The organism is Escherichia sp. E4736 (assembly GCF_005781225.1).
Lineage (GTDB): Bacteria > Pseudomonadota > Gammaproteobacteria > Enterobacterales > Enterobacteriaceae > Escherichia.
The window spans coordinates 114,711-172,381 of sequence record NZ_VATT01000038.1 but is presented as its reverse complement, the minus strand read 5'-3'; the positions used below and the strand labels follow the sequence as shown (position 1 = coordinate 172,381).

Annotated in this window: 60 protein-coding genes (1 of these 60 only partly in view); 28 read left to right on the top strand and 32 right to left on the bottom strand. The window is 49.1% G+C overall.

Annotation, left to right across the window (positions count from 1 at the left end):
- On the top strand, nt 1-822 hold the 3' portion of the coding sequence (gene ynjE / locus FEK46_RS21230; RefSeq protein ID WP_135559510.1) for a thiosulfate sulfurtransferase YnjE. It extends 486 nt beyond the left edge of the window; the window shows 822 of its 1,308 coding nt (coding positions 487-1,308); its start codon lies beyond the left edge, outside the window; its stop codon occupies nt 820-822.
- Nucleotides 823-830: 8 nt separating this feature from the next.
- Here ynjE and FEK46_RS21225 read toward each other — a convergent pair whose 3' ends face one another.
- Nucleotides 831-1,451 (bottom strand): CDP-alcohol phosphatidyltransferase family protein, encoded by a 621-nt coding sequence (locus tag FEK46_RS21225; protein ID WP_135406977.1) that lies wholly within the window; start codon nt 1,449-1,451, stop codon nt 831-833.
- 87 nt (nt 1,452-1,538) lie between these two features.
- Between FEK46_RS21225 and FEK46_RS21220 the strand changes: the two genes are divergently transcribed.
- A complete protein-coding gene (locus FEK46_RS21220; RefSeq protein ID WP_135410024.1) occupies nt 1,539-1,946 on the top strand; it encodes a pyrimidine (deoxy)nucleoside triphosphate diphosphatase in 408 nt (135 codons plus the stop codon).
- On the opposite strand, the gene FEK46_RS21215 is transcribed toward FEK46_RS21220, so the two are convergent.
- Nucleotides 1,912-2,184, bottom strand: a complete 273-nt coding sequence (locus FEK46_RS21215; RefSeq protein WP_130208347.1) for a YnjH family protein — start codon at nt 2,182-2,184, stop codon at nt 1,912-1,914. The genes FEK46_RS21220 and FEK46_RS21215 overlap by 35 nt on opposite strands.
- Nucleotides 2,185-2,480: 296 nt before the next feature.
- Between FEK46_RS21215 and gdhA the strand changes: the two genes are divergently transcribed.
- Entirely contained in the window at nt 2,481-3,824 is a 1,344-nt protein-coding gene (gene gdhA / locus FEK46_RS21210; RefSeq protein WP_130259869.1) for an NADP-specific glutamate dehydrogenase, read from the top strand.
- A gap of 116 nt (nt 3,825-3,940) precedes the next feature.
- On the opposite strand, the gene FEK46_RS21205 is transcribed toward gdhA, so the two are convergent.
- From FEK46_RS21205 to FEK46_RS21190, 4 genes are all read right to left on the bottom strand, one after another.
- Nucleotides 3,941-4,981, bottom strand: a complete 1,041-nt coding sequence (locus tag FEK46_RS21205; RefSeq protein ID WP_135559509.1) for a DUF1266 domain-containing protein — start codon at nt 4,979-4,981, stop codon at nt 3,941-3,943.
- Nucleotides 4,982-5,108: 127 nt separating this feature from the next.
- Nucleotides 5,109-7,070 carry a DNA topoisomerase III gene (gene topB / locus FEK46_RS21200; RefSeq protein WP_135559508.1) on the bottom strand — a complete coding sequence of 654 codons (1,962 nt, stop codon included), beginning with the start codon at nt 7,068-7,070 and terminating at the stop codon, nt 5,109-5,111.
- Nucleotides 7,071-7,074: 4 nt separating this feature from the next.
- On the bottom strand, nt 7,075-8,118 hold the full coding sequence (gene selD, locus FEK46_RS21195) for a selenide, water dikinase SelD (protein WP_001295485.1): 1,044 nt from the start codon (nt 8,116-8,118) through the stop codon (nt 7,075-7,077).
- A gap of 116 nt (nt 8,119-8,234) precedes the next feature.
- Nucleotides 8,235-8,786: an NAD(P)H nitroreductase gene (locus FEK46_RS21190; protein ID WP_130218825.1), complete on the bottom strand. Its 552-nt coding sequence runs from the start codon at nt 8,784-8,786 to the stop codon at nt 8,235-8,237.
- Between the two features lie 161 nt (nt 8,787-8,947).
- On the opposite strand from FEK46_RS21190, the gene sppA reads away from it, so the two are divergent.
- The 4 genes from sppA (at nt 8,948) to pncA (ending at nt 13,430) form a co-directional block, all read left to right on the top strand.
- Nucleotides 8,948-10,804, top strand: coding sequence for a signal peptide peptidase SppA (gene sppA / locus FEK46_RS21185; RefSeq protein WP_135559507.1), 1,857 nt, complete (start codon nt 8,948-8,950; stop codon nt 10,802-10,804).
- Between the two features lie 115 nt (nt 10,805-10,919).
- Entirely contained in the window at nt 10,920-11,630 is a 711-nt protein-coding gene (locus tag FEK46_RS21180) for an SIMPL domain-containing protein (RefSeq protein ID WP_130208358.1), read from the top strand.
- Nucleotides 11,631-11,761: 131 nt separating this feature from the next.
- Nucleotides 11,762-12,778: an asparaginase gene (gene ansA / locus FEK46_RS21175; RefSeq protein WP_130208360.1), complete on the top strand. Its 1,017-nt coding sequence runs from the start codon at nt 11,762-11,764 to the stop codon at nt 12,776-12,778.
- 10 nt (nt 12,779-12,788) lie between these two features.
- Nucleotides 12,789-13,430: a bifunctional nicotinamidase/pyrazinamidase gene (gene pncA / locus FEK46_RS21170; RefSeq protein ID WP_131161153.1), complete on the top strand. Its 642-nt coding sequence runs from the start codon at nt 12,789-12,791 to the stop codon at nt 13,428-13,430.
- 99 nt (nt 13,431-13,529) lie between these two features.
- Here pncA and FEK46_RS21165 read toward each other — a convergent pair whose 3' ends face one another.
- The 10 genes from FEK46_RS21165 to msrB form a co-directional block, all read right to left on the bottom strand.
- The gene (locus tag FEK46_RS21165; protein ID WP_130259874.1) at nt 13,530-14,888 is read right to left on the bottom strand and encodes an MFS transporter; all 1,359 of its coding nucleotides are present in this window, start codon (nt 14,886-14,888) and stop codon (nt 13,530-13,532) included.
- Nucleotides 14,889-15,007: 119 nt separating this feature from the next.
- Nucleotides 15,008-15,766: a DeoR/GlpR family DNA-binding transcription regulator gene (locus FEK46_RS21160; RefSeq protein ID WP_130257697.1), complete on the bottom strand. Its 759-nt coding sequence runs from the start codon at nt 15,764-15,766 to the stop codon at nt 15,008-15,010.
- Nucleotides 15,767-15,902: 136 nt separating this feature from the next.
- Nucleotides 15,903-16,883, bottom strand: a complete 981-nt coding sequence (ydjG, locus tag FEK46_RS21155; RefSeq protein WP_135559506.1) for an NADH-dependent methylglyoxal reductase — start codon at nt 16,881-16,883, stop codon at nt 15,903-15,905.
- 9 nt (nt 16,884-16,892) lie between these two features.
- Nucleotides 16,893-17,840, bottom strand: a complete 948-nt coding sequence (locus tag FEK46_RS21150) for a sugar kinase (protein WP_135559505.1) — start codon at nt 17,838-17,840, stop codon at nt 16,893-16,895.
- A 4-nt stretch (nt 17,841-17,844) separates the two neighbouring features.
- Complete coding sequence (locus FEK46_RS21145) at nt 17,845-18,681, bottom strand: ketose-bisphosphate aldolase (RefSeq protein ID WP_130223455.1); 837 nt, start codon at nt 18,679-18,681, stop codon at nt 17,845-17,847.
- A 20-nt stretch (nt 18,682-18,701) separates the two neighbouring features.
- Nucleotides 18,702-19,745, bottom strand: coding sequence for an NAD(P)-dependent alcohol dehydrogenase (locus tag FEK46_RS21140; protein WP_131161150.1), 1,044 nt, complete (start codon nt 19,743-19,745; stop codon nt 18,702-18,704).
- Nucleotides 19,746-19,761: 16 nt separating this feature from the next.
- The gene (locus FEK46_RS21135) at nt 19,762-21,141 is read right to left on the bottom strand and encodes an MFS transporter (protein WP_135559504.1); all 1,380 of its coding nucleotides are present in this window, start codon (nt 21,139-21,141) and stop codon (nt 19,762-19,764) included.
- A 26-nt stretch (nt 21,142-21,167) separates the two neighbouring features.
- Nucleotides 21,168-22,244: a zinc-binding dehydrogenase gene (locus FEK46_RS21130; protein ID WP_135559503.1), complete on the bottom strand. Its 1,077-nt coding sequence runs from the start codon at nt 22,242-22,244 to the stop codon at nt 21,168-21,170.
- Between the two features lie 359 nt (nt 22,245-22,603).
- The gene (locus FEK46_RS21125) at nt 22,604-22,876 is read right to left on the bottom strand and encodes a YeaC family protein (protein ID WP_130208380.1); all 273 of its coding nucleotides are present in this window, start codon (nt 22,874-22,876) and stop codon (nt 22,604-22,606) included.
- A gap of 41 nt (nt 22,877-22,917) precedes the next feature.
- Nucleotides 22,918-23,331 carry a peptide-methionine (R)-S-oxide reductase MsrB gene (msrB, locus tag FEK46_RS21120; protein WP_135559502.1) on the bottom strand — a complete coding sequence of 138 codons (414 nt, stop codon included), beginning with the start codon at nt 23,329-23,331 and terminating at the stop codon, nt 22,918-22,920.
- A 341-nt stretch (nt 23,332-23,672) separates the two neighbouring features.
- On the opposite strand from msrB, the gene gapA reads away from it, so the two are divergent.
- Entirely contained in the window at nt 23,673-24,668 is a 996-nt protein-coding gene (gene gapA / locus FEK46_RS21115) for a glyceraldehyde-3-phosphate dehydrogenase (RefSeq protein WP_000153502.1), read from the top strand.
- Nucleotides 24,669-24,751: 83 nt separating this feature from the next.
- Entirely contained in the window at nt 24,752-25,636 is an 885-nt protein-coding gene (locus FEK46_RS21110) for a D-hexose-6-phosphate mutarotase (RefSeq protein WP_135559501.1), read from the top strand.
- A gap of 48 nt (nt 25,637-25,684) precedes the next feature.
- On the opposite strand, the gene FEK46_RS21105 is transcribed toward FEK46_RS21110, so the two are convergent.
- Both FEK46_RS21105 and mipA read right to left on the bottom strand, forming a co-directional pair.
- Nucleotides 25,685-26,539 carry an aldo/keto reductase gene (locus tag FEK46_RS21105; RefSeq protein ID WP_135410032.1) on the bottom strand — a complete coding sequence of 285 codons (855 nt, stop codon included), beginning with the start codon at nt 26,537-26,539 and terminating at the stop codon, nt 25,685-25,687.
- Nucleotides 26,540-26,628: 89 nt separating this feature from the next.
- Complete coding sequence (mipA, locus tag FEK46_RS21100) at nt 26,629-27,375, bottom strand: scaffolding protein MipA (protein WP_135559500.1); 747 nt, start codon at nt 27,373-27,375, stop codon at nt 26,629-26,631.
- 435 nt (nt 27,376-27,810) lie between these two features.
- Between mipA and yeaG the strand changes: the two genes are divergently transcribed.
- The 5 genes from yeaG (at nt 27,811) to yeaK (ending at nt 34,979) form a co-directional block, all read left to right on the top strand.
- Nucleotides 27,811-29,745, top strand: a complete 1,935-nt coding sequence (gene yeaG, locus FEK46_RS21095) for a protein kinase YeaG (RefSeq protein ID WP_064529211.1) — start codon at nt 27,811-27,813, stop codon at nt 29,743-29,745.
- 111 nt (nt 29,746-29,856) lie between these two features.
- On the top strand, nt 29,857-31,140 hold the full coding sequence (locus FEK46_RS21090) for a YeaH/YhbH family protein (protein ID WP_130208390.1): 1,284 nt from the start codon (nt 29,857-29,859) through the stop codon (nt 31,138-31,140).
- A gap of 146 nt (nt 31,141-31,286) precedes the next feature.
- A complete protein-coding gene (locus FEK46_RS21085; protein ID WP_135559499.1) occupies nt 31,287-32,762 on the top strand; it encodes a GGDEF domain-containing protein in 1,476 nt (491 codons plus the stop codon).
- A 180-nt stretch (nt 32,763-32,942) separates the two neighbouring features.
- Complete coding sequence (dgcJ, locus tag FEK46_RS21080; protein WP_130257813.1) at nt 32,943-34,433, top strand: diguanylate cyclase DgcJ; 1,491 nt, start codon at nt 32,943-32,945, stop codon at nt 34,431-34,433.
- 42 nt (nt 34,434-34,475) lie between these two features.
- Nucleotides 34,476-34,979, top strand: a complete 504-nt coding sequence (gene yeaK, locus FEK46_RS21075) for a mischarged aminoacyl-tRNA deacylase (RefSeq protein ID WP_135407018.1) — start codon at nt 34,476-34,478, stop codon at nt 34,977-34,979.
- Here the strand turns inward: yeaK and yoaI are convergent, their stop codons facing one another.
- Nucleotides 34,980-35,084, bottom strand: a complete 105-nt coding sequence (gene yoaI / locus FEK46_RS21070; RefSeq protein WP_130218789.1) for a small membrane protein YoaI — start codon at nt 35,082-35,084, stop codon at nt 34,980-34,982.
- 169 nt (nt 35,085-35,253) lie between these two features.
- Here yoaI and FEK46_RS21065 point away from each other — a divergent pair, with 169 nt between their 5' ends.
- The gene (locus FEK46_RS21065; RefSeq protein ID WP_130208396.1) at nt 35,254-35,700 is read left to right on the top strand and encodes a DUF441 domain-containing protein; all 447 of its coding nucleotides are present in this window, start codon (nt 35,254-35,256) and stop codon (nt 35,698-35,700) included.
- Nucleotides 35,701-35,781: 81 nt separating this feature from the next.
- Entirely contained in the window at nt 35,782-36,129 is a 348-nt protein-coding gene (locus FEK46_RS21060) for a DUF488 domain-containing protein (protein WP_135559498.1), read from the top strand.
- A 21-nt stretch (nt 36,130-36,150) separates the two neighbouring features.
- Here the strand turns inward: FEK46_RS21060 and FEK46_RS21055 are convergent, their stop codons facing one another.
- Nucleotides 36,151-36,405: a DUF333 domain-containing protein gene (locus tag FEK46_RS21055; RefSeq protein WP_135559497.1), complete on the bottom strand. Its 255-nt coding sequence runs from the start codon at nt 36,403-36,405 to the stop codon at nt 36,151-36,153.
- A 184-nt stretch (nt 36,406-36,589) separates the two neighbouring features.
- On the opposite strand from FEK46_RS21055, the gene FEK46_RS21050 reads away from it, so the two are divergent.
- The 3 genes from FEK46_RS21050 to yoaJ are packed head-to-tail and all read left to right on the top strand — an operon-like array spanning nt 36,590 to nt 37,823.
- Nucleotides 36,590-37,615, top strand: a complete 1,026-nt coding sequence (locus FEK46_RS21050; protein WP_130259884.1) for a sensor domain-containing diguanylate cyclase — start codon at nt 36,590-36,592, stop codon at nt 37,613-37,615.
- Between the two features lie 32 nt (nt 37,616-37,647).
- On the top strand, nt 37,648-37,746 hold the full coding sequence (locus tag FEK46_RS21045) for a YoaK family small membrane protein (RefSeq protein ID WP_001219350.1): 99 nt from the start codon (nt 37,648-37,650) through the stop codon (nt 37,744-37,746).
- Between the two features lie 2 nt (nt 37,747-37,748).
- Nucleotides 37,749-37,823, top strand: coding sequence for a protein YoaJ (gene yoaJ / locus FEK46_RS21040; protein WP_001386836.1), 75 nt, complete (start codon nt 37,749-37,751; stop codon nt 37,821-37,823).
- 59 nt (nt 37,824-37,882) lie between these two features.
- Here yoaJ and FEK46_RS21035 read toward each other — a convergent pair whose 3' ends face one another.
- From FEK46_RS21035 to dmlR, 5 genes are all read right to left on the bottom strand, one after another.
- Nucleotides 37,883-38,131 carry a GlsB/YeaQ/YmgE family stress response membrane protein gene (locus tag FEK46_RS21035; protein WP_064529219.1) on the bottom strand — a complete coding sequence of 83 codons (249 nt, stop codon included), beginning with the start codon at nt 38,129-38,131 and terminating at the stop codon, nt 37,883-37,885.
- Nucleotides 38,132-38,279: 148 nt separating this feature from the next.
- Entirely contained in the window at nt 38,280-38,462 is a 183-nt protein-coding gene (locus tag FEK46_RS21030) for a DUF1869 domain-containing protein (RefSeq protein ID WP_064529220.1), read from the bottom strand.
- Between the two features lie 3 nt (nt 38,463-38,465).
- The gene (gene yeaR / locus FEK46_RS21025; protein WP_240725503.1) at nt 38,466-38,816 is read right to left on the bottom strand and encodes a DUF1971 domain-containing protein YeaR; all 351 of its coding nucleotides are present in this window, start codon (nt 38,814-38,816) and stop codon (nt 38,466-38,468) included.
- 181 nt (nt 38,817-38,997) lie between these two features.
- Nucleotides 38,998-39,636, bottom strand: coding sequence for a leucine efflux protein LeuE (gene leuE, locus FEK46_RS21020; protein ID WP_130208404.1), 639 nt, complete (start codon nt 39,634-39,636; stop codon nt 38,998-39,000).
- Between the two features lie 126 nt (nt 39,637-39,762).
- A complete protein-coding gene (dmlR, locus tag FEK46_RS21015) occupies nt 39,763-40,686 on the bottom strand; it encodes a DNA-binding transcriptional regulator DmlR (protein ID WP_130208406.1) in 924 nt (307 codons plus the stop codon).
- A gap of 102 nt (nt 40,687-40,788) precedes the next feature.
- On the opposite strand from dmlR, the gene dmlA reads away from it, so the two are divergent.
- The 4 genes from dmlA to yeaX all read left to right on the top strand — a co-directional run bounded on the left by dmlA (nt 40,789) and on the right by yeaX (nt 45,912).
- Nucleotides 40,789-41,874 carry a multifunctional D-malate/3-isopropylmalate/tartarate dehydrogenase gene (gene dmlA, locus FEK46_RS21010; RefSeq protein WP_131161143.1) on the top strand — a complete coding sequence of 362 codons (1,086 nt, stop codon included), beginning with the start codon at nt 40,789-40,791 and terminating at the stop codon, nt 41,872-41,874.
- Between the two features lie 250 nt (nt 41,875-42,124).
- Complete coding sequence (yeaV, locus tag FEK46_RS21005; RefSeq protein ID WP_130259886.1) at nt 42,125-43,735, top strand: BCCT family transporter YeaV; 1,611 nt, start codon at nt 42,125-42,127, stop codon at nt 43,733-43,735.
- Nucleotides 43,736-43,766: 31 nt separating this feature from the next.
- On the top strand, nt 43,767-44,891 hold the full coding sequence (yeaW, locus tag FEK46_RS21000; RefSeq protein ID WP_033869918.1) for a carnitine monooxygenase, oxygenase subunit YeaW: 1,125 nt from the start codon (nt 43,767-43,769) through the stop codon (nt 44,889-44,891).
- A gap of 55 nt (nt 44,892-44,946) precedes the next feature.
- Nucleotides 44,947-45,912 carry a carnitine monooxygenase reductase subunit YeaX gene (gene yeaX / locus FEK46_RS20995; RefSeq protein ID WP_135559496.1) on the top strand — a complete coding sequence of 322 codons (966 nt, stop codon included), beginning with the start codon at nt 44,947-44,949 and terminating at the stop codon, nt 45,910-45,912.
- 41 nt (nt 45,913-45,953) lie between these two features.
- Here the strand turns inward: yeaX and rnd are convergent, their stop codons facing one another.
- From rnd to FEK46_RS20970, 5 genes are all read right to left on the bottom strand, one after another.
- Nucleotides 45,954-47,069: a ribonuclease D gene (rnd, locus tag FEK46_RS20990; protein ID WP_135407027.1), complete on the bottom strand. Its 1,116-nt coding sequence runs from the start codon at nt 47,067-47,069 to the stop codon at nt 45,954-45,956.
- Nucleotides 47,070-47,150: 81 nt separating this feature from the next.
- Nucleotides 47,151-48,836, bottom strand: coding sequence for a long-chain-fatty-acid--CoA ligase FadD (gene fadD / locus FEK46_RS20985; RefSeq protein ID WP_130259889.1), 1,686 nt, complete (start codon nt 48,834-48,836; stop codon nt 47,151-47,153).
- A 204-nt stretch (nt 48,837-49,040) separates the two neighbouring features.
- Nucleotides 49,041-49,622, bottom strand: a complete 582-nt coding sequence (gene yeaY, locus FEK46_RS20980; protein ID WP_135559495.1) for a Slp family lipoprotein YeaY — start codon at nt 49,620-49,622, stop codon at nt 49,041-49,043.
- Between the two features lie 39 nt (nt 49,623-49,661).
- Nucleotides 49,662-50,357, bottom strand: a complete 696-nt coding sequence (gene tsaB, locus FEK46_RS20975) for a tRNA (adenosine(37)-N6)-threonylcarbamoyltransferase complex dimerization subunit type 1 TsaB (RefSeq protein WP_135559494.1) — start codon at nt 50,355-50,357, stop codon at nt 49,662-49,664.
- A gap of 57 nt (nt 50,358-50,414) precedes the next feature.
- On the bottom strand, nt 50,415-52,325 hold the full coding sequence (locus tag FEK46_RS20970; protein ID WP_135559493.1) for an ATP-dependent DNA helicase: 1,911 nt from the start codon (nt 52,323-52,325) through the stop codon (nt 50,415-50,417).
- 131 nt (nt 52,326-52,456) lie between these two features.
- Between FEK46_RS20970 and FEK46_RS20965 the strand changes: the two genes are divergently transcribed.
- Both FEK46_RS20965 and FEK46_RS20960 read left to right on the top strand, forming a co-directional pair.
- The gene (locus tag FEK46_RS20965) at nt 52,457-52,801 is read left to right on the top strand and encodes a RidA family protein (protein WP_010376144.1); all 345 of its coding nucleotides are present in this window, start codon (nt 52,457-52,459) and stop codon (nt 52,799-52,801) included.
- A gap of 433 nt (nt 52,802-53,234) precedes the next feature.
- Entirely contained in the window at nt 53,235-53,534 is a 300-nt protein-coding gene (locus tag FEK46_RS20960) for a DUF1889 family protein (RefSeq protein WP_130208426.1), read from the top strand.
- 124 nt (nt 53,535-53,658) lie between these two features.
- Here FEK46_RS20960 and FEK46_RS20955 read toward each other — a convergent pair whose 3' ends face one another.
- Nucleotides 53,659-53,811: a hypothetical protein gene (locus tag FEK46_RS20955; protein ID WP_240731140.1), complete on the bottom strand. Its 153-nt coding sequence runs from the start codon at nt 53,809-53,811 to the stop codon at nt 53,659-53,661.
- 6 nt (nt 53,812-53,817) lie between these two features.
- Nucleotides 53,818-53,997 (bottom strand): YoaH family protein, encoded by a 180-nt coding sequence (locus tag FEK46_RS20950; RefSeq protein WP_000457334.1) that lies wholly within the window; start codon nt 53,995-53,997, stop codon nt 53,818-53,820.
- A gap of 73 nt (nt 53,998-54,070) precedes the next feature.
- Here FEK46_RS20950 and pabB point away from each other — a divergent pair, with 73 nt between their 5' ends.
- The 3 genes from pabB to sdaA all read left to right on the top strand — a co-directional run bounded on the left by pabB (nt 54,071) and on the right by sdaA (nt 57,562).
- Nucleotides 54,071-55,432 carry an aminodeoxychorismate synthase component 1 gene (gene pabB / locus FEK46_RS20945; protein ID WP_135559492.1) on the top strand — a complete coding sequence of 454 codons (1,362 nt, stop codon included), beginning with the start codon at nt 54,071-54,073 and terminating at the stop codon, nt 55,430-55,432.
- Between the two features lie 3 nt (nt 55,433-55,435).
- The gene (locus FEK46_RS20940) at nt 55,436-56,014 is read left to right on the top strand and encodes a CoA pyrophosphatase (RefSeq protein ID WP_064529235.1); all 579 of its coding nucleotides are present in this window, start codon (nt 55,436-55,438) and stop codon (nt 56,012-56,014) included.
- Between the two features lie 183 nt (nt 56,015-56,197).
- A complete protein-coding gene (gene sdaA / locus FEK46_RS20935) occupies nt 56,198-57,562 on the top strand; it encodes an L-serine ammonia-lyase (protein ID WP_135559491.1) in 1,365 nt (454 codons plus the stop codon).
- Nucleotides 57,563-57,671 lie beyond the last annotated feature (109 nt).

Genomic DNA, 57,671 nt, shown 5'->3' with positions numbered 1-57,671 from the left:
AAACCTGCGGGTGACTGGAAAGTGATCGAAGCGGCCTGGGGCGCACCTAAGCTTTACCTTATCAGCCATATTCCTGGAGCCGATTACATCAATACTGATGAAGTCGAAAGCGAACCGCTGTGGAACAAAGTTTCTGATGAACAACTAAAAGCGATGCTGGCAAAACACGGCATTCGGCATGACACCACGGTCATTCTGTACGGGCGTGATGTTTACGCCGCAGCGCGCGTGGCGCAAATTATGCTCTACGCTGGCGTGAAAGATGTCCGCCTTCTGGACGGCGGTTGGCAAACCTGGTCCGACGCAGGTCTGCCCGTTGAGCGCGGTACGCCTCCGAAAGTGAAAGCGGAACCAGACTTCGGCGTGAAGATCCCTGCGCAACCACAACTGATGCTTGATATGGAGCAGGCTCGCGGGCTGCTGCATCGCCAGGATGCATCGCTGGTGAGCATTCGTTCGTGGCCAGAATTTATCGGTACGACCAGCGGTTACAGCTACATTAAACCAAAAGGTGAAATAGCCGGGGCACGTTGGGGACACGCAGGCAGCGACTCGACCCATATGGAAGATTTCCATAACCCGGATGGCACCATGCGCAGCGCCGATGATATTGCCGCTATGTGGAAAGCGTGGAATATCAAACCAGATCAGCAAGTTTCATTCTACTGCGGCACCGGCTGGCGCGCGTCTGAAACCTTTATGTACGCACGCGCCATGGGCTGGAATAACGTCTCCGTTTATGACGGTGGCTGGTACGAATGGAGCAGCGATCCAAAAAATCCGGTAGCAACCGGTGAACGCGGCCCGGACAGTAGCCAATAACACGGCAATTACTGACGCTGAAGCGACTTCAGCGTCAGATATCCACTCCAAATCCGCGTAAATGTTGTCATCCAACAAAGCGCGCCAAATATCCATGCAAACCACGGGAAATATTCCGGAAAGAGACAACTTAAAACAAACAGCAAAATCGTCTCGCTGCCTTCTGTTAACCCGCCCAGATAGTAAAACGATTTGTGCGCATAACCGGGATTATCAATCTGATGTTTCGCCGCCAGTGCAGCAAATGCGAGAAAACTGCTGCCCGTGCCGATAAACGCAAACAGCAGCCAGCCGCCCGCCAGCGCATTTTGTTCCGGTGCGGCGAGAATAAACCCGAACGGCACCAGCGCGTAAAAAAGGAAATCCAACGAAATATCGAGAAAGCCCCCCGCGTCGGTTAACCCTCGACGTCGTGCCAGCGCACCGTCCAGACCATCAAGCAACCTGTTCAGTAAAATGGCAATCAGCGCCGCCAAATACCAGCCCAGTGCCAGAAACGGCAGCGCCAGCACGCCGATGGCAAATCCCACTAACGTTAAACCATCAGGTGTAATGCCAGGTTTATCCAGAACCCGCACGCACTGATGCAACAAAGGCTTAATTCGGGGATGAAGATGGCGGTCTAACACGGGTACTCCTTAAGAAATAAAACCCTTCAGCTCGGGCAACACTGCGGATATTATGGCATTTTTCCTGTATTCGACCGTGTGTAATTTATGGAAATGATTGATGTTGTTGCCGCCATTATCGAACGGGATGGCAAAATTTTAATCGCGCAACGCCCTGCGCATAGCGATCAAGCGGGATTATGGGAATTTGCTGGTGGTAAAGTCGAACCAGGGGAAAGCCAGCCGCAGGCGCTGATACGCGAGCTGCGTGAAGAGCTCGGTATCGATGCTATCATCGGGAAATATGTAGCCAGCCACCAGCGGGAAGTTTCAGGGCGTATTATCAATCTTCATGCCTGGCACGTACCCGACTTCCACAGGACGTTACAGGCACATGAGCATCAGGCTTTGGTCTGGTGCTCACCTGAAGAGGCGATGCAATATCCGCTGGCCCCTGCTGACATTCCACTATTAAAGGCGTTTATGGCTTTACGCGCCGCCAGACCAGCGGATTAGTGCTAATAGTTTTATCATCCCGCTGGCATTGCAGCAGTATTCCCTCGGCTTTAATCACTGCCCCTTCGGAATAGTTTTGATCCTGATAAACGCAGCACTGGTTACAGGGCTGCGCTGACTGCCCACCAGAACTAAACACTTCCGGCGGCACATTTACCTGCACATCCGGACGATAATGCTGATTAGCCAGCGCAAAAAACGGGAATACCAACGCTACGGCGAGCAATGCTCGATTCACAAGAAACTCCTTATATTTCGTTGTCTCTGCTACTGATAACGGTAACCTGGCGGGAAAACTTTAGCGTCTGGTTGCCGGATGCGACGTGAATGCCTTATCCACCAAATGTCCCCATTTTGGTAGGCCGAAGAAGATGTATCCGACATTAGGCGGCGTTTATAAATTCCTCACATTATTAATTTGCTTTCCGGTGCCATTTTTTACTTGCTTACCGTCACATTCTTGATGGTATAGTCGAAAACTGCAAAACAAACAACATACGCACAATCGTCTTAATATATAAGGGTTTTATATCTATGGATCAGACATATTCTCTGGAGTCATTCCTCAACCATGTACAAAAGCGCGACCCGAATCAAACCGAGTTCGCGCAGGCCGTTCGTGAAGTAATGACTACTCTCTGGCCTTTTCTTGAACAAAATCCCCAATATCGCCAGATGTCATTACTGGAGCGCCTGGTTGAACCGGAGCGCGTGATCCAGTTTCGCGTGGTATGGGTTGACGATCGCAACCAGGTGCAGGTCAACCGAGCATGGCGCGTCCAGTTCAGCTCCGCCATCGGTCCGTACAAAGGCGGTATGCGTTTCCACCCGTCAGTTAACCTCTCAATTCTCAAATTCCTCGGCTTCGAGCAAACCTTCAAAAATGCCCTGACTACCCTGCCGATGGGCGGTGGTAAAGGTGGCAGCGATTTCGACCCGAAAGGGAAAAGCGAAGGCGAAGTGATGCGTTTCTGCCAGGCACTGATGACTGAACTGTATCGCCACCTGGGCGCGGATACCGACGTTCCGGCAGGTGATATCGGCGTTGGAGGTCGTGAAGTTGGCTTTATGGCAGGGATGATGAAAAAGCTGTCTAACAATACCGCCTGCGTCTTCACCGGTAAGGGTCTTTCTTTTGGCGGCAGTCTTATTCGCCCGGAAGCCACCGGTTACGGTCTGGTTTATTTCACTGAAGCGATGCTAAAACGCCACGGTATGGGTTTTGAAGGAATGCGCGTTTCCGTTTCTGGCTCCGGCAACGTTGCACAGTATGCTATCGAAAAAGCGATGGAATTTGGCGCTCGCGTGGTCACGGCATCAGACTCCAGCGGCACAGTGGTTGATGAAAGTGGATTCACAAAAGAGAAACTGGCGCGTCTTATCGAAATCAAAGCCAGCCGCGATGGTCGCGTTGCCGATTACGCCAAAGAGTTTGGTCTGGTCTATCTCGAAGGCCAACAGCCGTGGTCTGTGCCGGTTGATATCGCCCTGCCTTGCGCCACCCAGAACGAACTGGATGTAGACGCTGCGCATCAGCTTATTGCCAATGGTGTTAAAGCCGTCGCCGAAGGGGCAAATATGCCAACCACCATCGAAGCGACTGAACTGTTCCAGCAGGCAGGCGTACTGTTTGCTCCGGGTAAAGCGGCTAACGCAGGCGGCGTAGCGACATCGGGCCTGGAGATGGCGCAAAACGCTGCGCGTCTGGGCTGGAAAGCCGAGAAAGTTGACGCCCGTTTGCATCACATCATGCTGGATATCCACCATGCCTGTGTTGAGCATGGTGGTGAAGGTGAGCAAACCAACTACGTACAGGGCGCAAACATTGCCGGTTTTGTGAAGGTTGCCGATGCAATGCTGGCGCAGGGTGTGATTTAAGTTGCAAATGCCTGATAGCGCTACGCTTATCAGGCCTACAAATGGGCACAATTCATTGCAATTACGCTCTAATGTAGGCCGGGCAAGCGCAGCGCCTCAGGCAAAATTTCGGGCGTTTATGAGTATTTAACGGATGATGTTCCCCATGGAACATTTCTGATGGGCCAACGGCATTTCTTACTGTAGTGCTCCCAAAACAGCTTGTCGTAACGATAACACGCTTCAAGTTCAGCATCCGTTAACTTTCTGCGATAGCAGCAGATATGCCAGTACAGAAATCCCATTAGACTATTTTTTTGATAATCTTCTTCGCTTTCGAACAACTCGTGCGCCTTTCGAGAAGCAAGCATTATATAATGCCAGGCCAGTTCTTCTTCAATTGTCCCGTTTTGAAAAGCTGTGCTCGATATCGAGATCATCCATGATAATTCCGCCGCCCATATTAGCTTCGCCGAGGATTTACCGGCGTGATGATTAGCACAATCAGAGATATAGTCTGAGGGGAAAACAGCAAATTTATTCAACAAGGTGATAACCTGCTCTGGGTCTTCCTCCATGTTCGCTTTAAAGGTATTGGCTCCATGGTCGCCAGAAAGAAAATGCTCCATTAAGGCACAATAACTTTCGCTATCTTCGATACCCCATTGATCCTCTAAAGACTCGCGTCTTTTACCGATGATATCGATCGAGTCAAAAGGAAGTACATTATATTGAAAGGTATCTTTGCCAGATTCAGGCTTTCGCGGCCAGAACTCCAGCGTTTCAGACCATTGCTTATGATAGAATCGATAAGGCGCGATCAATTGTAGCGCCTGTAATTTCTCGATACTGAGCGGCTCAATACCTTTAGCCTGATAATAATGAAGTTGTTCTTTTTTTGCTTTAAAACCGGCCCGAACAATGAGCCACATCATAATTAATAGATAAAGAAAAGAGCATCCCGCGGTAATCTGACCTCTTTCATTCAAACCGTTGGATGTTATAGCTGCGAATACAAACATTACAGCGACAACACAGGTTAAATAAAACCCCCACTTACAAAGCAGCATGACCTTATTTTCTTTAATCATCCGTTCGAAATTACTATTAAATATTTCCCAGCCATTGAAAGAATACGTCTCACTCCCAGGATGGTTTTGTAATAAAACTTTTTTCATCACATTCCCTGTTATTGCTTACTTTAGAGGCGCTAATTTTATCCATGCAAAAAAAATATCCAACGAATTTTCTTGATCCGCTGGATATTTCAGAATATGACTCGTGTGATGCGAAAAACTCGCGCGCTTACACTATCGCCCCGCTTCCGGCTTCATCTGCTGGCGGACTTTTTTTCGCACTACGTTTACGCGGAGCAGCCTTTTTCTTATCAGCACTGCCACCACTGCCCGGAGCCACTATGCCGCGAAACTGCCGCACCGGCGTACGTTTGGCTTGATCAATTAGCTGATATAGCGTCCCCACCAGCGGCTGCATAAAGTCCTGATAGCGACACTGCTTTTCGCTGATTTGCGTCAGCACCGATTCCCAGTGCGCGGTCATGTCCGGTCGCGTAGCCATTTCTGGCAGCGAATGGAATAACGCTTTTCCGGCGTCGGTGGAGTGGATATAGCGCCCTTTTTTGGTCAGGAAACCACGCTTGAACAACAGTTCAATAATCCCGGCACGCGTTGCTTCTGTCCCCAGACCATCGGTCGCACGAAGGATCTTTTTCAGATCTTTGTCCTGCACAAAGCGCGCGATCCCGGTCATCGCGGAGAGCAAGGTCGCATCGGTGAAATGACGTGGCGGCTGGGTTTGTCGCTCTACCACTTCACCTTTTTCACACAGCAACTCATCGCCTTTCGCGACTACAGGCAGTGGTGTGCCGTCGTTTTCTTCATCGCGCTCTTTGCTGCCTAACAGCGTGCGCCAGCCTGCTTCGGCAAGAAAACGGGCTTTAGCGACAAATTTGCCTTTGGCTATTTCCAGTTCGATAACACACTTGCGGAACACCGCATCCGGGCAGAACTGCATCAGGTATTGACGAGCAATCAGGTTATAGACCTTCGATTCGTTCTCCGTCAGGTTGATGGCAGAACTACGCGCGGTCGGGATAATGGCGTGGTGAGCATCGACCTTTTTGTCATCCCAGCAGCGGTTGCGTAAATTCGGGTCAACCGCCGGCTGCGGCAATAGTCCCGGCGCATGAACGCTGATGGCATTCATCACCGCGTGGCGTCCGGCAAAATGTTCTTCTGGCAAATAACGACAATCGGAACGCGGATAAGTGATTAGCTTGTGCGTTTCGTATAGCTTCTGGCAGATATCAAGCACGTTCTGCGCACTCAGACCAAAGCGTTTTGCCGCTTCAATCTGCAACGCCGAAAGCGAAAACGGCAGCGGCGCGGATTCTGATTCCCGTTTATCGTTATAGCTGGTGACAATAGCCGGTTGACCGCTGATGCGGTTAACCACATGCTCCGCCAGCGGGCGATGCAATAAGCGCCCTTCTTCATCCTGGTACGGCTCGCACGCTTCGCTCGGCTGCCAGATGGCGGTAAATCGTTCATCGGCAGGCGTCACAATGTGCGCTTTGACTTCAAAGAAATCTTTTGCCACGAAGTTTTCTATTTCTTCATCGCGCCGCACCACCAGCCCAAGAACGGGAGTCTGTACGCGCCCAACAGAAAGCACACCCTGATAGCCAGCATTGCGACCGAGAATGGTATACGCGCGGGTCATATTGATACCGAATAGCCAATCGGCACGCGCTCGCGCCAGTGCAGAAACGCATAGCGGTACAAACTCGCTATTGGAGCGAAGACGATCGATCGCCCGCTCAACCGCCTGCGGGTTCAGGTCGTTGATCAAGCAACGCTGAACTTGCTGGCGCTTTTCCGGTGCCAGTTGCAGGTAGTCCAGCACTTCATCCACCAGCAATTGCCCTTCACGATCCGGGTCACCGGCATGAACAATTTCGCTGGCTTCATGCAGAAAGCGTTTAATGACGTTAAGTTGTTTGGTTACGGAGGGGCGCGGTTGCAGTTGCCACTTTTCCGGGACAATCGGCAAATCCGCCAGATTCCAGCGCGCATAGCGGCTGTCGTAGACGTCTGGCTGCGCCTGCTCAAGCAGGTGACCGATACACCAGGTCACCACCTGACCATTGCCGCACTCGATAAAGCCATCGCCTTTACGGTGCGGTTTGGGCAGGACATCAGCAATAGCGCGTGCCAGACTCGGTTTTTCGGCTATAAACAACCGCATTGAATTAACGGATCTCAACCATGGCACGACCGCCACGCGCAGGCACCAGCTCGCCAATCGCCGTCAGTTCAATGCCAAACTCGGCTGCGGTAGCTTTGACTTCATTTTCAGCTTCCGGCATAACCGCCAGCAGCAGACCACCAGAAGTTTGCGGATCGCACAACAGATCGCGTACTTCACGCGGCATTTCGCCCATCAAATGGCCGTAACTGGCAAAGTTGCGTTCGGTGCCACCCGGCACAGCGCCCAGTTTAATGTACTCTTCCACGCCCGGCAGTTTCGGGATCGCTTCATAATCGACGCGAGCCTGCACGCCTGCCCCCTGGCACATTTCACTCAAATGGCCCAGCAGACCAAAACCGGTGACGTCGGTCATCGCTTTTACGCCTTCAATGTTGGCAAATGACGCACCTGCGATATTCATCCGGCACATCACTTCCGTCGCCAGTCCTTGATGTTCCGGTTTCAGCAGTGATTTTTTCTCAGCCGTGGTGAGAACGCCAATCCCCAGCGGTTTCGTCAGGAACAGTTTGCATCCGGCTTGTGCGGTGCTGTTTTTCTTCACTCGCTCGGTCGGTACGATCCCCGTAACCGCCAGACCAAAAATCGGCTCCGGCGCATCGATGGAGTGACCGCCAGCCAGCGCAATACCCGCCTGACGACATGCATAGCGTCCACCTTCCGTCACTTCGCGGGCAATTTCCGGGGAAAGTTTATTAATCGGCCAGCCAAGGATCGCAATGGCCATAATCGGTTTGCCGCCCATCGCGAAGATATCGCTGATGGCGTTAGTCGCCGCAATGCGACCAAAATCGAAAGGATTATCAACGATCGGCATAAAGAAATCGGTGGTGCTGATGACACTGGTGCCATTACCAAGATCATATACTGCCGCATCGTCGCGGGTTTCGTTACCCACGAGCAAATTCGGATCAACAAACTTCGCCTGCTCGCTGTGCAGAATGGTTTCCAACACTTTTGGGGAAATTTTACAGCCGCAACCTGCTCCGTGGCTGTATTGGGTCAAACGAATCGAGTTCTCGCTCATGGACATCTCCTGTCAATGCAATCCGGGTATGGTAACCTTCATTCCGTGAAGTGATAAGTGAGAGTGTCTGAATTCCTGCGCCTTTGCTCATAATCCAGACAGTTTTGCGAAAATTATCAAAAATAAGTAACAAACGGCGTCGGATCCGGAACGTTAATCGACGTTGACGCTTTCAATTGCGGCGTGCCGAGATAGAGAAAGCCGACAATTTTATCCTGCTCCCGACAACCGAACGCCTCGCGCACCACCGGACTTTCGGTTAACCCGCCACTACGCCAGATGCCGCCAAAGCCCTGGGCAACCGCCGCCATTTGCATCGCCATAACAGCGCAACCTGCTGACATCTCCTGCTCCCAACGCGGGACTTTATGATTTTCTTCACATTTCGCCACCACGGTGATGATGAGCGGCGCACGGAACGGGGCATTACGGGCTTTGTCGATAGCTTTATCATCACTACCCGCAGCAATTGCCCCCTGTTGCAGCACGGTACTGAAACGTTCGCGGCCTTCCCCTTCAATCACAAAAAAATGCCACGGTTGCATGGACTTATGGTCCGGTGCACGCATTCCGGCACGCAGGATATTTTGCAGTTGTTCGCCAGTCGGCGCAGGTTCAGCCAGACGTGAGGCGCTTCGGCGGTTGATCAATAGTTCGAGTGCATCCATTTGATTAACTCCTGTCATGATGTTTATTCACAAAATTAACACGAGAGTGGATTTTGTTACAGCACAGTCCGCGATTCCTGCTGACAAGTGCCGGTTGGGTCATTACGATAACCACATCTATTGCACCTGCAACAGGTGTGACCTTTAGTCTGGGAGAATACATGCGAACCCTTTGGCGATTTATTGCCGGATTTTTTAAATGGACGTGGCGTCTGCTCAATTTTGTCCGTGAAATGGTACTTAACCTGTTCTTTATTTTCCTCGTGCTGGTTGGCGTGGGGATCTGGATGCAGGTCAGTAGTGGCGATACCAAAGAAACCGCCAGTCGTGGCGCATTACTGCTCGATATTTCAGGCGTGATCGTCGATAAGCCCGACAGTTCGCAGCGGTTTAGTAAGTTAAGCCGCCAGCTGCTTGGCGCCAGTTCCGATCGTCTGCAGGAAAATTCGCTGTTTGATATCGTGAACACGATTCGCCAGGCTAAAGATGACCGGAATATCACCGGTATCGTGATGGATCTGAAAAACTTTGCGGGCGGCGATCAACCTTCCATGCAATATATTGGTAAGGCTCTGAAAGAGTTTCGTGACAGCGGTAAACCGGTTTATGCCATTGGTGAGAACTATAGCCAGGGGCAATATTACCTCGCCAGTTTCGCCAACAAAATTTGGCTGTCCCCGCAAGGCGTGGTTGATCTGCACGGTTTTGCCACCAACGGTCTGTACTACAAATCGTTGCTGGATAAGCTGAAAGTTTCCACCCATGTGTTCCGCGTGGGTACGTATAAATCTGCCGTTGAACCGTTTATTCGTGATGATATGTCCCCGGCGGCTCGCGAAGCCGATAGCCGTTGGATTGGCGAACTGTGGCAAAACTATCTCAACACCGTTGCCGCTAACCGCCAGATCTCTGCCCAGCAGGTATTCCCTGGGGCGCAAGGGCTACTTGCTGGCTTAACCGAAACGGGCGGCGATACTGCGAAGTACGCGCTGGACAACAAACTGGTCGACGCGCTGGCAACGAATGCCGAAATTGAAAAAGCCCTGACCAAAGAGTTTGGCTGGAGCAAGGCTGATAAAAATTATCGCGCCATCAGTTATTACGATTACGCACTGAAAACTCCGGCAGATACCGGCGACAGCATCGGTGTCGTCTTCGCTAATGGCGCGATTATGGATGGCGAAGAAACTCAGGGGAATGTTGGCGGCGATACGACTGCGGCACAAATCCGTGACGCTCGCCTTGATCCGAAAGTGAAAGCGATCGTTCTGCGCGTAAACAGCCCTGGCGGAAGCGTAACGGCTTCTGAAGTGATTCGCTCTGAACTGGCAGCTGCCAGAGCCGCTGGCAAGCCTGTGGTTGTGTCAATGGGCGGTATGGCAGCATCCGGTGGTTACTGGATCTCCACGCCGGCCAATTACATTGTGGCTAACCCGAGCACCCTGACCGGTTCTATCGGGATCTTCGGCGTGATCACCACTGTAGAAAACAGCCTTGATTCGATTGGTGTACATACCGATGGCGTGTCTACATCACCATTGGCAGATGTTTCCATCACTAAATCACTGCCGCCAGAAGTGCAGCAGATGATGCAATTGAGCATTGAGAACGGCTATAAACGCTTTATCACGCTGGTTGCTGATTCGCGTAATTCGACGCCAGAGCAGATTGATAAAATCGCCCAGGGCCATGTCTGGACCGGTCAGGATGCAAAAGCGAATGGGCTGGTCGATAGTCTCGGTGATTTCGATGATGCAGTTGCCAAAGCGGCTGAACTGGCAAAACTGAAACAATGGCATCTGGAATATTACGTCGATGAACCGACCTTCTTCGACAAGGTGATGGACAACATGTCAGGTTCAGTACGGACAATGCTGCCAGATACGCTCCAGGCCATGCTGCCTGCGCCGCTGGCCTCGGTCGCTTCAACCGTTAAAAGCGAAAGCGACAAGCTGGCGGCCTTTAACGATCCGCAAAACCGTTACGCGTTTTGCCTGACCTGCGCCAACGTGCGTTAATTCCTGCAAATATGTGGCCGATATGTTGTCGGCCACACTCCTGAACCGGACTGTCTTTCACTCCCTCTCTCCACTACATTCCCTTGCTCATTTAGCATCTGATATGGAGTCATCAGTGAATAAGGCACCCTCTTTAATTGCCGCTATTGTCCTCGGACTGGGGATCAGCGCCTGTGGTTATTTTGTTGGCGATGGTGTTAAACATCTAAAAACCAACAACCGTTATGTGAACGTGCGGGGGCTTTCAGAAAAAGAAGTTCGCGCAGATACGGCTGAATTAACAATTGCTATCAACTTTAAGGGTAATGTTCCTGGCGAACTGTTCCCGAAACTTGAAGATGCGCAGAAAAAGATTGTTGCCGAATTCCACGCTCAGGGGATTAACGACAAAGAGATCAACGTGGGTCAATGGACAAGTAAGCGAACGGATGCCTTTTACCTCAAAGATGATCCGACGATGCCACGCTATAACGCTGACGGGTCTGTTACGATAAAAACGCATAACGTTGCTGCTGTCGAAAAAGTCGTCGCGAAACTAAACGACCTGCAAATCGCCACAGATGGCGCGATCGCTGATAGCAAAATCGCCTACCGCTTTAATGGTATTGGCGCAGTTCGCGCGGAGATGATTGCTGCCGCAACGAAAGATGCACGCAACGCAGCATTACAGTTTGCGACGGATTCAGGTAGTCAGGTGGGGTCCATTAGCGATGCGTCACAAGGCGTGTTCCAGATTTTCGCCAGTGGCAGTGACGAAGATGATCCCTCGGCGATTAACAAAACGGTGCGTGTAGTCACGACCGTAACCTATGCGTTGCAGGATTAACCATTTTTCTCCGGCGGAACGCTAATCCCTCTGTTCCGCCGGGCTTTTCTCATATCCACAGAGTATCCAGGTGCGCTTGCTGCCCCTCACGTATATACTTTTGCTCTTTCGGTATCATTCATATCAATATCATGCAAAAGAAATCAATTTACGTTGCCTACACGGGCGGGACCATCGGGATGCAGCGTTCCGAGCAGGGATATATTCCGGTGTCGGGCCATCTACAACGCCAGCTGGCGCTGATGCCAGAGTTCCATCGCCCGGAGATGCCGGATTTCACCATTCATGAATACACGCCGCTGATGGATTCTTCTGATATGACGCCAGAGGACTGGCAGCATATTGCTGAAGATATTAAAGCGCACTATGACGAGTACGATGGTTTTGTCATTCTGCACGGCACCGACACGATGGCGTATACCGCCTCTGCGCTGTCGTTCATGCTGGAGAACCTCGGAAAACCGGTTATTGTGACAGGGTCACAAATCCCATTAGCCGAGTTACGCTCTGACGGACAAATCAATTTGCTGAATGCGTTGTACGTTGCGGCGAACTATCCCATCAACGAAGTCACACTCTTTTTTAATAATCGCCTGTATCGCGGCAACCGCACCACCAAAGCCCATGCCGATGGTTTTGATGCCTTCGCGTCACCAAACCTTCCACCGTTACTGGAAGCGGGTATTCATATTCGCCGTTTAAATACACCGCCCGCCCCACACGGCACTGGTGAGCTGATCGTTCATCCGATTACACCACAGCCGATCGGCGTAGTGACGATTTATCCAGGGATTTCTGCTGACGTCGTACGTAACTTCCTGCGTCAACCGGTTAAGGCGTTGATTCTGCGCTCTTATGGCGTGGGTAATGCGCCGCAAAACAAAGCATTCCTGCAAGAATTACAAGAAGCCAGCGATCGCGGAATTGTGGTGGTTAACCTGACACAATGCATGTCCGGTAAAGTCAATATGGGCGGTTATGCCACCGGTAACGCCCTCGCCCATGCCGGTGTTATTGGCGGTGCGGATATGACCGTAGAAGCCACGCTAACCAAACTGCACTACCTGCTCAGCCAGGGACTGGATACCGAAACCATTCGCAAGGCCATGAGCCAAAACCTGCGCGGCGAACTGACGCCGGATGATTAAGGAGACTGTAATGCCCCAACGCGCTCTGTTACTGGTCGATTTACAAAATGATTTCTGCGCTGGCGGTGCGCTGGCTGTTGCCGAAGGCGATAGCACGGTTGATGTTGCTAATGCCCTGATAAGTTGGTGCAAAGCACGCGGTGAAGCGGTCGTCGCCAGTCAGGACTGGCATCCGGCCAATCACGGCAGCTTCGCCAGCCAGCAAGGTGTAGAGCCTTATACACAGGGTCAGCTTGATGGCCTACCGCAAACCTTCTGGCCCGATCACTGTGTGCAACACAGCGAAGGTGCAGCGTTGCACCCTCTGCTGGCGCAAAAGTCGATTGATGCCGTGTTTCACAAAGGCGAAAATCCTTTAGTCGACAGTTACAGTGCCTTTTTTGATAACGGGCGGCGGCAGAAAACCGAGCTCGATGGCTGGTTGCGCGACCATGAAATCAATGAACTGATCATTATGGGGCTGGCTACGGACTATTGCGTGAAGTTTACCGTCCTGGACGCGTTACAGTTAGGTTATAAGGTGAACGTGATTACCGATGGCTGTCGCGGTGTGAATATCCAGCCACAGGACAGTGCGCACGCGTTTATGGAGATGTCAGCCGCTGGGGCAACATTGTACACGCTGGCAGACTGGGAAGAGACGCAGGGATAAAATTAGTCAGATCCATCTCTGGCCTACAATTCCTTAATTACATCGTAGGCCAGATAAACACGCCAGCTGCGTCTGGCAATTGACACAATCAGCGAAAATTCAATTCACACCAGAAATTCGTTCCAGCGACACCTTTCGCGTTTCGATGCCAAAAATGGAGAGGACCAGCGCACATAACACCAACATGACACCAAGCACCATAAAGACCGTTATCGAACCATAATGCGTTAATAACGCCGCGACGCCATACGGAGTGAAGACCGCGACGATTCGTCCTACTGCATTAACAAATCCCGAGCCGCGCAGGCGTAAATGGGTTGGCCAAAGTTCCGGGATATACACCGCCGACGCGAAACAAACATACATATAAAGAAAGAAGATCATCACCAGGCCATAGCCTAAAATAGCCCATTCTGTAGTTTGTATTGAATATATATATCCCAACACAGCAATAATTATAAGCAAAGACGAACCAAATAATCGGCGAGGAAAGTGATCAATAACTAATGCAGCTATAAATATTCCAACCGGAGCACCAATCATAATAACAGCGGTCATTAATATCGATTTATCAACATCAATACCAGAATTAACAAATATGGTAGGTATCCATACGGTGATAGTATAAAGCGAAATATTCATTGCAATTAAAACCGTAATCGCGACTAACGTGCGCCGCAACATCTCGCCTTTAAATAGCAACCAAAAAGTACCACTGATTTCATGACTCCGACTTTCGCTTTGCCTCAAAGCAAGTGGTGGTAGATGAATACCCTTCTCTTTTTCGATTTGCTGCTCTACTTCACGAAGTTGCCTTTCTGCTCCCGGTAATTGTCCAATACCCGCCAGCCAACGAGGCGACTCAATAAAATATTTACCAGAGAGTAACCATGCTAATATTATCCCAATACCGCCCAGCAGAAACATTATGCGCCAACTGAAGAAAGCGATAACGACAACGCCAATCGCCGCTGACAACATGGGCGACCAGTTGCCGACAAATGAGAGTCGCGCGGACCATTTTCCACGAACCAGAGCGGGAATAAACTCAGTAAATGAAGCATAGCCAACCATAATCAGCGCCCCCATTCCTGTCCCCATCAGGAAGCGAAAGAAGATGAGCCAGTACATATCAGGGACGAAAGAAGCGCCTGTCGCCGCAATACCGACAATCAGAAGGTTCATGCGGAATGCCCGGCGCCGTCCACAGTAATCACCAATGAATCCACCAGCAAGCGAACCGATGAAATAACCAAACATCAATGCCGACGTAAAAGCAGCATTGAGGAAATTATTTGACCATCCATTGCTTACCAGCTTTGCTAAAACAACATTGCCTGAATAACTTAAAAACCCCGTTAATAACAGACTAAAGCTGATTATGCCAAATATACGATAATGAAACCGGGCCAAAGGCAAGCGGTCCAGTCTTGCGCCAATTTGATCATATTGTTCCATTTGGTGCCTCGAATTTTGCTAAAAAAGGTAGCAATTGCGGCAAACTCACTTGCCGCATTTTTATCATCATTTTATTTCACGGGCGCTGGAACAAATAACATTGACAACGTGTGTTTAAGCTACCACACAAGCTGGATATTATTGTCTTTGCAAAACTCTTCCCATTCTGCACCCGGTGATTTATCAGTTATTATGTAATTAATATGACTAAAGTCAGCTAACTGAACAAAAGCTTTGCGATCAAACTTGGAGTGATCGACTAATAACGCAACTTCTGTCGCCTGGCGGATCATTGTCTTTTTGATCTCCGCTTCAGCTTCGTTCGAGTCCAGTGCGCCGCTGTTAATATCAAGACCTTTACAACTCATTACCATAATATCGACGTGATAACGACTGATGATCTCTTTAGTAATTCGTCCTTGCAGAGAAAGCGTGTTTTTGTTCAGTTCCCCACCGGTTGAAACAACTTTAATTTCTGACTGAGCCAGAACATGAATAGCTTCTGCCGAGTTGGTTAGCAACGTCAGATCACTACGGTCTTGCAACAGTTTGAGCAATTCCATAACGGTACTACTGGAATCTGCCGCCATGGTGGTTTTATTGTCGATAAACGGCAGCGCCTTGCGAGCAATAAGCTGCTTCTCTTCATAAAACGACGAAGCTCGCTTATAGAAATGGATATTTTCCGTCAGCATCGCTGTATTTAAAACAGCGCCACCATAAGTTCTGGTCAAAAAGCCTTCATCTTCCAGCTTCTCAAGATCGCGGCGAATAGTTTCTTCGGTTACCTGAAAAATCGAGCTCAAATTCGAAACCGTTACTTTTTTATCGTTGGCAACCATCTGTTTAATTGCCTGAATCCTGTCTTTTGCCGCCACGATTACACCCCTGTCTCTTTTTACATCACATTAGCGCGATTATCGCATAAGCGATGTTTACTTTCAAAATAACCTGTTTGAATCACAGATTTTCATCACAGTTTTCACAGAAACAGAGGTGGATCGTGTGGGGTAGTTAACGCTCCAGGGCCTCTGCCATTTCCCTCATCAATGTTGCGTCTGCATCCGATAAGTTGATATTCAGCGCCGCCACATTTTCACGTACCTGTTCAGGCGCAGTTGCTCCGCTAAGAATGGAGATTAAATCGCTCTGTTTTAATATCCACGCCAGCGCCAGAGTAGGAATTGTGCACTGATAACGCGCACAAACTGGCCGCCACTGTTCAAGCATATCAATCACTTTGAGCATGTTTTCACGCTGGAACCAAACTTTATTTGCCCGTGCGCCGCCTGGAATATAATCGCGAGTGATGGTACCTGTCAGCAGCCCCTGCTCTAACGGTGAATAGACCTGAACCACAATGCCGTTATCCCGACATAGCGGCAGCAGTTCGTTTTCCATTGCCTGATCGAGGATGCTATATTTCGCCTGAATAATATCCAGCTCACCATATCGCAGATATTCGCGTATATGATCAGCTTCGACATTAGCAGCGCCTATCGAACGAATCTTTCCCTCAGCCTTCAGCTCATTAAGTACTGCTACGGTTTCTGCAATCGGCGTAAAACAAGGTGGCACCGACTGCCAGTGCGTCATGTAAATATCGATGTAGTCAATGCCGAGACGTTGCAAGCTGGCATCGACTTCTTCGCGGATAGATTCAGGAGAGAGGTTTTTGTACAACTGACGATCGCCGACTTTGTTGAATAAACTGCCTTCTCGTTCCCAGACAATACCGCATTTCGTTTCGACGACAATTTGTTCGCGTGGCAATTGTTTTAACGCCTGGCCGACAATAACTTCACTATTGCCAAAGTTATATCCTGGCGCAGTATCAATCAGGTTAATACCGCAACGATGAGCTTCAATAATCGTATCAATACAAATTTGCCGATCGAGATCGCCATTCCATGCAGGACCACCGCCAATGGCCCATGTCCCCAACCCCATCCGTGAAAGCGTTATATCCGTTGTGCCTAAAGGTATCATTTTCATTTGCCTTCATTACCCTTCATATTCTTCCAGCAATTGTTCGACCAGCTTTCTGTTTTTCACACCGGTGGTGGCACCAACACTCAGTACCGATATAGCTGCCGTTGCATTGGCAAAGCGCGCGCATTCACGCAGCTCTTTACCTTCCAGCAGTGCCGCAATAAAACCAGAAGCAAAGTTATCGCCCGCGCCAATGGTGTCGATGGCCGTAATTCCCGCTACTGCTGGTACCGTCATCGTCATTTCACCACGCTTGATAAAGCAGCCGTTTTTACCCGTCTTAATTACTACCGTTTTTACACCGCACTCAAGAAAGCAGTCAGCAATTTCATCCAACGTCTCTTTTCCGGTGAGTAATTTTGCCTCGGCAAAATTTGGAAACAGATAATCGACATAACGCAATGCTTCGCGAATATCATCCAGTGTTTCATTCAGACGAGGCTTGATCATATCGGCACAAATGATCATCTGCCGGGCTTTCGCTTGCGTAAAAATTTCAGTTAGCGCTTTACCATCCAATAGTGGACTGTTGAATATACTTGCTAGCGATAATAACTTTGCCTGAGAAAACCGTACAAAGTCGACATCATTAATATTCAATTTCCACAAACTGCCGTTGCGATTAGTGACAAATGTCCGCTCGCCATCCTCCGTTACAAGTCCAACGTTAATAGAGGTATCTACGCTGACGTCCTGTTTCAGGCTTTGAATATCAATATTCTCTTTGCAACAATGGTCGAGAATAAATTGTCCTGCGGCATCTTTACCAATGCGGCTCATTAATGCCGTGCGATGCCCCAGGCGAGAAATAATCGTTGCTTCATTGATTGCATCGCCTCCCGTGGTCATTGCTATTCTTTCAAGCGGATAAGAATCTACGTCAAAAATTTTTTTACTGACCGGCTGTAATGGAATATCAACGATAGCGCCACCTATACATATAACTTCAAGATTGTCCATTACATTATTCCGCCTTGCCGTCTGAACCAAATAATTTGATTTTTTCTAATGCCCTTTCTTTAACTGCTTTACGGACTTCTCGCTCCAGGTGCAAGAAAGGCTGATCCTGATTTTCTTTCACTGCCACCATTGCGGCCTGGCACAGTTCAGTATGAATATTGATTTTCGCTATACCCAATGAAATCGCGGTTTTAATATCAGCATCACTGATCCCCGATGCGCCATGTAAAACCAGCGGAACAGAAACGGCATCGCGCACGCGTTTGACGACCTCAAAGTTCAATTGTGGCTCTGACGTATAAACCCCATGCTGGTTGCCAATGGCGACAGCCAATGAGTCACAGCCCGTGCGTTCAACAAATTCTGCGGCCTGGTCAGGATCGGTATAGTGATAGCCCGCCAGCGCTTCCTCATAAACGGTTTCATTACCGACATGCCCTAATTCCGCCTCTACCGGAATACCCAGCGGATGGAAGAAATCAACAGCCTCTTTGGTTAAACGAATATTTTCTTCGAAATCAAACGCGGATGCATCGCGCATTAAGGAGTTCATTCCATGAGTCCAGGCGTTATGGATAATTTCCATACTCCGGCCATGATCCCAGTGGGTAATTACCGGTACCGTTGCTTTTTGTGCCATTGATACCATCATATGCGAGAAATCTTCGAATGAGGTATTTCCGACAAATCCCGTACCAAAAGAAATAATAACCGGTGATTTTGCTTCTTCTGCTGCGTCGATAACCCCCATTAACATTTCAGCATTCCATACATTAAAATGGGCAATAGCATAATGTTTATTGGTAGCATCATTTTCCCAAAATCTGATATCTGCTAGCATATTCCGTTCTCCCGTAGTAATTAATCGCTAAGTTTAATAACGCCTTTAATAATGTCGCATTTGTTGTTAACCGACTCTTCAAATGCCTGTTGTACATCCTGGTAATCGTAAATATGCGTTACCATCGATTTCACATCGAATCGCCCTGATGAAATAGCTTCAATCGTGACCGGATAACGGTTGGCATAGCGGAAAACCGTCTGGATGGTGACTTCCCGATTGATTTTGAGAAAGTTGATGGCCGAATCGCCGGGTACTGTGCCGACAATCATAATTTTTCCACCGCGCATCACCAGATAGGGAGCTTGTTTTACCGTTACCGCAGAACCCGCAGTTTCAAAAACAATATCTGCGCCCATGTCTTCGGTAAATTGCTGACAGCACGCAATTGTGTCTTGTTTAGCGCCATTGATGACCATTGCCGCGCCAAGCTGTTCCGCCATTGCCAGACGTTTTTCCAGCACATCAACGACGGCAATTTCTGTTGCTCCCAGGCATTTGCACGCTTGCAACGTCATCAAACCAATACAACCTGCTCCCAGAATAATTATCTTCTTACCCGGTTTAACATCTGCCAGCATGGCGGCGTGCATCCCGACCGCCGCAGGCTCCACCAGCGCCCCTTCCATCGTGTCCATATTGTCGGGCAGTTTGTAAGTAAAGCTCTCCGGATGACACAGATAGTGCGTTAATGCGCCGCGGTAGTTCGGTTGTGTCGCCATAAAATCAACGTCCGGACAGATGTTATATTTGCCTTCCAGACAGTAACGACAGTGACCGCAAGGAACGCCAGGTTCAATATTTACCCGATCCCCCGGTTTAAATTTGCGCACGCGGCTTCCCACAGCCACAACCGTCCCGGCGCATTCATGACCAAGGCCAATTTCTTGATTTGGGTCTTTAGGCGGAATAAACGGGCCTGATTCAAAACCATGTACATCTGAACCACAAATACCGACATATTCTACTTTAATCAAAACTTCATCTTCTTTAGGCACAGGTATTTCCGCTGAAATAATTTTCATTGTGCCCGGCACCTGCAATATTGCTTTTGAATTTTTCATTTTGAATCCACCAGTATTATTTATTGGCTACTGCATCAATACTTAAACTTTCAACGGAGACACCTTTGGTTTCAATTCCAATGGTGGCGATAGCAATTGCGACAATAATTGAAACCGCCCCCAGAAGAATAAAGACACCCGTTACGCCATAACTACTGAGCAGCACTGCAACGGCATAAGGTGCGGCAATACCACTGATTCGCCCTACCGCATTCGCCAGACCGGAGCCACGGAGTTTGGCCTCTGTCGGCCAGATCTCAGGGACATACACTGCTGAGGCATAGCAAACGTACATATAGACGAAAGTAATCAGGAAGAAACCAATCAACGTTATGAGCAACATACTGGTTTGCAGTGAATAGATATATCCGAGCACCGCAATCAGAATTAATAGCCCAACACCCATTGTTTTGCGCGGAATTTTATCCATCACCAACATAGCAATAAAAATGCCAAACGGCGCGCCAAACATACTCATAGTATTTAAGACAATGGCGTCTTTTAAATTAATTTCCTGGGTCATGAATATCGTTGGCAACCAGTTAATTAACGTGTACTGCACAACGTTCATGGCAATAAGTACACAAGAACCTAAAATAACGCGTCTTAGTAATACTCCCGTCAGTAAGGCAGAATACGGCACCGCTTGTGGCGCTTTACCGTCATCAGCAATAACCACTGGCGGTAAGGGTTTACCCGTCTGGCGTATGACGCCTTCTTCTATACTCCGCATGACTTTCTCGGCTTCCTGATACCGTCCGCGCGATTCCAGCCAACGCGGGGATTCAGGAAAGTAGCGCCAGGCCAGCGCCGTAGCGATAAGCGACAATATTGCGGGAATGAGCAGTTGTACCCGCCAGTTCCACTCTGCGCTAATCAACGGCGTGAGTCCCATCGCTATCAATGAACAGAGCGGATATGACCAGTTGCCAATAAAGGAAACCCGACTGGACCACGTTCCACGATTTCTACCGGGCATATATTCGGTGAAACCAGCAAACAGTGTAACCAATAAAGCTCCCAACCCAACGCCCATCACAAAACGGCAGGCAATAAGGAAATCCATATTCGGTGAGAAAGCACCGACAACCATCGAGGCAATATGAATGGCCTCATAGAGGATGAACGCGTTTCTGCGTCCGGTTTTGTCTCCGATAATGCCGCCCACCAGCGCACCGAGAAACATTCCGGCCGTCGTAATTGCCGAGAATGTGGCGGTGGTGGAATTATCTGTCCAGCCCAACTCTTTCAGCTGCGCGAGGATCAAGCCACCAACGGCATTACTCCAACAGACAAGCAAGCCAAACGCGACGATGGCAAACATTGACGAATGCCAGCGGCAATCCGGTAAGCGATCCAGTCGTGCACCACAATGCGGTTTTGTTATCTGTTCCATGCGATAACGTTCCTTCAGGAGAGTAGTTATTCATCAAAGTCGTAAGTCATGATCACTTTGATTGCGGTTTTATCGACCATCGCATCAAACCCTTCGCGCCATTGCGAAAGGCCAATACGATGCGTGATCATCGGTTTGACGTTGATAGCACCGCTGGCTAATAGCCGGATAGCGTTACGCCAGGAGGTGGAGTCATAGGCCATATGTCCAATGATGCTTTTGTTCCAGGCGGTAATGTCATTAATCGAGAAATCAAGAGGTTTGAAGCCCATTCCAACGCGTACCACTTCCCCATTCGGGCGGAGCATTTCGATGGCTTGTTTCAATGCGATATTGGCACCGGAGCATTCAATCACCAGTCCCAAATTGTCTTTGCCACAAATTTGCTGGCAGCGCGCCACCACATCTTCGGTAGAACCATTTACTACTGCCGTTGCCCCCAGTTCTTTTGCAACCGGGAAGCGGACCGCCACATCTTCTTGCAGACCAACGACGACGATATTTACCGCCCCCATAATCCGCGCCATTTGTACGGAAAACAGCCCGAGTGGGCCAGTGCCGATGACGACCACATCCTGACCAGGAAGGAATTTCGATTGCTGCGCGATGGATTTGTAGGCATTACAAATAGGGTCAAGTACGGCTGCGTCCTCATAATCAACACCATCAGGGATTTCCCACAACGCATGACGATGAATTTTGAGAATTTCACCAGGAACCAGACAATATTTGGAAAAACCACCGCCCCAGGTATTGTTATCCAGACCAAGGTTTACTTTTTCTGTACAACACAGAAAATCACCTTGTTCACAGGCCGGACAAACGCCGCAAACGTGACCGCTGTTATCCGACACGACGCGTTGCCCCACTTTCCAGTCTTTGACTTTTTCACCAACCTGCGCAATACAACCTGCGAACTCATGGCCGCGGATAGAGTTAAACTCATCAGAACCGCTATCAACGTTGTAGTGTTTCATGTCTGCGCCACAGATAGCTGCGGCTTTAATTTCAATCACCACATCTTCCGGACCACAAATGGGCTGTGGGACATTAATCATCTTGTAGCCGCCAAAGGCCTTGCCAAACCGAGCCAGTGCTTTCATTGCGTCATCCTTTGTGTTTTGTTTTGCTTAGATGACCATCATACTTACCCACATGATTTTTGAGGTCAACATTAAATCTTTAAAACACAGATATTGATCTGCGATTTACAACTTAGATCACAAATACGCAGAAAACCTGAGAATGGGTTACAGATTGATGGAAGGCGGTACGCAAAAGAGGGAAATTCAGCAGTGATCCCTACTTACGAAAGAAAGGATTCAGGGATGAAAAATTCAGGGGGTTAATACAAACGTGAAGCTCCGGAAAGGTTTAAAGCTACAAACGAAATCGACGAGGGATTGGACAATTAATTTCAGGCAATCCCCTTTATTAATTACCTGTAAAGGGGATAACTCCATCACTTAAACATAGCAATTGGCTTCGCCGTAATACCAAAATCTTCTTTCAGTTGCTGCTTGCTCTTCATCACCATCTGACCGTTGGTGTCGATGGTCATATGCTGCGCGTCGGTATTGTTTCGAGCTTGCCAAAGCATGACCAGTTGCAGGCAGTTCTCTTTTTGTTGTTCGGTCAGCGCAACGCCATCTGGCCATTTTCCCAGTTCAACAGCGGTCGATAAACGCTGATAAACCTCAGGCGTCATGCTGTTGATCATTTCATCAAGATTCATGATTTTTCCGCTCCTGTGGAATAAGTTGCTGAATCGTTTTTTCAACCGTTGATTTCTTCGCCATTTTCACCATCAGTGAAACGTAAAGAGGCTGAGTTAACACAATAACGTTCGCCTGTGGGCTGCGGCCCATCAGGAAAGACATGTCCAAGATGGGCATCACAGTTACCGCAACGAATCTCGATGCGCTGCATTCCATGTGACAAGTCTTTGATATAACGAATTGATTCTTCACTCACTGGTTCGTAGAAGCTCGGCCAGCCACAACCTGAATCATATTTAGACTGGGAGTGAAACAGAGGGGCATCGCAGATCAAACAGTGGTAAAGGCCGTCACGCTTATTGTGCAGTAAACGGCCAGTAAATGGCGGCTCCGTCCCGTGATTCTGTGTCACGTAAAACTGCATCTCGGACAATTTGTTTTTCAGTTCGTCTGCCGAAGGTTTGTTAGCCATTTGCTCACATCTCACTTTAATCACGCTCACATTACGCGACCAATTCTAACAAAACATTAACACCAACCGGCAAAAATTTGTCCTAAACTTGATCTGAGCGAAATGGCAGCGCCCAAATCGTGATGAAAATCACATTTTTATCATAATTGCCCTTTAAAATTCTCGGCGCCGCCCTCATGTGGTTTCAGGCACAAAGGAAGAGTGAGGCAAGTCAGTCGCGTAATGCTTAGGCAGAGGATTGATTTGTCGCAATGATTGACACGATTCCGCTTGACGCTGCGTAAGGTTTTTGTAATTTTACAGGCAACCTTTTATTCACTAACAAATAGCTGGTGGAATATATGACTATCAAAGTAGGTATCAACGGTTTTGGCCGTATCGGTCGCATTGTTTTCCGTGCTGCTCAGAAACGTTCTGACATCGAGATCGTTGCAATCAACGACCTGTTAGACGCTGATTACATGGCATACATGCTGAAATATGACTCCACTCACGGTCGTTTCGACGGCACCGTTGAAGTGAAAGACGGTCATCTGATCGTTAACGGTAAAAAAATCCGTGTTACCGCTGAACGTGATCCGGCTAACCTGAAATGGGACGAAGTTGGTGTTGACGTTGTCGCTGAAGCAACTGGTCTGTTCCTGACTGACGAAACTGCTCGTAAACACATCACCGCTGGTGCGAAAAAAGTGGTTATGACTGGTCCGTCTAAAGACAACACTCCGATGTTTGTTAAAGGCGCTAACTTCGACAAATATGCTGGCCAGGACATCGTTTCCAACGCTTCCTGCACCACCAACTGCCTGGCTCCGCTGGCTAAAGTTATCAACGATAACTTCGGTATCATCGAAGGTCTGATGACCACCGTTCACGCTACCACCGCTACTCAGAAAACCGTTGACGGCCCGTCTCACAAAGACTGGCGCGGCGGCCGTGGCGCTTCTCAGAACATCATCCCGTCCTCTACCGGTGCTGCTAAAGCTGTAGGTAAAGTACTGCCAGAACTGAATGGCAAACTGACTGGTATGGCGTTCCGCGTTCCGACTCCGAACGTATCCGTAGTTGACCTGACCGTTCGTCTGGAAAAAGCTGCAACTTACGAGCAGATCAAAGCTGCCGTTAAAGCTGCTGCTGAAGGCGAAATGAAAGGCGTTCTGGGCTACACCGAAGATGACGTAGTATCTACCGATTTCAACGGCGAAGTTTGCACTTCCGTGTTCGATGCTAAAGCTGGTATCGCTCTGAACGACAACTTCGTGAAACTGGTATCCTGGTACGACAACGAAACCGGTTACTCCAACAAAGTTCTGGACCTGATCGCTCACATCTCCAAATAAGTTGAGATGATACTGTGATCTATAAAGAGCGACTTCGGTCGCTCTTTTTTTTACCTGATGAAATGAAGTTAAAGGACTGCGTCATGATTAAGAAAATTTTTGCCCTTCCGGTCATCGAACAAATTACCCCTGTCCTCTCCCGTCGTAAACTGGATGAACTGGACCTTATTGTGGTCGATCATCCCCAGGTAAAAGCCTCTTTTGCATTACAGGGCGCTCATCTTCTCTCGTGGAAACCTGCGGCTGAGGAAGAAGTTCTGTGGTTGAGCAACAATACCCCGTTTAAAAATGGTGTCGCCATTCGCGGCGGCGTACCGGTTTGCTGGCCGTGGTTTGGTCCGGCTGCACAACAAGGTCTGCCTGCGCACGGTTTTGCCCGTAACCTGCCGTGGACACTGAAATCACATAGTGAAGATGCCGATGGCGTGGCGCTGACTTTCGAATTGACACAAAGCGAAGAGACGAAAAAATTCTGGCCGCACGACTTTACGCTGTTAGCGCATTTCCGCGTGGGTAAAACCTGTGAAATCGATCTTGAATCACATGGCGAATTTGAAACCACCTCTGCCCTACATACCTACTTTAATGTTGGCGATATTGCCGGGGTGAGCGTCAGTGGTCTGGGCGATCGCTACATTGATAAAGTGAATGATGCAAAAGAAGGTGCACTAACTGACGGGGTCCAGACATTCCCGGATCGTACCGACCGCGTGTATCTGAATGCCCAGGATTGCAGTGTGATTAATGACGAGGCGTTAAATCGTATTATCGCCGTAGGCCACCAGCATCATCTGAACGTCGTTGGCTGGAACCCAGGACCGGCGCTTTCTGTCAGCATGGGCGATATGCCGGATGATGGCTACAAAACATTTGTTTGTGTAGAAACAGCTTACGCCTCAGAAACTCAAAAAGTCACCAAAGAGAAACCTTCACATCTGGCGCAATCCATTCGCGTTGCCAAACGTTAATTTGCGTTAGTCACTGTGCCGGATGCATGCATCCGGCCTTGCAGCAAATCACACCATATCCAGCGCAGTTTTTCCTTTTGGTGCCGGGTACGCTTTTTCCAGCATCGCCAGTTCTTCCCCTGAAAGCGTCAATTCCAACACTGCCGCATTTTGTTGGACATGTGCGACAGTTGCCGCTTTCGGAATCGCCATCACGCCCTGATGGCTGATCACCCACGCCAGCAGAACTTGCGCCGCAGTGACATTGTGAGCATGAGCAATTTCGTTGACCACTGCGTTTTTTAGCAAGCCATTACGTAAGCGCCCGGCCTGCGCCAATGGACTGTATGCCATCACTGGCATATGTTGTTGCTGACACCAGGGTAGCAGATCATATTCAATACCGCGCGAACCGAGATGATAAAGCACCTGATTGGTAGCACACTGATTTCCCCCTGGCACCTGCCAGAGTTCCTGCATGTCGGCATAATCAAGATTAGAAACGCCCCAGCGACGAATTTTGCCCTGGGCGATCAGTTTTTCCATTGCCGCAACAGTCTCTTCAAAAGCGAAACTGCCAGACCAGTGCAATAAGTAGAGATCGAGATAATCGGTATTGAGACGACGTAAACTGGCTTCGCAAGCGTTAATGGCTTTTTGCCCGCCGGCATTCCACGGATAGACTTTGGAGACGAGGAAAACCTTATCACGCAGGCCGGATAATGCTTCACCAACCATCTTTTCGGCACCGCCTTCGGCATACATTTCAGCGGTATCAATGAGAGTTAAACCAAGATCAATGCCCGCACGCAGTGCATCAACTTCGGTTTTACGCTGACTGACCTCTTCGCCCATATACCATGTTCCCTGCCCTATGGCTGGCAGTGAGACATCGCCACTAAATTGAATCGTTTTCTGTTGCATCGCTTCCTCCCAGTTTTTGCACCACCGTAATGCAAAACAGGGCATTACGCCCTGTTTTTATGCACAAAATGCCCTGGAAAGATGCATTATCAGAATTTGTAGGTGATCCCGGTAGAAATCAGGCCAGTCCAGGATTTATCCACCATCGGGCTGTCGGTAACTTCGTCAGACAGGCGGGTATAGCGCGCGGTGCCATAAACGTTCCAGTCGCCGAGGAAGTTGTAGCTGGCGCTCAGCTCCAGATACGGGCTCCAGCTGTCATTCGGGTTATAGCCACGCAGGCCGCTGCGAGCGGACTCTTTACGCGATACGCCATAATAGTATTCGTTATGGTTTTCGCTGTTCCACTGAACACCGATACCCGGGGTCAGAGTCAGACCACCATTGGTGTAACGGTATAACCAGGCAGTATCCCAGACAATGCCGTTGCTGTTATCCAGGGTATCGCCAGCCAGGGTGGTACGCAGGTAACCATACTGGGTAAAGTGAGCGTAAGACAGACCTGCCATCATGGTGCTCTTACGGTCATCCAGGTGACGCATTTGGTGATCGCCACTGTCTTTGGCTTTGAAGTAGAGCGGCGACCAGTAAGCGGTAATCGAAAGTTTATCCGTTGCATCATTCCACAGGTAGTAACCACCACCTAAGCCACGGAACCAGAAGTTTTCGCCTTCGTAGTTGATTACTGGTACTGGGTAAACATCGGTATCGTAATCTTTATAAGGGTGTTCAACGACACCTACGCCTGCGCCCAGGGAAAAATTACCTTCAGCGTGTGCTACGCCTGCAGACGTTGCGATAAGCACTCCAAGTGCCAGAAGTTTGAGTTTGGTCACAATTAATTATTCCTTAAACAAATGTTTAGCGGGCGACAAAGTTTACCCGTCAATACAACGAAACCCAAACTTTTTGCGTTTTCATTTCAAAAGGTAACTGTTTAATTTTCCTGACGCTGATGACGCGGCGCTTACAGCTGAATGAATTTTGCGTTAATGGCGGCATTATTCTTTACATTAGTTATGCAATTTTTATGGATGAGTTGTTGATATGCCATTGAAATTCAGAAAGCCGTGCAGGCAAGTTTCTCAATTGCCATCTACGCTTAATTTTGAAGGTGTATCACCGGGCACGTTGGTCTCATGGTCCGCAGGATGGCATGAGAGTTGCTGTGTTTTAGCAAGAGACGTCGTTCAGTTTACCTCTTCCTGGAGCCTCTACTATTCATATGAACGGCTCTTAACCTGTGCTAAAAAACGAAAGGACGGCATACCATGAATATATTCGATCACTATCGCCAGCGATATGAAGCTGCCAAGGACGAAGAGTTCACACTGCAGGAGTTTCTTACCATTTGTCGGCAAGATCGCAGTGCTTATGCCAACGCGGCAGAGCGGCTATTGATGGCTATTGGTGAGCCTGTCATGGTCGATACAGCCCAGGAGCCCAGACTTTCTCGACTCTTTTCTAACCGGGTCATCGCACGTTATCCGGCATTTGAAGAGTTTTACGGCATGGAAGACGCGATTGAACAGATTGTCTCTTATCTGAAACACGCGGCTCAGGGGCTGGAAGAGAAGAAACAAATCCTGTATCTGCTGGGGCCTGTGGGTGGGGGTAAGTCGTCACTTGCTGAACGACTGAAATCATTAATGCAACGCGTGCCTATTTATGTATTGAGCGCCAACGGTGAGCGAAGCCCGGTTAACGATCATCCGTTCTGTCTGTTCAATCCACAGGAAGATGCGCAGATCCTTGAAAAAGAGTACGGCATTCCACGCCGCTACCTTGGCACCATTATGTCGCCGTGGGCGGCAAAACGTCTGCATGAATTTGGTGGCGACATCACTAAATTCCGCGTGGTCAAAGTGTGGCCGTCTATTCTGCAACAGATTGCCATTGCCAAAACGGAACCGGGCGATGAGAACAACCAGGATATTTCCGCGCTAGTGGGGAAAGTGGATATTCGTAAACTCGAACACCACGCCCAGAACGATCCGGATGCCTACGGCTATTCCGGTGCGCTGTGCCGCGCTAACCAGGGGATCATGGAATTTGTTGAGATGTTCAAAGCACCGATTAAAGTGCTGCATCCTCTGTTAACCGCCACTCAGGAAGGTAACTACAACGGGACGGAAGGTATCTCCGCCCTGCCGTTCAACGGGATTATTCTCGCCCACTCGAACGAATCTGAATGGGTGACTTTCCGTAATAATAAAAACAACGAAGCCTTCCTCGACCGTGTCTATATCGTGAAGGTGCCGTATTGCTTGCGTATTTCCGAAGAGATCAAAATCTACGAGAAATTACTTAATCATAGTGAATTGACCCACGCGCCATGCGCGCCAGGCACGCTGGAAACATTGTCACGTTTTTCCATTCTTTCGCGCCTGAAAGAGCCAGAAAACTCCAGCATTTATTCGAAGATGCGCGTTTATGATGGCGAAAGCCTGAAAGATACCGATCCGAAAGCCAAGTCATATCAGGAATATCGTGATTACGCGGGCGTCGATGAAGGGATGAACGGTCTGTCTACGCGTTTCGCGTTTAAGATCCTTTCCCGCGTGTTCAACTTCGATCACGTGGAAGTGGCGGCTAATCCGGTTCATCTGTTCTACGTTCTTGAACAGCAGATTGAACGCGAGCAGTTCCCGCAAGAACAGGCCGAACGCTATCTGGAGTTCCTGAAAGGCTATCTGATCCCGAAATATGCCGAGTTTATCGGCAAAGAGATTCAGACGGCCTACCTTGAATCCTATTCTGAATATGGGCAGAACATTTTCGACCGTTATGTCACCTATGCGGATTTCTGGATTCAGGATCAGGAGTATCGCGACCCGGATACTGGTCAATTGTTTGATCGCGAGTCGCTGAACGCCGAGCTGGAGAAAATCGAAAAACCGGCGGGGATCAGCAATCCGAAAGATTTCCGTAACGAGATCGTCAACTTTGTACTGCGTGCCAGAGCGAATAACAGTGGGCGCAATCCGAACTGGACCAGTTACGAAAAACTGCGCACGGTCATTGAGAAGAAAATGTTCTCCAATACCGAAGAGTTGTTGCCGGTCATTTCGTTTAACGCCAAAACCTCAACCGACGAGCAGAAGAAACACGACGATTTTGTCGACCGTATGATGGAAAAAGGCTACACCCGTAAACAGGTACGTTTACTGTGCGAATGGTATTTGCGCGTACGTAAATCGTCTTAACAACAACGGCCCGGTGCGCATGCGCCGGGCCTACAACGACAGCGAACCGTGGGCCAGACAGGCGGCAACACAGGCGTAGCATACAGTTGGCAAATGCAGTACGGGGGGCATATGACCTGGTTTATTGACCGGCGTCTGAACGGCAAAAATAAAAGCATGGTGAATCGCCAGCGTTTTTTACGCCGTTATAAAGCGCAAATTAAACAGTCGATCTCCGAGGCCATTAATAAGCGTTCGGTGACCGATGTCGACAGCGGCGAGTCCGTTTCCATTCCAACGGAAGATATCAGCGAACCAATGTTTCATCAGGGGCGTGGCGGCTTGCGCCATCGCGTTCATCCGGGCAACGACCATTTCGTACAGAACGACCGTATTGAGCGGCCTCAAGGCGGCGGCGGTGGTTCTGGTAGCGGTCAGGGCCAGGCCAGCCAGGACGGTGAAGGTCAGGATGAATTCGTCTTTCAGATTTCGAAAGATGAGTATCTCGATCTGCTGTTTGAAGATTTGGCTTTACCAAATCTGAAACAAAACCAGCAACGCCAGTTGACCGAATTTAAAACGCATCGCGCGGGTTATACCGCTAACGGCGTTCCGGCCAATATTAGCGTGGTACGCTCATTGCAAAATTCGCTGGCGCGACGTACCGCGATGACCGCGGGCAAGCGGCGGGAACTGCACGCGCTGGAAGAAAATTTAGCGATAATCAGCAATACTGAACCTGCGCAACTGCTGGAAGAGGAACGCTTGCGCAAAGAAATTGCCGAACTGCGAGCTAAAATTGAACGTGTTCCTTTCATCGACACTTTCGATTTACGCTACAAAAATTATGAGAAACGGCCCGATCCCTCCAGCCAGGCAGTAATGTTCTGCCTGATGGACGTTTCTGGCTCGATGGATCAGTCCACCAAAGATATGGCCAAACGTTTTTACATTCTTCTGTATCTGTTCCTGAGCAGAACATACAAGAACGTAGAAGTCGTTTACATTCGCCATCATACCCAGGCGAAAGAAGTTGATGAACATGAGTTTTTCTACTCACAGGAAACGGGCGGCACCATTGTTTCCAGCGCACTGAAACTGATGGATGATGTGGTAAAAGAGCGTTATAACCCGGCGCAGTGGAATATCTATGCTGCGCAAGCATCGGACGGCGACAACTGGGCTGATGACTCTCCGCTGTGCCATGAGATACTGGCGAAGAAATTACTGCCAGTTGTTCGTTATTACAGCTATATCGAAATTACCCGCCGTGCGCATCAGACATTGTGGCGAGAATATGAGCACCTGCAATCTACTTTCGAAAACTTTGCGATGCAGCATATCCGCGATCAGGATGATATTTATCCGGTATTCCGTGAACTGTTTCATAAGCAAAACGCAACTACTAAAGACTAATACCATCAGCCAGGTCATTATTACCTGGCTGATTTTTAGCTTACTGTAAATTATTTAATTTATTACATACGTTAGCTTACAATTGCTTTAAATATGACAGCGCAACCTTTACACAATTTAGTTCCAGAAAACAATCATTCGGAAAAATGATTCGGTTAACACGTATTTTCCCGGGGTTATTCTTTAATTATTTTTTATTGATAATGAAAATTGATCCTGGTCAAAACTATATATCTCGAGCATCAATAAAATCCAGCACTCACATTGCTCTCCTTTTTATGATTTCTATGTGTACACAAAAGCTAAAAGCACAAAGCTTTTTTATTTTCAGTTTACTGCTGACATTGATTTTATTTTGTATCACCACCTTATATAACGAAAACACCAATGTAAAACTCATCCCGCAGATGAATTACCTGATGGTTGTTGTGGCTTTATTTTTCCTTAACACCATCATTTTTCTTTTCATGCTAATGAAATATTTCACTAACCGTGAGATTTTTCCAACACTCATTTTAAGCCTTGCGTTTTTAAGTGGCATTTTCTATTTAACTGAAACCATTGTCATTATTCATAAACCTATCAGTGACAGTACGCTTATTCAGGCTAAATCAAATGATGTTTCCATACTATATCTGTTTCGCCAGCTAAGTTTCATTTGCTTAACAGCGTTAGCTCTCTTTTGTTATGGCCGAAACAGTATTCTAACGAACAACAAGAAAAAAACCTGCATCCTGTTGTTGGCGCTGATACCTTTCATGTTGTTTCCTTTATTGGCACACAACCTGAGCAGTTATAATCCTGACTATTCCTTATACGTCGTAGATTACTGTCCGGATAGCCATTCTGCGAGCTGGGGAATTAACTACACAAAAATTTTGGTTTGTCTGTGGGCATGTTTACTGTTCTTTATTATCATGCGCACACGATTAACCAGCGAACTTTGGCCGTCAATAGCGTTATTATGTCTGGCATCGCTCTGCTGTAACTTACTTCTGCTGACTCTGGATGAATACAATTACACCATTTGGTACATCAGTCGTGGTATCGAAGTTTCCAGCAAACTGTTTGTTGTTGCTTTTCTGATTTATAACATTTTTCAGGAGCTGCAACTCTCCAGCAAACTGGCGGTTCATGATGTGTTGACCAATATTTATAATCGCCGTTACTTTTTCAACAGCGTAGAGTCATTATTGTCGCAACCTGTTGTGAAGGATTTTTGTATCATGCTGGTAGATATTAACCAGTTCAAACGCATCAATGACCTGTGGGGACATCATGTGGGCGATAAAGTGCTGGTTTCAATTGTCGATATTATCCAGCAAAGTATCCGCCCCGATGACATTTTAGCCCGTCTTGAGGGGGAAGTATTTGGTCTGCTATTTACCGAACTCAATGCTGCCCAGGCAAAAATCATTGCTGAACGCATACGTAAAAATGTCGAACTCCTGACCGGCTTTAGTAACAGGTATGCTGTTCCTGAACCAATGACTATCAGCATTGGCAGTGTTTTTTCCACCGGAGATACGCACAATCTTTCACTTGTCATGACAGAAGCAGATAAAGCCTTACGTGAGGCGAAAAGCGAGGGAGGCAACAAAGTGATTATTCATCGTCTTTGAGTGCAAAAATATTCACAGCCATGCTTTTTGCGTGGCTTTTGCATACAATTAATATCTAATACCACTAAATTTCTCCTCCCCAACGGCACAGAGATGAGTATAATTAGCGCCCCTGTGCCAGGCCGCAATCGAACTTTAACTGGTTTTCTCATTTCACTAACCGAAGGAGTGCCATTTATCATGAAATTGCACCATAGAATGCTCCGGCATTTTATCGCCGCAAGTGTCATTGTGCTGACATCTTCCTTCCTTATTTTTGAACTTGTCGCCAGCGACAGAGCGATGAGCGCCTACTTGCGCTATATCGTCCAGAAAGCGGATTCCTCCTTTCTCTATGATAAGTATCAAAATCAGAGTATTGCCGCACATGTCATGCGCGCACTTGCTGCTGAGCAGTCAGAGGTGTCGCCAGAACAGCGACGTGCTATCTGCGAGGCTTTTGAAACGGCCAATAATACTCATGGATTAAATCTGACGGCCCATACTTATTCTGGCTTGCGCGGGACATTACAGAGCGCATCCGATGACTGTGACACAATTGTGGAAGCAGCGGCGCTATTACCCGCATTTGATCAAGCGGTGGAAGGCAATCGCCATCAAGATGAATATGGTTCCGGTCTTGGGATGGCCGAAGAGAAATTTCACTATTATCTCGATCTCAATGACCGCTATGTCTATTTTTATGAGCCGGTCAATGTTGAATACTTCGCCATGAATAACTGGTCGTTTTTGCAATCAGGAAGCATTGGCATTAACCGTAAAGACATTGAAAAGGTGTTTACCGGTCGAACCGTATTATCGAGCATTTACCAGGATCAGCGTACCAAACAGAATGTGATGAGCCTGCTGACGCCGGTTTATCTCGCAGGTCAACTTAAAGGGATAGTGCTGCTGGATATCAATAAAAACAACCTGCGGAATATCTTTTACACTCATGACCGCCCTCTCCTCTGGCGTTTTCTCAATGTTACGCTTACCGATGTAGATTCGGGTCGGGACATTATTATCAACCAGAGTGAAGACAATCTGTTTCAGTATGTCAGTTACGTCCATGACTTACCTGGCGGAATTCGCGTTACATTATCCATTGATATTCTTTACTTTATTACATCTTCATGGAAAAGCGTTGTCTTCTGGCTGCTGACGGCATTGATATTACTGAATATGGTGCGCATGCACTTCCGCTTGTACCAAAACGTGACTCGCGAAAATATTAGCGATGCGATGACCGGATTGTATAACCGCAAAATATTGACTCCTGAGTTGCAGCAACGCTTGCAGCGCCTGGTTCAGGCAGGTTCTGCAGTCATGTTTATTGCTATTGACATGGACAAGTTAAAGCAAATTAATGACACACTCGGCCACCAGGAAGGTGATTTAGCGATTACTTTATTGGCACAGGCGATTAAACAGTCGATTCGTAAAAGCGATTATGCTATCCGTCTCGGCGGTGATGAATTTTGCATTATCCTGGTCGATTCGACGCCACAAATTGCTGCGCAATTGCCTGACCGTATCGAAAAACGCCTGCAACATATCGCGCCGCAAAAAGAGATCGGCTTCTCTTCCGGTATTTACGCGATGAAAGAAACCGATACGATTCACGATGCTTATAAAGCGTCCGACGAACGTCTGTATGTCAATAAACAGAACAAAAACAGCAGTTCATGATAATCTTCTGTGGTTGTTTAGTTATAAATCCAGGAGCGTGAAATGACTGAAATGGCTAAAGGAAGCGTGACGCATCAGCGCTTAATCGCTTTATTATCACAAGAAGGCGCTAACTTCCGCATCGTCACCCATGAAGCGGTGGGCAAATGTGAAGCGGTGTCAGAAATTCGCGGCACCGCTTTAGGTCAGGGCGCTAAGGCGCTGGTATGTAAAGTCAAAGGTAATGGCGTTAATCAACATGTATTAGCGATACTTCCTGCCGATCAACAGGCCGATCTGAGCCAACTCGCCAGTCACATTGGCGGGTTACGCGCCTCGCTTGCCAGCCCGGCGGAGGTCGATGAACTCACGGGCTGCGTTTTTGGCGCCATCCCGCCTTTCAGCTTCCACCCCAAACTCAAACTGGTCGCTGACCCACTACTCTTCGAGCGATTCGATGAAATTGCCTTCAACGCAGGCATGCTGGATAAATCAGTTATTCTTAACACCGCAGATTATTTACGCATTGCGCAACCAGAGCTGGTCCATTTCCGCCGTACTGTATAACTAGCTGGTCCGTTCAAGTAGCAAAACTGACAGTACCAGCACAACCGCAATGGCAAAAAACGATGACGTGATAATCAGTGTCTCAATGAACATTTGATCGTTCATGGTTTTACCCCTGGAGATAACTGTTTTCACGTTATTGTTAGCGTACGCAAATGGCAGTTTGATGACAATTCTCCCTATTTTTTATGCAAAAAGTGTAATTAATGTCTGATTCCTGCCCTCAGCAAGCGTAAAGTACGGGGGATAATTATTTTTTGGCAAGGAAACCACGATGTTTGATGTCACTTTGTTAATCCTCCTCGGATTAGCTGCGCTGGGCTTTGTCAGCCACAACACCACTGTCGCCGTTTCAATTCTGGTGTTGATCATTGTCCGCGTCACACCGTTGAGCACCTTTTTCCCCTGGATTGAAAAACAAGGGTTGAGTATCGGGATAATTATTCTCACCATCGGCGTTATGGCGCCAATCGCCAGCGGGACGCTGCCACCATCAACACTTGTTCACTCGTTTCTGAACTGGAAATCATTAGTCGCTATTGCCGTAGGCGTGATTGTTTCCTGGCTTGGCGGACGCGGCGTCACGTTAATGGGTAGTCAGCCACAACTGGTAGCCGGATTGCTGATGGGTACGGTTTTAGGCGTAGCGCTTTTTCGCGGTGTGCCCGTCGGCCCGCTTATTGCTGCTGGCCTGGTTTCGCTGATTATTGGTAAGCAGTAGTTTTTGCCGCAGCCGCCATAACCATAAAAGCAAAGTGCTATAGTGGCGTGGCAACGTTGCGTGAAAGGGAGAACAAACACGATGAATATTCAGTGTAAACGCGTCTATGATCCGGCTGAACAAGGCGATGGTTATCGCGTACTGGTCGATCGTCTCTGGCCGCGTGGTATCAAAAAAACAGATTTAGCACTTGATGAATGGGACAAAACCATCACGCCTTCAACGGAATTACGCAAAGCCTTTCACGGCAAAGTGATCGATTTTGAAACCTTTCGCGAACAATATCTTGCAGAACTGGCGCAGCATGAGCAAGAAGGGAAACGACTGGCGGATATTGCCCGCCAGCAGACACTAACCCTACTCTATTCGGCAAAAAATACCACGCAAAACCATGCTCTGGTGCTGGCCGATTGGCTACGCAGTTTGTAATTCTCGCCCGGCATCCGGTTGTTATTTTCTATCAGCCGGATGATCCCTGCGCCATAATGCCCATTCATCAATCGTTTCGCCGCCCGGTAATTTGCAATTGTTACTGACCCCTTGCGCTGTTTGTACCGAAATAAGCGTACCTCCCTTTTGCTGGCAGTATACCGATGCAGGATTAGCCATTCCAACATGTGGCGGTTTAGGCGCATCGGGTTGAGAAGCGGTTGAACACCCCGCCAGGACTAACAGGCAAGGCAAAGCAAAACGGATAATTTTCATATAGTGATCTCACTCGTTTATCTACACTTTAGAGTATCGCGGTATCGTTATGTTTTGCAGCACTATTTCTTTTACATTCATTCGAAATATATTACGTCTGGTTTCATCTTTGTTGATGATGTTTTATCATGCCTGTAAAGATTAAATATTCAGCATTTTACCTACCACCACCTGGAGTTCTTTCGTGTCAGATCAGATCATTGCCCGCGTCTCGCAGTCACTCGTCTCGGAACAGTCTCTGGAAAGTCTGGTCCGGCAACTTCTGGAGATGCTAGAAATGGTTACCGACATGGAGTCGACGTATCTGACAAAAGTGGATATTGACGCGCGCCTGCAACACATTTTGTATGCCCGTAATAGCCAGAAAATGCACATCCCGGAGAATTTTACCGTTTCCTGGGATCACTCATTGTGCAAACGCGCAATTGATGAGAACTGTTTTTTCAGCGATGAAGTCCCTGACCGTTGGGGCGACTGCATTGCGGCACGCAATCTTGGGATCACGACATTTCTGAGCACGCCGATTCACTTACCGGATGGCTCATTCTACGGCACGCTTTGCGCCGCCAGCAGCGAGAAACGCCCGTGGAGCGAACGCGCGGAGCAAGTTTTGCAGTTATTCGCCGGGCTTATTACACAATACATCCAAAAAGAGGCGCTGGTTGAGCAATTGCGTGAAGCTAATGCGGCGTTGATTGCGCAATCCTATACTGACTCTTTGACGGGACTGCCGAATCGAAGGGCAATTTTTGATAATCTGACGACACTGTTTTCTCTCGCGCGGCATCTGAAACGTAAAGCAATTATTGCCTTTATCGATCTGGATAACTTCAAATTAATCAATGACCGTTTTGGTCATAATAGCGGCGATCTGTTTCTTATTCAGGTTGGCCAGCGCCTTAACACACTACATCAGAATAGCGAGATTATTGGTCGTCTCGGCGGTGATGAATTTTTGGTCGCGTCGCTGGCCGATGAAAATGCCGATATCCCGTCATTGCGTGAGCGTATTCAGCAGCAAATACGCGGTGAATATCACTTAGGTGATGTTGACTTGTTTTATCCTGGCGCCAGCCTCGGCATTATTGAAGTGGATCCTGAAACAACTGATGCCGACAGCGCCCTGCATGCCGCAGATATCGCAATGTACCAGGAGAAAAAACACAAAGAGAAAAAACCTTTTGTCGCGCATTCAGCTCTGGATTCCTGAGGCGTATTCAAATCCTTTTGATTGGTGATAACATGCGAATCGGTATTATTTTCCCTGTCGTAATCTTTATTACGGCAGTCGTATTTTTAGCGTGGTTTTTTATTGGCGGCTATGCTGCCCCGGGAGCATAAAGATGAAAAAAACAACGATTATTATGATGGGTGTTGCGATTATTGTCGTCCTTGGTACCGAGTTAGGATGGTGGTAACACTGCATCTGTAAAAATAGCAAAGGCTGCGAAAAAGCAGCCTTTGTTTTATTTCAGCGTTAGCTTTTGACTTTTCTGTAGATAAACAGCACGACAAGCGCACCGATCACCGCAACCACGAAGCTGCCAAAGTTAAAGCCATCGACTTTACCAAAACCAAACAGTGTACTGATCCATCCGCCGACCACGGCGCCGACAATCCCCAACAGGATAGTCATGAAGAATCCACCACCATCTTTACCTGGCATAATCCACTTCGCCAGAATACCAGCAATAAGCCCAAAAATAATCCATGACAGAATGCCCATTTTATCCTTCCTTATCTGTTTTGTATTAGCGAGTTGGTCGCTAATAAAAAGCATAGCACAACATCAAAGAAGTAAAAATTGTGATGAGCATCACGCATATTTTTTTTGCGATGGCGCATAAAATGGCGAATTTTTCTATCAGGTAAAATTACCAGCCACAAACATCATGTTCGTTTTCTGTGTCATAAGAGCGCACCGTGTTAACAAGATCTTTTAACACTTCCGCCGCAACTTCTGGCACCAGCAATGTCATCGGTGTCTCTGTTTCGTAATCAACAGAGACACCATTACTGTTATTGGTGACGGTTACGGTATACGTTGCTTTGCCCATAATTCATCTCCCGGTATGAATGACTTTCCGTTGTTTTGCGCCTTCCATCAGGACTTCAGGGGCAACGAAGAAGTCGATGTTGAAATAAGTATCGTCTGTCATGGCTTCAATGTTGTGCCATTTTTCCGGCGGGAACACCGCAAATTGCCCCGCTTCGATAAGGATCACCTGATCAGGTTCTGTGCTGTGTTCATCAGCATAGCCGAGATATTTGACCGCCCCATGCATAACGGACAATCGAGGGTAAACCCCGGGACGAGTTCCTTTATCAAGATGACGTTCGAATATTCCGGCAGGTGCGGTTTGTTTATTCCAGAAAGGTGTTGAGCGTGTATGAATGTAATTCTGTGGGATTTGTAGCATCCTTCTCCCTCCTTCGGTAAATGCGCTGAAAACCGTTTATTCCAGCCGTTTCAGGGTACGCCTGATAATTTGCATTTTAAATACCATTTATTGGTTACTTTTTAGCACTGCGTCAACGTCCAGCCGCGGTAGCGTTCAGGAGGGAAGCCCGCGGCATCGCGGGCAGAAAGCATTAAGATTGCAGCGTCGCCAGTCGAGCGGCAAAACCGACAAACATCAAACCAATCAGAGAGTTGCCTAGTTTTGCCAGTTTCTTTTTAGTGCGAATGTACTGCGTGACAAAGGCGCCGGAAATAATCAGGAAGCTCAAATAACAGAAGCTGACTATCTCAAGTGTCATCGCCAGAATAAAGAACGAAATACCCGTATGTGGCGCATTAACGTCGATAAATTGCACGAAAAATGACACGTAGAATAAAATAGCTTTCGGGTTGGTCAGGCTCAATATTAAGGCGCGCTTGAAAATAGCGCCATATTGTGGTTCATCCGATTTGGCCTCGCTATTGTTGCCCTTCAGGGTGGCGTAAAGAATTTTACCCCCAAGATAGAGCAAATAAAACGCGCCAAGATAACGTACGATGTTGAATAATATCGGTGTGGTCTTAATCAACGTTGCCACGCCTGCCCACGCCAGAAACATTAATACCGCATCACCAATAAATACGCCGCAGGCTGCAAGATAACCACCTTTCACTCCACTGCTGACGCTATTTTTAAGCACAAACAAAGTATTCGGCCCAGGCACCAGCACGATAAAAATGGCCCCAACCAGATAGGTCCAGTAATTCAGAACCCCATATTCAGCGAACACGTTAACCTCTTAAATTTTCTTTGGGAAATGCGCGATTAAAGGTGAATATGCTAACCAATCTGTAGTGGCTTAGAAAGGAGAAAATCAGGTTTTAACCTGATAATAACCCGATAATTGAATCATTAATCAGGCGTGATCCAGTGAAAAACTCGGGTAGTGTTCGGCAAAATACTGGCGTAAAAACTCTACCGTTATCCGCACCTTCGCTGATGTTGCCAGCCTGGATACATACACCGCCCAGACATTCGCGGGCTGATAATACTCCGGTAGTACCTGCACCAAATGGCCACTGGCAATATTTTCGCTGACATCCCACCAGGAGCGCAGCGCAATACCCTGACCATCGAGACACCATTGATGCACTATTTCACCATGATTAGACGATAGCGGGCCAGTGACTTTAATGGCGTGGTTTCCTTCTTTATTGCGCAATTGCCAGACGCCAAATGGATGATCGCGCTCTTTTATAACCAGACAAGGTAACGCTGAAAGGTCCGTGAAATGTTTCGGCGCACCATGTTGTGCAATAAATTCCGGCGACGCGCAGAGGATACGGTAATTGGTCGCCAGTTTGCGGGCGATTAAGTTAGGTGCAATGTCATCACCAATACGAATATCGAGATCGACGCCTTCATTGACCAGGTCGACCAGTCTGTCTTCCACGTCAAAGCGTAATTCCAGTTGCGGATAAGCCTTTGCCAGCGCCGATAATGCCGGAGCTACAACTCGCCGTCCAAACCCAAAACTACTGATAACACGCAACATCCCTTGTGGCACGAGGCGCACGTCGGAGAGTTCATCCATCATCTGCCCGACATCCTGCAATATGCGCTGCGCCCACTCATAAATCCGCTCACCTTCTTCGGTGATCGTCACGCGACGAGTGGTGCGGTGTAATAACACCACGTTCAGCGTTTGTTCCAGTAAGGCGATACGCTTGCTAACGAAAGCCGGAGAAACACCCATTTCTTCTGCTACAGCAGCAAAACCAGCCCGGCGAGCCACCAGCATAAAGACGCGCAAATCGTTCAGCAGCGGTAAATTATTCATGATTCGTGTTTTATGTTTCACCAGTTGCGGGGATTAATTCCTTTTCAGTCAATTATAGGATGAGGGTATTGTCAATTTTGATGGTCAGGAAGTGAGAACCCAATGATGAAAACGTTTCGGATCGCTGCAATACCCGGGGATGGAATCGGCAAAGAAGTCCTTCCTGAAGGGATTCGTGTGTTACAGGCTGCCGCTGAACGCTGGGGCTTTGCCTTAAGCTTTGAGCAGATGGAATGGGCAAGCTGTGAATATTACAGCCATCACGGCAAAATGATGCCGGACGACTGGCATGAACAACTCAGCAGTTTCGACGCTATCTACTTTGGTGCCGTCGGCTGGCCGGATACCGTTCCGGACCATATTTCGTTATGGGGATCGCTGCTGAAATTTCGCCGTGAATTTGACCAATACGTTAACCTGCGTCCGGTCCGCCTCTTTCCTGGCGTACCTTGCCCACTGGCGGGGAAACAACCTGGCGATATCGATTTTTACGTAGTGCGCGAGAACACGGAAGGCGAATACTCGTCTCTGGGTGGACGGCTAAACGAAGGAACGGAGCATGAGGTTGTCATCCAGGAATCGGTATTTACCCGCCGTGGCGTCGACCGTATTTTGCGTTATGCCTTTGAACTTGCACAAAGCCGCCCACGTAAGACGCTAACTTCTGCCACTAAATCGAACGGTTTAGCCATCAGCATGCCGTACTGGGACGAACGCGTGGAAGCAATGGCAGAAAATTACCCGGCGATCCGCTGGGACAAGCAGCATATTGATATTCTCTGCGCGCGCTTTGTGATGCAACCAGAACGTTTTGACGTGGTGGTGGCATCCAATTTGTTTGGCGATATTCTTTCCGACCTTGGCCCGGCCTGCACCGGCACCATCGGCATTGCCCCATCCGCCAACCTGAATCCGGAACGTACTTTCCCGTCGCTCTTCGAGCCTGTCCACGGTTCCGCGCCGGATATCTACGGGAAAAATATTGCTAACCCTATCGCCACGATTTGGGCCGGTGCAATGATGCTCGATTTCCTCGGCAATGGCGATGAGCGTTTCCAGCAAGCGCATAACGCTATTCTGGCAGCGATTGAAGAAGTGATTGCTCACGGGCCGAAAACACCCGATATGAAAGGCAATGCCACCACGCCACAGGTTGCCGACGCGATTTGCAAAATTATTTTGCGTTAAGGTCAAACCAGTTTATTTGAACCGCGTCACTGACGCGGTTTTTTTATTCATTCTCTTCAGTAAATAACCTGCGTCATTTCACCTTTTATTGTTTCCGTTTCGTGTTTTATGGCTTTCCGTATTCTTAATTGTTTAATTTATGTAACATGTAAATAATCAATTTGTTAAACACAACATGCAATTCATTACCCTGCACATAATTACAACTGGCAAAAGCCAGAGACGGGCTTTTATGCCCAGGAGATGACTCATGATGAGCAATGTTAAGAAAAAAGATGTGCCGCTGATAAGCATCAGCCTGGTGGCCATTCTTTTCATCGCAGCTGCATTAAGCCTTTTCCCACAACAATCGGCCGACGCGGCCAACGCAATATTCACTTTTGTCACGCGTACGTTAGGTTCCGCCGTACAGGTATTGGTTTTGCTGGCAATGGGACTGGTGATTTATTTAGCCACCAGTAAATACGGCAATATTCGTCTTGGCGAAGGAAAACCGGAATACAGCACGCTCTCCTGGCTGTTTATGTTTATTTGTGCCGGTTTAGGTTCTTCTACGCTTTATTGGGGGGTTGCTGAGTGGGCCTATTATTATCAAACGCCTGGTTTAAATATCGCGCCACGTTCACAACAGGCACTCGAATTTAGCGTTCCCTACTCCTTCTTCCATTGGGGCATCAGCGCCTGGGCAACTTATACGCTGGCCTCATTAATCATGGCTTACCACTTTCATGTGCGGAAAAATAAAGGGCTGAGCCTTTCCGGCATTATTGCTGCTATTACCGGCGTTCGCCCGCAAGGTCCGTGGGGAAAACTGGTCGATTTGATGTTCCTGATCGCCACTGTCGGCGCACTGACCATTTCCCTGGTCGTCACCGCCGCAACCTTTACCCGTGGGCTTTCCGCGCTGACCGGTTTACCGGATAACTTCACCGTGCAGGCATTTGTGATCCTGCTTTCCGGCGGCATTTTTTGCCTTAGCTCGTGGATTGGTATCAACAACGGTTTGCAACGTCTGAGCAAAATGGTTGGCTGGGGCGCCTTCCTGCTGCCATTGCTGGTTCTGATTGTCGGCCCAACCGAATTTATTACCAACAGCATCATCAATGCCATCGGCCTGACCACGCAAAACTTCCTGCAAATGAGCTTATTTACCGATCCGCTTGGCGATGGTTCATTTACCCGCAACTGGACCGTTTTCTACTGGCTGTGGTGGATCTCATACACGCCCGGTGTGGCAATGTTTGTCACCCGCGTTTCGCGCGGTCGTAAGATTAAAGAAGTTATCTGGGGCTTGATCCTCGGCAGCACCGTCGGTTGCTGGTTCTTCTTCGGTGTAATGGAAAGCTATGCCATTCATCAGTTTATCAATGGCGTAATCAACGTCCCACAGGTGCTGGAAACACTGGGCGGTGAAACTGCCGTTCAACAAGTTCTGATGTCGTTGCCAGCAGGTAAATTATTCCTCGCCGCATACCTGGGCGTGATGATTATTTTCCTTGCCTCGCATATGGATGCGGTGGCCTACACCATGGCGGCGACCAGTACGCGAAATCTCCAGGAAGGTGACGATCCTGACCGTGGGCTGCGTCTTTTCTGGTGCGTGGTGATCACACTGATCCCGCTTTCAATTCTGTTCACCGGCGCGTCGCTGGAAACGATGAAAACCACCGTCGTGCTCACAGCCCTTCCCTTCCTCGTCATTTTACTGGTGAAAGTCGGCGGATTTCTTCGCTGGCTGAAACAGGATTACGCCGACATTCCGGCTCATCAAGTTGAACATTATCTCCCGCAGACACCGGTAGAAGCATCGGAAAAAGATCCGCTGATCCCGGCAGGAACGGTATTCAAAGGCGACAACTGAACGCCATCATCCTAACGATAAAGGTATCCCTATGAGCAATCTGAGCCCTGACTTAGTACTACCCGAAAATTTTTGCGCTAACCCGCAAGAGGCATGGACTATTCCGGCCCGTTTCTATACCGATCAGAACGCCTTTGAACACGAAAAAGAGAACGTCTTCGCCAAAAGCTGGATTTGCGTCGCTCACAGTAGCGAACTGGCGAATGCGAATGATTACGTGACGCGTGAGATCATTGGCGAAAGCATTGTTCTGGTACGCGGTCGTGATAAGGTTTTGCGCGCGTTCTATAACGTGTGTCCGCACCGTGGTCATCAGTTGTTGAGCGGTGAAGGAAAAGCAAAAAATGTGATTACCTGTCCGTATCACGCATGGGCATTCAAACTCGATGGCAACCTGGCCCACGCACGTAACTGTGAAAACGTCGCTAATTTCGACAGCGACAAAGCGCAACTGGTCCCGGTGCGTCTGGAAGAATATGCCGGATTCGTCTTCATCAACATGGACCCCAACGCCACCAGCGTAGAAGATCAGTTACCCGGTCTGGGAGCGAAAGTGCTGGAAGCCTGCCCGGAAGTCCACGACCTGAAACTGGCGGCCCGCTTTACCACCCGCACGCCTGCCAACTGGAAGAACATTGTCGATAACTATCTCGAGTGCTATCACTGTGGTCCGGCGCATCCAGGTTTCTCCGACTCCGTTCAGGTTGATCGTTACTGGCACACCATGCACGGTAACTGGACACTGCAATACGGTTTCGCCAAACCGTCAGAACAGTCGTTTAAATTTGAAGAGGGTACGGATGCGGCATTCCACGGTTTCTGGCTGTGGCCGTGCACTATGCTGAACGTCACACCGATCAAAGGGATGATGACGGTCATTTATGAATTCCCGGTGGATTCTGAAACCACCCTGCAAAACTACGATATTTACTTCACCAATGAAGAGTTAACCGACGAGCAAAAATCGCTGATTGAGTGGTATCGCGATGTGTTCCGTCCGGAGGATTTACGTCTGGTTGAAAGCGTACAGAAAGGGCTGAAATCGCGTGGCTATCGTGGTCAGGGGCGCATCATGGCCGACAGTAGCGGTAGCGGGATTTCCGAACACGGTATCGCCCATTTCCATAATCTGCTGGCGCAGGTATTTAAGGACTAATGACATCGGCGGCGGTCTATTCCGCCGCCGGGCTGATTTTTGATGGAGTACAGCAATGTCAGACTATCAAATGTTTGAAGTACAGGTGAGTCAGATAGAACCGCTTACCGAGCAGGTGAAACGCTTCACGCTGGTGACAACCGATGGCAAACCATTACCTGCGTTCACCGGAGGAAGTCACGTCATTGTGCAGATGAGCGATGGTGATAACCAGTACAGCAATGCGTATTCGCTGCTGAGTTCGCCGCTCGATACAACTCATTATCAGATTGCCGTTCGACTGGAAGAAAACTCGCGCGGTGGTTCGCGCTTTTTGCATCAGCAGGTGAAAGCTGGCGATCAGTTGACCATTTCGACGCCTAATAATCTGTTTGCGCTAATTCCCTCGGCCAGAAAGCATCTGTTTATCGCGGGCGGTATTGGTATCACCCCTTTCCTGTCGCATATGGCAGAGTTGCAACACAGCGACGTCGACTGGCAGCTACATTACTGCTCGCGAAATCCAGAAAGTTGCGCATTTCGTGATGAGCTAGTCCAGCATCCGCAGACTGATAAAATCCATTTTCATCACTCATCGATCGGAACGCGACTTGAATTAGCGCGATTATTGGCGGATATCGAACCTGGCACACACGTTTATACCTGTGGCCCCGAGGCGCTAAATGAAGCGGTAAGAAGTGAAGCTGCACGTCTGGACATCGCCGCCGATACGCTGCATTTTGAGCAGTTTGCTATTGAAGACAAAACCGGCGATGCGTTTACACTAGTGCTCGCCCGTTCCGGTAAAGAGTTTGTGGTGCCGGAAGAGATGAGCATTTTGCAGGTTATTGAAAATAATAAAGCGGCAAAAGTGGAATGTTTATGTCGTGAAGGGGTATGCGGGACCTGCGAAACGGCGATTCTGGAAGGTGAAGCTGACCATCGGGACCAGTATTTTAGCGATGAAGAACGCGCCAGCCAGCAAAGTATGTTGATCTGTTGTTCACGCGCGAAGGGTAAACGCCTGGTGTTGGATTTGTAGTTTGCCTGAAGCCGGACGCACCTGTCCGGCTCAGGGAGGTTTTATTGCGGATATTCCTGCAATAAATTGTGTAATGCTTCCGCCATCAGCTCACCGCGCCAGCCGGAAATCAGCTCCGGCAAATTGTTCTGCGGTTTCAGTTTCCAGTGCCAGTTCAGCAGTTGGTTGATTTGCCGACGCGATGCCAGCAATTCGACGCTGATCTTGTGTGTTTCGCTCACGTCAGTGATCAGCGACTTAATCGCTTTAAACGCTTTGCGATAACCGGGCATATCCATCAGGTTAAGCATCGGCTGCGGTAAGGCCTCTTCCGGCAATGCCTGCGCTTTTTCCACCAGCGCCAGCAGCGTTTTACCGTGAAAGCGGATTTCGCTACCGGATAAACCCAGACTGCCCAGCTCGCCCAAACTCCCCGGCATATAACGCGCCACCGACCACAAATGCTCTTCACGCACGACAAAGTTAACCGCCAGATCGCGCTCCCGCGCTTTACGCAGGCGCCAGTCGGCTAACAGTTGCAGACAGGCCAGTTGGCGTGTGCGTAACTGCCAGGCATTGGTGATATCACGCCATGCATCTTCCGGCGCAACGACTTCCTGACGACGCATTTGCATCAGGCGGCATTCATCCAGCGCCGCAGGTAACCAGCCAGAGGCTTCCGTTTCTACCATTAGCTTTGCGGTGATCGGTAACAAATACCAGACGTCCGCTGCCGCGTATTCGCATTGACGTTCGGTTAGCGGTCTTGCCACCCAGTCGGTGCGCGATTCACTCTTGTCGAGCGTAACGCCGGTGTACTCTTCCACCATGGAAGCAAATCCCCACGACATCGGGCGTCCGCAGAAAGCTGCGAGGATTTGCGTGTCAATTAGGGGTTGTGGTAATTCGCCAAAGACATTGAGGAACACTTCCAGATCCTCACTGCCCGCATGGAGAAATTTGGTAATGGACGGATCACGCAGGATCGCTTTCAGCGGTGACCAGTCGGTGATCCCGAGCGGATCGATTAGCGCCAGATGCTCGCCATCGAAAAGTTGAATCAACCCCAGCTGCGGGTAATAAGTGCGCGTACGAACAAATTCAGTATCCAGGGCTATCGCCGGAAAGGCACGGACGGCTTCACACAAAGAAGCCAGCGCATCGTCCGTGGTAATCATTTGGTAATTCAAATTGTATTCTCTTTAGTGGGCGTCAAAAAAAACGCCGGATTAACCGGCGTCTGACGACTGACTTAACGCTCAGGCTTTATTGTCCACTTTGCCGCGCGCTTCGTCACGTAATTCTCGTCGCAAAATTTTTCCGACGTTAGATTTCGGTAACTCATCACGAAACTCCACCAGCTTCGGTACTTTGTAGCCCGTGAGCTGACGGCGACAAAAGGTCACCAGTGACTCTTCGGTAAGCGATGGATCTTTTTTCACTACGAAGATTTTCACCGCTTCACCACTGGAGCCGGAAGGTACGCCAACCGCCGCGACTTCCTGTACGCCAGGATGCTGCATGACGACATCTTCAATCTCGTTGGGATAAACGTTAAAACCGGAAACCAGAATCATGTCTTTTTTGCGATCGACAATACGCAGGAATCCTTCTTCATCCATCACCGCGATGTCGCCAGTGTGTAACCAGCCATTTTTGATGATCTCATCGGTAGCATCCGGACGCTGCCAGTACCCCAGCATCACCTGCGGTCCTTTGACACAAAGCTCACCCGGTTGACCCGGTGGTACTTCGTTGTCGTCGTCATCCACCAGTTTGGCTTCCGTCGACGGTACCGGCAAACCGATGCTACCGCTATGATAATCAATATCATACGGGTTAACGCTGACCAGCGGCGCGCACTCGGTCAGGCCATAACCTTCCAGCAGATACTGTCCGGTCAGTTTCACCCAGCGTTCTGCCACCACTTGTTGAACAGGCATCCCACCGCCTGCGGAAAGGTGCAGACTGGAGAAATCCAGTTGCTGGAACTCTTTATTGTTCAGCAACGCATTGAACAAGGTGTTTACGCCGGTGATAGCGGTAAACGGATATTTCGCCAGCTCTTTCACCAGCCCCGGAATATCACGTGGGTTAGTAATAAGCAGGTTCTGCCCGCCCAGTTCAATAAACAGCAGACAGTTAATGGTCAGTGCAAAAATGTGATAGAGCGGCAGTGCCGTTACTACCAGTTCTTTACCTGGATGCAGCAACGGCCCATAGGTGGCGTTGACCTGTTCCAGGTTCGCCAGCATATTGCGGTGAGTCAGCATCGCGCCTTTCGCCACGCCTGTAGTGCCGCCAGTGTATTGCAGGAAAGCTAAATCTTCCGGCACCAGTTCGGGTTTGACGTACTGCATCCGGTAGCCGTTATGCAGGGCGCTACGAAATGAAATGGCATCTGGCAGATGGTATTTCGGCACCAGACGCTTGATGTATTTAACAACGAAATTGACTACCGTGCCTTTTGCCGTAGAAAGTTGATCGCCCATACGGGTCAGAATAACGTGCTGGACTGCAGTTTTATCAACCACTTTTTCCAGGGTGTGAGCAAAGTTAGACACGATAACAATCGCCGATGCGCCACTATCGTTAAGCTGATGCTCAAGCTCGCGCGGGGTATACAACGGGTTGACGTTTACGACAATCATCCCGGCGCGCAAAATGCCGAACAGCGCCACTGGATATTGCAATAAGTTAGGCATCATCAGCGCAACGCGATCGCCTTTCTTCAGCCCCAACCCTTGTTGCAAATAAGCGGCAAACGCGCGACTGCGTTCTTCCAGCTTGCGGAAGGTCATTACCTCCCCCATATTCATAAACGCGGGCTGATCGGCGTAGCGCGTGACCGACTGCTCAAACATATCTACCAGAGATTGATAACGGTCAGGGTTGATCTCCGTCGGAACGTCCGCGGGATAACGGTTAAGCCAAACCTTCTTCAATTCTTCACCTCTAAAATGCGTGTTCGTCGTCATCGCAACCCCAAGTGATAAACATGTTGTTAACATAATATTAACTCATCTTACCAGCTTGATAATTACCCAACGAAAAGGTTGCGAAGCGCGTCACTATTTATTTTTATCTTTACCGTAAGAATGCAGAAACAGCGGACCAGCCGCTGTTTCTTTTTCTTTAAAAACAAGCAATTATTCAGTTACAACTGTTTGTACTCTCGCGGGGCCGGGATTATACCAGCCCCATCCACCGTAGCCATAGGGCCAGCCTCGCCCACCATAAAACCAGGGATCAATCGGCTGTGGCGGCATAATCACCTGCTGGGTTAAATGCCAACGTTTGTAACCCGTTGCCTGCATTACCATAAATTTATATGGCGTGTTGCCGATTTTTCCGTCAACCGTACCGGTGATTGGCCCGACAACTGTCACCAGCTGGCCTCGGAAATCGACCGGATCAAGAAAACCATTCACATCGGCATAAATGCGCCCACGCGACGGTTCTCCCAGCGTCGGTCTTGCTCCGCTGTCGAGTGGTACAATGGCAATTTCCAGGCGGGTTTTCCCTTGCTGGTTTTGCACCGCAACCACTTTACCGCCAAATCGCGCTTCCTGACCAACGTACAGCTGCGGCGCATTCATCACCCGAACTAAATCTTGTTGCGGCGTTGGGCTACTGCCTTTAATGGCGTCCGGCACAGTGACACAACCGCTCAGTATTAGCGCAAACGTACCTGCCAGTATGCCTTTGATAACATTGTTTTGAACCGCCATGATGCGACTCCTTTTTTTCTCAGGGCATACTCTTAAGATTCATTCTTTGCCCGGAAGTTTCTTCCACGCGACGTTGTTACGCAAATAAACCGGCTCGGCATGTTCCACCGCCACCGTTTTACCCTCGGCAAACATCTGACAGGCAATCGGCAGCATATCTTCTGCAGCGGGCAGTAACACTTCGCCATCGCGCAAAACCAGCCCGCTCTCTTTACCGAGATCCGGCCAGGCTTGCCAGCCTGTACCCACGGTCGCCCATTCACCGGAAAGCTGTTGCATCCGTTCATGAACGAGTTCTGGTTTGAGTACGGCTTCGGTTTCTTCACCATGCCAGACACCGTTTTCATCACGCTGATATTCGGCCCAGTAAACTTCGCCCATTCGCGCGTCAATGGCTGCCAGCACGCGGGTTGCGCCGTTTTTGCGCCACGCCCCTTGCGCCATCGTCATTAGCGTGGAGACGCCAATCATCGGTCGCTCCGCACCAAGTGCCAGTCCTTGCGCGATGCCAATACCGATGCGTACGCCGGTGAAACTACCGGGGCCGCGCCCGTAAGCCAGAGCGTTTATGTCAGTCAGGGAAGTTCCGCCGGCGGTCAGGATATCCTGCACCATCGGTAAGATTCGTTGAGTATGTTCACGTGGGCAAAGCTCGAAATGAGCATTGACAGTACCGTCGTTCCACAGGGCGACAGAGCAGGCCTCTGTCGCGGTATCGATAGCCAGAATTCGCATGGGTCTTCGTGCTTAGATCAATAAAAAGGCGCGCATCATACCATACTCCATCACAAATTACCTGGAGGATGGTATCGCAAGGAAACGAACCGCACGGGCAATATCACGGGTACGCGGCGCGGGCGGCAGGCTGGCAAGGAAAGTAGCGCCATAAGGGCGCATCACCAACCGATTGTCGCAAATCACCAGCACGCCGCGATCGTCGGCGTCGCGAATCAGTCGCCCTACTCCCTGTTTGAGAGTAATGACGGCATCTGGTAGTTGCACTTCATCGAACGGGTCACCACCACGCAAACGGCAATCTTCCATGCGCGCTTTTAACAGTGGATCATCCGGCGAGGTAAACGGCAATTTGTCGATAATCACCAGCGACAACGTATCGCCACGCACGTCCACCCCTTCCCAGAAGCTGCTGGTTGCCACAAGAAGCGCGTTACCGGCACTGACAAATTGCTGCAACAATTGCCCTTTGCTGGTTTCCCCCTGCAACAATACGGGAAGCGTCATGGTGGCGCGGAACTGCTCAGCCAGATCGCGCATCATGGCGTGCGAGGTGCAAAGCATAAAACAACGACCGTTGTTGGCTTCGATGATCGGTCGCAGCATTGCTGCCAGTTGCCGTGCGGAACCTGGCTGGTTGGTTTGCGGCAGGTTGCGCGGCACACAGAGTAACGCCTGGCGGCTGTAATCAAAGGGGCTGGGTAACAGCAACGACTCGGCCTGTTCGATGCCAAGCCGCGAGGTGAAATGATGCAGATCGTCATTCACCGACAACGTTGCCGAGGTAAAGATCCAGCTTCCGGGCTTTTGCGCCATTAGCTCTTTAAATTTATCCGCCACGCTAAGCGGCGTGAGCGCCAAAGTAAAATGGCGCGAAGTGCATTCGTACCAGTAGCTGTAGCCTGGTTGGTTGATCTCTTTCAACCGCTTCAGACGTGTACGATATAACGTGGCGCGTTCAAATGCCGCATCCAGCAAGGCGGAACGCCCCAAAGACAGTTTCGCCACGTCGTAACAGAGTTCAAGGGTGTCATCGAGCAGTAAAAACGCCCGCTGAATTTGTGGGTTGGCTAACAGTTCGCGCAGATTACCGCGATAACCTGGCTCGCCGAGTTGCAGACGAAAATCCTGCGCGCTCTGGGCAAGACGGTCGGCGCATTTTTGTAACTGTTGAGTGTCTTTTAATTCGGTGCGATAGGCGATGGTGATGTCTTTTGCCAGATCGAGCAGTTGTCGGCTGGAGAGCGACTGTCCAAAGTACTGGCTGGCAATGTCCGGCAGCTGGTGGGCTTCGTCGAAGATCATCACGTCTGCTTCCGGGATCAACTCGCCAAATCCACTTTCTTTAACCACCATATCCGCCAGAAACAGATGATGGTTCACCACAACCACATCAGCATCCATCGCTTTTTTACGCGCTTTGACCACAAAGCAATCTTTATACATCGGGCAGTCGCTGCCAAGACAGTTGTCGTTGGTGCTGGTGACCAGCGGCCACGCCTGCGAGTCTTCCGCCACGCTAACGCAGGTGCTGATATCGCCATCTACCGTCTGATTTGACCATGAACGCAGGAGGATCACATCGCTTAAGGTTTGTACTGGCAAATCTCCGCCCGCCAGTGCCTGCTGTTCCAGTCGTTCGAGGCAGAGATAGTTTGAGCGCCCTTTCAGCAACGCCAAGTTGCCAGTGTATTTCAGCGCCTTTGCCACCGTCGGCAAATCGCGGCTGTAGAGCTGATCCTGCAACGCTTTTGAGCCAGTTGAGATTATGACTTTCTTTTTCGCCCGCAGTGCAGGAGCAAGGTAGGCATAGGTTTTACCCGTACCGGTTCCCGCTTCCACCACCAGCGGCTGGCTTTTTTCTATCGCCTGGGTCACAGCGACTGCCATCTGTCGCTGTGGTTCACGCGGCTTAAAACCAGGTATCGCTTTCGCCAGTTGACCGTCTGGTGCAAAATCGTCCGTCACACTACCCCCTGTTGATTTGAACAGGGATTATGTCAGGCCAGGCTGGTTTTCGCCAGTTGAAGTGGTGACGGCAACCTCACATTGTGGCAGTCTTTGCAGCACAAAAATGTAAAGTTAATGAGGACATAATGATGACTATCGTTCGTATCGACGCTGAAGCCCGCTGGTCTGATGTGGTGATCCACAACAACACGCTCTACTACACTGGCGTACCAGAAAACCTCGATGCCGATGCTTTTGAACAAACCGCCAACACGCTGGCGCAAATTGACGCTGTGCTGGAAAAACAGGGCAGCAATAAATCGAGCATTCTGGATGCCACCATTTTCCTTGCCGATAAAAACGACTTTGCGGCAATGAATAAAGCATGGGATGCCTGGGTTGTAGCGGGTCACGCGCCGGTGCGCTGCACGGTGCAGGCGGGGCTGATGAATCCGCAGTACAAGGTTGAAATTAAGATTATCGCTGCGGTTTAATTCCTGAAAAAGAATTCTATCAAAGTAAAAATCAGACGATAATTGTTCGAAAATACTGGTCGGTTATAAACAAATCGGCCAGTGTTTAAGAGGATACTTTAGATAAATAATGAAATCCGTCAGGTAACTTATTTTTATGATTTCAACTGCATCTATACAAAAATGATATTAATCACCCAAATTAAACCATTCTGTTAACTCCCCGAGCCGTTTACTCTGACTTTTCTGCCCTTAACAATCTGGCTGGAGCGCGGCGATTTACCGTTAATTTTTTGCCATATCACTAGAAAACCCGCCATGACCTGCTACCTTTAAAATACCTGAATGTCAACAGGTTAACTAATGAGATATCGTTATAATCCCTTTGATATTAGATGCAATTTAAGGTCATATATAGCCTTATCAAAAACGTGGTTAATTTAAGGACAAGAATATGCCTGCTGCAATAGATAAAGCCCTGGATTTCATTAGTGCCATGGATGTATCAGCATCAACACCAAGCTCGATGAATGAAAGTACGGCGAAAGGAATATTTAAATATTTGCATGACCTGGGAGTCCCCGCGAGTACCGCCGATATTACTGCGCGAGCTGAACAGGAGGGCTGGAATCCTGGATTCACGGAAAAAATGGTGGGATGGGCAAAAAAGATGGATTCTGGCGAACGCGTGGTGATTAAAAACCCTGAATACTTCTCGTCTTATATGCAGGAAGAACTTAAAGCCCTTGTGTGAGTTAAAACTCCAGCTTTAAAAATCAATCCGGACGCTTTCATTGACCTCAGAAAAGCGTCCTTTTTTCTCGTCATCATAAACACAGCCAAAATTAATCAACAGATATGGCCCCGTGATTTTTGTTTCAACACAGCGGACCATTGTCATAACGCGCGCCGTCCAGGCACATACCGTCAAAAATGGCACGATGTAAGTTCATGCCGGAAAAATCCCAGCCGATGAGGCTATCCGTATCAAGATACAGGACGTCATCCGTGACGAAATCGATACGGATCATTTTGTGTTACTCGTCTTCATCCTCAAAACGCGCCACAATCCGCTCACCGGAATGGTTGGCACGCAACTCTTCTGCCACCAGCGCGATGGCCTGACCACTGCTCATCCCCTGTGCCATCAGTTCCTGAATACGCTCAACGGCTTTTTGCTGCTGTTCATGGGTGAGTGAAGGTAAACCTGCAAACATTGTTAACTCCTGCTAAATTGTTGGCGCTAATTATTTCATGCTACCCGGCACATAGCCAGTAGAGTCAGGACTGATGAAGACGTTATCTCCCGCTGTGATTACTTTACCCTGGCGTCAGGACGCCGCTGAATTTTATTTCTCCCGCTTAAGTCACTTGCCGTGGGCAATGCTTTTGCACTCCGGCTATGCCGATCATCCGCATAGCCGCTTTGATATTGTGGTGGCTGACCCCGTTTGCACTTTAACCACTCACGATAATGAAACCGTGGTATGTGAAGGAGAAATCAGCACAACGACCACTGACGATCCGCTCAAAGCGCTCCAGCAGGCACTGGACCGAGCAAACATTCACCCGTCGCATAATGGTGATTTGCCATTTCAGGGCGGCGCACTGGGGCTGTTTGGCTACGATCTGGGCCGCCGTTTTGAGTCACTGCCGGAAGTGGCGCTGAGAGATATCGACCTGCCTGATATGGCGGTTGGTATCTACGACTGGGCGCTGATCGTCGATCACCAGCGCCAGCGTATTTCGCTACTCAGTCATCGTGATATCAATGCTCGTCTGGCGTGGCTGGACAGCCAGCAAATAGCACCACAGCAAGATTTCCAGTTAACATCTGCCTGGCAATCCAATATGAACCGCGAGCAGTATGGCGAGAAATTTCGCCAGGTACAGGAATATCTGCACAGCGGCGATTGCTATCAGGTGAATCTCGCCCAGCGTTTTCACGCGACCTATTCTGGCGATGAATGGCAGGCGTTCGTTCAGCTTAATCAGGCCAACCGCGCACCGTTCAGTGCCTTCCTGCGTCTGGAACAAGGTGTGATTTTAAGCCTTTCACCAGAACGGTTTATTCTTTGTGATGGTGGTGAGATCCAGACCCGCCCGATTAAAGGCACGCTCCCACGCTTGTCCGATCCTCAGGAAGATAGCAAACAAGCTGAAAAACTGGCGAACTCACCGAAAGATCGCGCCGAAAACCTGATGATTGTCGATTTAATGCGCAATGACATCGGTCGCGTTGCTGTACCAGGCTCAGTAAAAGTGCCTGAACTGTTTGTAGTAGAACCCTTCCCTGCCGTGCATCACCTGGTCAGCACCATAACGGCGCAACTACCAGAACAGTTACACGCCAGCGATCTGCTGCGCGCGGCTTTTCCCGGAGGCTCAATCACCGGCGCGCCGAAAGTGCGGGCAATGGAGATTATTGATGAACTGGAACCGCAGCGACGAAATGCCTGGTGCGGCAGCATTGGCTATTTAAGTTTCTGCGGCAATATGGATACCAGCATCACCATCCGCACGCTAACGGCGGTTAACGGGCAGATTTACTGTTCCGCTGGTGGCGGCATCGTTGCTGATAGCCAGGAAGAAGCGGAATATCAGGAAACTTTTGATAAAGTTAATCGTATCCTGAAGCAACTGGAGAAATAAGACGTGGAATACCGTGGCCTGACGCTTGATGATTTTTTATCGCGATTTCAACTATTGCGTCCGCAAATTAACCGGGAAACCTTAAATCATCGTCAGGCTGCCGTGTTAATCCCCATCGTCCGCCGACCGCAACCGGGCTTGCTGCTGACTCAGCGTTCCATTCATCTGCGCAAACATGCTGGACAAGTCGCATTCCCTGGAGGTGCAGTCGATGACACGGACGCGTCAGTTATCGCCGCTGCGCTGCGTGAAGCCGAAGAAGAGGTCGCCATACCGCCTTCAGCCGTTGAGGTTATCGGCGTGTTACCCCCTGTCGATAGCGTTACGGGCTACCAGGTCACTCCCGTGGTCGGCATTATCCCGCCTGATTTACCGTATCGCGCCAGTGAAGATGAAGTCTCCGCAGTATTTGAAATGCCGCTCGCCCAGGCGTTACATTTGGGCCGTTATCATCCTTTGGATATCTACCGCCGTGGCGATTCGCATCGGGTATGGCTTTCCTGGTACGAACAGTATTTTGTATGGGGAATGACCGCAGGCATAATTCGTGAACTGGCGCTGCAAATTGGTGTGAAACCCTGACTATACTTATCTTTACATCTACAAAACACTACTTGAGACAATCATCGCAATATTAGTTAAATCGCGGTTTTTGATTAGTTTAATTCATGTGAATAGTTAAGCCTGTCGCCGCGTTCCCTCTTACACTATGCGCTGTTATTCGTTCGTTACTGGAAGTCCAGTCACCTTGTCAGGAGTATTATCGTGATTAGTCTATTCGACATGTTTAAGGTGGGGATTGGTCCCTCATCTTCCCATACTGTAGGGCCTATGAAGGCGGGTAAACAGTTCGTCGATGATCTGGTCGAAAAAGGCTTACTGGATAGCGTTACCCGCGTTGCCGTGGACGTTTATGGTTCACTGTCGCTGACGGGTAAAGGCCACCACACCGATATCGCCATTATTATGGGTCTTGCAGGTAACGAACCTGCCACCGTGGATATCGACAGTATTCCCGGTTTTATTCGCGACGTAGAAGAGCGCGAACGTCTGCTGCTGGCACAGGGACGGCATGAAGTGGATTTCCCACGCGATAACGGGATGCGTTTTCATAACGGTAACCTGCCGCTGCATGAAAACGGCATGCAAATCCACGCCTATAACGGCGATACAGTTGCTTACAGCAAAACTTATTATTCCATCGGCGGCGGTTTTATCGTCGATGAAGAACATTTTGGTCACGATGCTGCCAACGAAGTGAGCGTGCCGTATCCGTTTAAATCCGCCACCGAGCTGCTGGCATACTGTAATGAAACCGGTTATTCCCTTTCCGGTCTGGCAATGCAGAACGAACTGGCGCTGCACAGTAAGAAAGAGATCGACGAGTATTTCGCTCATGTCTGGCAAACCATGCAGGCATGTATCGATCGCGGCATGAACACCGAAGGCGTATTGCCTGGCCCGCTGCGTGTTCCGCGCCGTGCGTCTGCCCTGCGCCGTATGCTGGTTTCCAGCGATAAACTGTCTAACGATCCGATGAATGTCATCGACTGGGTAAACATGTTTGCGCTGGCAGTTAACGAAGAAAACGCAGCGGGGGGGCGTGTGGTAACTGCACCGACTAACGGTGCTTGCGGCATCGTTCCGGCAGTGCTGGCATACTATGACCACTTTATTGAATCGGTCAGCCCTGATATTTATACCCGCTACTTTATGGCGGCCGGAGCGATTGGCGCACTGTACAAAATGAACGCGTCTATTTCCGGTGCGGAAGTCGGTTGCCAGGGCGAAGTGGGCGTTGCCTGTTCAATGGCTGCGGCGGGTCTTGCAGAACTGTTGGGCGGTAGCCCTGAACAGGTTTGCGTGGCGGCGGAAATTGGCATGGAACACAATCTTGGTCTGACTTGCGACCCGGTTGCGGGTCAGGTTCAGGTTCCGTGCATTGAACGTAACGCTATTGCATCAGTGAAGGCGATTAACGCCGCGCGGATGGCTCTGCGTCGTACTAGTGCACCACGCGTCTCACTGGATAAAGTCATCGAAACGATGTACGAAACAGGAAAGGATATGAACGCTAAATATCGCGAAACCTCACGCGGTGGTCTGGCGATTAAAGTCCAGTGTGACTAATACTTTATCCTCGCCCATCTGCAACGGATGGGCGAATTTATCCTCGCTTTCTCGTCTGCTGTAATTTTCCCCACTACACTTCCACTGTTGCGTCAGGCGTTTGTCGCCA

Bases quoted from the DNA above. Each gene is read 5' to 3' on its own strand.
- FEK46_RS21035 (WP_064529219.1), bottom strand. From the start codon at position 38,131: ATGGGCATTCTGTCATGGATTATTTTTGGGCTTATTGCTGGTATTCTG.
- yeaY (WP_135559495.1), bottom strand. From the start codon at position 49,622: ATGGCGGTTCAAAACAATGTTATCAAAGGCATACTGGCAGGTACGTTT.
- FEK46_RS21165 (WP_130259874.1), bottom strand. From the start codon at position 14,888: ATGGAACAATATGATCAAATTGGCGCAAGACTGGACCGCTTGCCTTTG.
- sppA (WP_135559507.1), top strand. From the start codon at position 8,948: ATGCGAACCCTTTGGCGATTTATTGCCGGATTTTTTAAATGGACGTGG.
- FEK46_RS21125 (WP_130208380.1), bottom strand. From the start codon at position 22,876: ATGAATCTTGATGAAATGATCAACAGCATGACGCCTGAGGTTTATCAG.
- FEK46_RS20950 (WP_000457334.1), bottom strand. From the start codon at position 53,997: ATGTTTGCAGGTTTACCTTCACTCACCCATGAACAGCAGCAAAAAGCC.
- pabB (WP_135559492.1), top strand. From the start codon at position 54,071: ATGAAGACGTTATCTCCCGCTGTGATTACTTTACCCTGGCGTCAGGAC.
- FEK46_RS21220 (WP_135410024.1), top strand. From the start codon at position 1,539: ATGGAAATGATTGATGTTGTTGCCGCCATTATCGAACGGGATGGCAAA.
- FEK46_RS21135 (WP_135559504.1), bottom strand. From the start codon at position 21,141: ATGGAACAGATAACAAAACCGCATTGTGGTGCACGACTGGATCGCTTA.
- FEK46_RS21140 (WP_131161150.1), bottom strand. From the start codon at position 19,745: ATGAAAAATTCAAAAGCAATATTGCAGGTGCCGGGCACAATGAAAATT.
- gdhA (WP_130259869.1), top strand. From the start codon at position 2,481: ATGGATCAGACATATTCTCTGGAGTCATTCCTCAACCATGTACAAAAG.
- yeaW (WP_033869918.1), top strand. From the start codon at position 43,767: ATGAGCAATCTGAGCCCTGACTTAGTACTACCCGAAAATTTTTGCGCT.
- FEK46_RS21145 (WP_130223455.1), bottom strand. From the start codon at position 18,681: ATGCTAGCAGATATCAGATTTTGGGAAAATGATGCTACCAATAAACAT.
- pncA (WP_131161153.1), top strand. From the start codon at position 12,789: ATGCCCCAACGCGCTCTGTTACTGGTCGATTTACAAAATGATTTCTGC.
- FEK46_RS21150 (WP_135559505.1), bottom strand. From the start codon at position 17,840: ATGGACAATCTTGAAGTTATATGTATAGGTGGCGCTATCGTTGATATT.
- FEK46_RS21030 (WP_064529220.1), bottom strand. From the start codon at position 38,462: ATGGGCAAAGCAACGTATACCGTAACCGTCACCAATAACAGTAATGGT.
- yoaI (WP_130218789.1), bottom strand. From the start codon at position 35,084: ATGAACGATCAAATGTTCATTGAGACACTGATTATCACGTCATCGTTT.
- FEK46_RS21065 (WP_130208396.1), top strand. From the start codon at position 35,254: ATGTTTGATGTCACTTTGTTAATCCTCCTCGGATTAGCTGCGCTGGGC.
- topB (WP_135559508.1), bottom strand. From the start codon at position 7,070: ATGCGGTTGTTTATAGCCGAAAAACCGAGTCTGGCACGCGCTATTGCT.
- yeaK (WP_135407018.1), top strand. From the start codon at position 34,476: ATGACTGAAATGGCTAAAGGAAGCGTGACGCATCAGCGCTTAATCGCT.
- FEK46_RS20965 (WP_010376144.1), top strand. From the start codon at position 52,457: ATGACTATCGTTCGTATCGACGCTGAAGCCCGCTGGTCTGATGTGGTG.
- FEK46_RS20960 (WP_130208426.1), top strand. From the start codon at position 53,235: ATGCCTGCTGCAATAGATAAAGCCCTGGATTTCATTAGTGCCATGGAT.
- dgcJ (WP_130257813.1), top strand. From the start codon at position 32,943: ATGAAATTGCACCATAGAATGCTCCGGCATTTTATCGCCGCAAGTGTC.
- ansA (WP_130208360.1), top strand. From the start codon at position 11,762: ATGCAAAAGAAATCAATTTACGTTGCCTACACGGGCGGGACCATCGGG.
- FEK46_RS21045 (WP_001219350.1), top strand. From the start codon at position 37,648: ATGCGAATCGGTATTATTTTCCCTGTCGTAATCTTTATTACGGCAGTC.
- FEK46_RS20955 (WP_240731140.1), bottom strand. From the start codon at position 53,811: ATGATCCGTATCGATTTCGTCACGGATGACGTCCTGTATCTTGATACG.
- FEK46_RS21055 (WP_135559497.1), bottom strand. From the start codon at position 36,405: ATGAAAATTATCCGTTTTGCTTTGCCTTGCCTGTTAGTCCTGGCGGGG.
- FEK46_RS21060 (WP_135559498.1), top strand. From the start codon at position 35,782: ATGAATATTCAGTGTAAACGCGTCTATGATCCGGCTGAACAAGGCGAT.
- rnd (WP_135407027.1), bottom strand. From the start codon at position 47,069: ATGATTACCACGGACGATGCGCTGGCTTCTTTGTGTGAAGCCGTCCGT.
- yeaG (WP_064529211.1), top strand. From the start codon at position 27,811: ATGAATATATTCGATCACTATCGCCAGCGATATGAAGCTGCCAAGGAC.
- selD (WP_001295485.1), bottom strand. From the start codon at position 8,118: ATGAGCGAGAACTCGATTCGTTTGACCCAATACAGCCACGGAGCAGGT.
- gapA (WP_000153502.1), top strand. From the start codon at position 23,673: ATGACTATCAAAGTAGGTATCAACGGTTTTGGCCGTATCGGTCGCATT.
- yeaV (WP_130259886.1), top strand. From the start codon at position 42,125: ATGATGAGCAATGTTAAGAAAAAAGATGTGCCGCTGATAAGCATCAGC.
- FEK46_RS21190 (WP_130218825.1), bottom strand. From the start codon at position 8,786: ATGGATGCACTCGAACTATTGATCAACCGCCGAAGCGCCTCACGTCTG.
- FEK46_RS21130 (WP_135559503.1), bottom strand. From the start codon at position 22,244: ATGAAAGCACTGGCTCGGTTTGGCAAGGCCTTTGGCGGCTACAAGATG.
- tsaB (WP_135559494.1), bottom strand. From the start codon at position 50,357: ATGCGAATTCTGGCTATCGATACCGCGACAGAGGCCTGCTCTGTCGCC.
- FEK46_RS21110 (WP_135559501.1), top strand. From the start codon at position 24,752: ATGATTAAGAAAATTTTTGCCCTTCCGGTCATCGAACAAATTACCCCT.
- dmlA (WP_131161143.1), top strand. From the start codon at position 40,789: ATGATGAAAACGTTTCGGATCGCTGCAATACCCGGGGATGGAATCGGC.
- ydjG (WP_135559506.1), bottom strand. From the start codon at position 16,883: ATGAAAATGATACCTTTAGGCACAACGGATATAACGCTTTCACGGATG.
- yeaX (WP_135559496.1), top strand. From the start codon at position 44,947: ATGTCAGACTATCAAATGTTTGAAGTACAGGTGAGTCAGATAGAACCG.
- FEK46_RS21085 (WP_135559499.1), top strand. From the start codon at position 31,287: ATGATTCGGTTAACACGTATTTTCCCGGGGTTATTCTTTAATTATTTT.
- msrB (WP_135559502.1), bottom strand. From the start codon at position 23,331: ATGGCTAACAAACCTTCGGCAGACGAACTGAAAAACAAATTGTCCGAG.
- FEK46_RS21090 (WP_130208390.1), top strand. From the start codon at position 29,857: ATGACCTGGTTTATTGACCGGCGTCTGAACGGCAAAAATAAAAGCATG.
- FEK46_RS21205 (WP_135559509.1), bottom strand. From the start codon at position 4,981: ATGAAAAAAGTTTTATTACAAAACCATCCTGGGAGTGAGACGTATTCT.
- dmlR (WP_130208406.1), bottom strand. From the start codon at position 40,686: ATGAATAATTTACCGCTGCTGAACGATTTGCGCGTCTTTATGCTGGTG.
- FEK46_RS21105 (WP_135410032.1), bottom strand. From the start codon at position 26,539: ATGCAACAGAAAACGATTCAATTTAGTGGCGATGTCTCACTGCCAGCC.